This window comes from Streptomyces chisholmiae (assembly GCF_031845445.1).
Taxonomy (GTDB): Bacteria; Actinomycetota; Actinomycetes; order Streptomycetales; family Streptomycetaceae; genus Streptomyces; species Streptomyces chisholmiae.
This window is the reverse complement of the sequence record NZ_JAVREO010000008.1, coordinates 285497-332692: the sequence shown is the minus strand read 5'-3', so window position 1 is coordinate 332692 and position 47196 is coordinate 285497. Positions and strand designations below refer to the sequence as shown.

Annotated in this window: 41 protein-coding genes and 1 pseudogene; 9 read left to right on the top strand and 33 right to left on the bottom strand. The window is 75.0% G+C overall.

Going from position 1 to position 47196, the window contains the following annotated elements; all coding sequences use genetic code 11:
- Positions 1 to 285 precede the first annotated feature (285 nt).
- The 6 genes from RM844_RS16145 to RM844_RS16120 all read right to left on the bottom strand — a co-directional run bounded on the left by RM844_RS16145 (position 286) and on the right by RM844_RS16120 (position 13934).
- Positions 286 to 2172 (bottom strand): GMC family oxidoreductase, encoded by a 1887-nt coding sequence (locus RM844_RS16145; protein ID WP_311667885.1) that lies wholly within the window; start codon positions 2170 to 2172, stop codon positions 286 to 288.
- On the bottom strand, positions 2169 to 3743 hold the full coding sequence (locus RM844_RS16140; protein ID WP_311667884.1) for a succinic semialdehyde dehydrogenase: 1575 nt from the start codon (positions 3741 to 3743) through the stop codon (positions 2169 to 2171). The genes RM844_RS16145 and RM844_RS16140 overlap by 4 nt, the downstream gene beginning before the upstream one ends.
- A 97-nt stretch (positions 3744 to 3840) precedes the next feature.
- A complete protein-coding gene (locus RM844_RS16135; protein WP_394814517.1) occupies positions 3841 to 5622 on the bottom strand; it encodes a serine/threonine-protein kinase in 1782 nt (593 codons plus the stop codon).
- 219 nt (positions 5623 to 5841) lie between these two features.
- Complete coding sequence (locus RM844_RS16130; protein WP_311667883.1) at positions 5842 to 8943, bottom strand: protein kinase family protein; 3102 nt, start codon at positions 8941 to 8943, stop codon at positions 5842 to 5844.
- A gap of 182 nt (positions 8944 to 9125) precedes the next feature.
- Positions 9126 to 12047 (bottom strand): serine/threonine-protein kinase, encoded by a 2922-nt coding sequence (locus tag RM844_RS16125; protein WP_311667882.1) that lies wholly within the window; start codon positions 12045 to 12047, stop codon positions 9126 to 9128.
- Positions 12048 to 12200: 153 nt separating this feature from the next.
- Positions 12201 to 13934 carry a glycerol-3-phosphate dehydrogenase/oxidase gene (locus tag RM844_RS16120; protein ID WP_311667881.1) on the bottom strand — a complete coding sequence of 578 codons (1734 nt, stop codon included), beginning with the start codon at positions 13932 to 13934 and terminating at the stop codon, positions 12201 to 12203.
- Between the two features lie 208 nt (positions 13935 to 14142).
- Here RM844_RS16120 and RM844_RS16115 point away from each other — a divergent pair, with 208 nt between their 5' ends.
- The gene (locus tag RM844_RS16115; RefSeq protein ID WP_311667880.1) at positions 14143 to 15372 is read left to right on the top strand and encodes a nucleotide sugar dehydrogenase; all 1230 of its coding nucleotides are present in this window, start codon (positions 14143 to 14145) and stop codon (positions 15370 to 15372) included.
- A gap of 21 nt (positions 15373 to 15393) precedes the next feature.
- Here the strand turns inward: RM844_RS16115 and RM844_RS16110 are convergent, their stop codons facing one another.
- The 4 genes from RM844_RS16110 to RM844_RS16095 form a co-directional block, all read right to left on the bottom strand.
- The gene (locus tag RM844_RS16110; RefSeq protein WP_311667879.1) at positions 15394 to 16509 is read right to left on the bottom strand and encodes a GuaB3 family IMP dehydrogenase-related protein; all 1116 of its coding nucleotides are present in this window, start codon (positions 16507 to 16509) and stop codon (positions 15394 to 15396) included.
- Between the two features lie 67 nt (positions 16510 to 16576).
- Entirely contained in the window at positions 16577 to 18082 is a 1506-nt protein-coding gene (gene guaB / locus RM844_RS16105; RefSeq protein ID WP_311667878.1) for an IMP dehydrogenase, read from the bottom strand.
- Between the two features lie 107 nt (positions 18083 to 18189).
- Entirely contained in the window at positions 18190 to 18765 is a 576-nt protein-coding gene (shbA, locus tag RM844_RS16100) for an RNA polymerase sigma factor ShbA (protein WP_311667877.1), read from the bottom strand.
- A 247-nt stretch (positions 18766 to 19012) separates the two neighbouring features.
- Complete coding sequence (locus RM844_RS16095) at positions 19013 to 19624, bottom strand: response regulator transcription factor (protein ID WP_019431595.1); 612 nt, start codon at positions 19622 to 19624, stop codon at positions 19013 to 19015.
- Positions 19625 to 19984: 360 nt separating this feature from the next.
- Here RM844_RS16095 and RM844_RS16090 point away from each other — a divergent pair, with 360 nt between their 5' ends.
- Together RM844_RS16090 and RM844_RS16085 are read left to right on the top strand one after the other, a co-directional pair.
- Positions 19985 to 20302, top strand: a complete 318-nt coding sequence (locus RM844_RS16090) for a WhiB family transcriptional regulator (protein ID WP_311667876.1) — start codon at positions 19985 to 19987, stop codon at positions 20300 to 20302.
- Positions 20303 to 20360: 58 nt separating this feature from the next.
- The gene (locus RM844_RS16085) at positions 20361 to 21191 is read left to right on the top strand and encodes an SDR family NAD(P)-dependent oxidoreductase (RefSeq protein ID WP_311667875.1); all 831 of its coding nucleotides are present in this window, start codon (positions 20361 to 20363) and stop codon (positions 21189 to 21191) included.
- A gap of 110 nt (positions 21192 to 21301) precedes the next feature.
- Here RM844_RS16085 and groL read toward each other — a convergent pair whose 3' ends face one another.
- From groL to RM844_RS16070, 3 genes are all read right to left on the bottom strand, one after another.
- A complete protein-coding gene (gene groL, locus RM844_RS16080; protein ID WP_311667874.1) occupies positions 21302 to 22927 on the bottom strand; it encodes a chaperonin GroEL in 1626 nt (541 codons plus the stop codon).
- A 128-nt stretch (positions 22928 to 23055) separates the two neighbouring features.
- Positions 23056 to 23364: a co-chaperone GroES gene (gene groES / locus RM844_RS16075; protein WP_097230433.1), complete on the bottom strand. Its 309-nt coding sequence runs from the start codon at positions 23362 to 23364 to the stop codon at positions 23056 to 23058.
- A 214-nt stretch (positions 23365 to 23578) separates the two neighbouring features.
- Positions 23579 to 24682, bottom strand: a complete 1104-nt coding sequence (locus tag RM844_RS16070) for a polysaccharide deacetylase family protein (RefSeq protein ID WP_311667873.1) — start codon at positions 24680 to 24682, stop codon at positions 23579 to 23581.
- Positions 24683 to 24746: 64 nt separating this feature from the next.
- Between RM844_RS16070 and RM844_RS16065 the strand changes: the two genes are divergently transcribed.
- The gene (locus tag RM844_RS16065; protein ID WP_311667899.1) at positions 24747 to 25955 is read left to right on the top strand and encodes a THUMP-like domain-containing protein; all 1209 of its coding nucleotides are present in this window, start codon (positions 24747 to 24749) and stop codon (positions 25953 to 25955) included.
- 13 nt (positions 25956 to 25968) lie between these two features.
- Here RM844_RS16065 and RM844_RS16060 read toward each other — a convergent pair whose 3' ends face one another.
- Genes RM844_RS16060 through tsaB form a run of 4 tightly spaced genes read right to left on the bottom strand, consistent with a single transcriptional unit; the run spans position 25969 to position 28454 of the window.
- A complete protein-coding gene (locus tag RM844_RS16060; protein WP_311667872.1) occupies positions 25969 to 26217 on the bottom strand; it encodes a hypothetical protein in 249 nt (82 codons plus the stop codon).
- On the bottom strand, positions 26217 to 27272 hold the full coding sequence (gene tsaD, locus RM844_RS16055) for a tRNA (adenosine(37)-N6)-threonylcarbamoyltransferase complex transferase subunit TsaD (RefSeq protein ID WP_311667871.1): 1056 nt from the start codon (positions 27270 to 27272) through the stop codon (positions 26217 to 26219). The genes RM844_RS16060 and tsaD overlap by 1 nt, the downstream gene beginning before the upstream one ends.
- Positions 27265 to 27768 (bottom strand): ribosomal protein S18-alanine N-acetyltransferase, encoded by a 504-nt coding sequence (rimI, locus tag RM844_RS16050; protein ID WP_311667870.1) that lies wholly within the window; start codon positions 27766 to 27768, stop codon positions 27265 to 27267. Before rimI ends, tsaD begins: the two co-directional genes overlap by 8 nt.
- The gene (gene tsaB / locus RM844_RS16045; protein ID WP_311667869.1) at positions 27765 to 28454 is read right to left on the bottom strand and encodes a tRNA (adenosine(37)-N6)-threonylcarbamoyltransferase complex dimerization subunit type 1 TsaB; all 690 of its coding nucleotides are present in this window, start codon (positions 28452 to 28454) and stop codon (positions 27765 to 27767) included. The genes rimI and tsaB overlap by 4 nt, the downstream gene beginning before the upstream one ends.
- Positions 28455 to 28626: 172 nt before the next feature.
- Between tsaB and RM844_RS16040 the strand changes: the two genes are divergently transcribed.
- Positions 28627 to 29166, top strand: coding sequence for a hypothetical protein (locus tag RM844_RS16040; protein WP_394814523.1), 540 nt, complete (start codon positions 28627 to 28629; stop codon positions 29164 to 29166).
- Between the two features lie 560 nt (positions 29167 to 29726).
- Here RM844_RS16040 and tsaE read toward each other — a convergent pair.
- From tsaE to alr, 3 genes are read right to left on the bottom strand one after another with little or no spacing between them, the layout of a single operon-like run.
- Entirely contained in the window at positions 29727 to 30245 is a 519-nt protein-coding gene (tsaE, locus tag RM844_RS16035) for a tRNA (adenosine(37)-N6)-threonylcarbamoyltransferase complex ATPase subunit type 1 TsaE (protein ID WP_311667867.1), read from the bottom strand.
- Positions 30226 to 31329 (bottom strand): alpha/beta fold hydrolase, encoded by a 1104-nt coding sequence (locus RM844_RS16030; protein WP_311667866.1) that lies wholly within the window; start codon positions 31327 to 31329, stop codon positions 30226 to 30228. The genes tsaE and RM844_RS16030 overlap by 20 nt, the downstream gene beginning before the upstream one ends.
- Position 31330: 1 nt before the next feature.
- Positions 31331 to 32521 (bottom strand): alanine racemase, encoded by a 1191-nt coding sequence (gene alr, locus RM844_RS16025; protein WP_311667865.1) that lies wholly within the window; start codon positions 32519 to 32521, stop codon positions 31331 to 31333.
- Between the two features lie 89 nt (positions 32522 to 32610).
- Here alr and RM844_RS16020 point away from each other — a divergent pair.
- Positions 32611 to 34127 (top strand): annotated as a pseudogene (locus RM844_RS16020) (NAD(P)H-hydrate dehydratase).
- 40 nt (positions 34128 to 34167) lie between these two features.
- Positions 34168 to 34803, top strand: a complete 636-nt coding sequence (locus tag RM844_RS16015; protein WP_311667864.1) for a GNAT family N-acetyltransferase — start codon at positions 34168 to 34170, stop codon at positions 34801 to 34803.
- Positions 34804 to 34826: 23 nt separating this feature from the next.
- On the opposite strand, the gene RM844_RS16010 is transcribed toward RM844_RS16015, so the two are convergent.
- The 3 genes from RM844_RS16010 to RM844_RS16000 form a co-directional block, all read right to left on the bottom strand.
- The gene (locus RM844_RS16010; protein WP_311667863.1) at positions 34827 to 35183 is read right to left on the bottom strand and encodes a hypothetical protein; all 357 of its coding nucleotides are present in this window, start codon (positions 35181 to 35183) and stop codon (positions 34827 to 34829) included.
- Between the two features lie 144 nt (positions 35184 to 35327).
- Positions 35328 to 35696: a holo-ACP synthase gene (locus RM844_RS16005; RefSeq protein ID WP_311667862.1), complete on the bottom strand. Its 369-nt coding sequence runs from the start codon at positions 35694 to 35696 to the stop codon at positions 35328 to 35330.
- The gene (locus tag RM844_RS16000) at positions 35693 to 36409 is read right to left on the bottom strand and encodes a glucosamine--fructose-6-phosphate aminotransferase (RefSeq protein WP_311667861.1); all 717 of its coding nucleotides are present in this window, start codon (positions 36407 to 36409) and stop codon (positions 35693 to 35695) included. Before RM844_RS16000 ends, RM844_RS16005 begins: the two co-directional genes overlap by 4 nt.
- A gap of 59 nt (positions 36410 to 36468) precedes the next feature.
- On the opposite strand from RM844_RS16000, the gene coaA reads away from it, so the two are divergent.
- On the top strand, positions 36469 to 37524 hold the full coding sequence (coaA, locus tag RM844_RS15995; RefSeq protein WP_311667860.1) for a type I pantothenate kinase: 1056 nt from the start codon (positions 36469 to 36471) through the stop codon (positions 37522 to 37524).
- Between the two features lie 46 nt (positions 37525 to 37570).
- On the opposite strand, the gene glmM is transcribed toward coaA, so the two are convergent.
- The 4 genes from glmM to RM844_RS15975 form a co-directional block, all read right to left on the bottom strand.
- The gene (gene glmM, locus RM844_RS15990; RefSeq protein ID WP_311667859.1) at positions 37571 to 38935 is read right to left on the bottom strand and encodes a phosphoglucosamine mutase; all 1365 of its coding nucleotides are present in this window, start codon (positions 38933 to 38935) and stop codon (positions 37571 to 37573) included.
- A 122-nt stretch (positions 38936 to 39057) separates the two neighbouring features.
- On the bottom strand, positions 39058 to 39570 hold the full coding sequence (gene rpsI, locus RM844_RS15985) for a 30S ribosomal protein S9 (protein ID WP_311667858.1): 513 nt from the start codon (positions 39568 to 39570) through the stop codon (positions 39058 to 39060).
- 42 nt (positions 39571 to 39612) lie between these two features.
- On the bottom strand, positions 39613 to 40056 hold the full coding sequence (rplM, locus tag RM844_RS15980) for a 50S ribosomal protein L13 (protein ID WP_311667857.1): 444 nt from the start codon (positions 40054 to 40056) through the stop codon (positions 39613 to 39615).
- A gap of 226 nt (positions 40057 to 40282) precedes the next feature.
- Positions 40283 to 41902, bottom strand: coding sequence for an ABC-F family ATP-binding cassette domain-containing protein (locus RM844_RS15975; RefSeq protein WP_311667856.1), 1620 nt, complete (start codon positions 41900 to 41902; stop codon positions 40283 to 40285).
- A gap of 113 nt (positions 41903 to 42015) precedes the next feature.
- Here RM844_RS15975 and RM844_RS15970 point away from each other — a divergent pair, with 113 nt between their 5' ends.
- Positions 42016 to 42894, top strand: a complete 879-nt coding sequence (locus RM844_RS15970) for a hypothetical protein (protein ID WP_311667855.1) — start codon at positions 42016 to 42018, stop codon at positions 42892 to 42894.
- 25 nt (positions 42895 to 42919) lie between these two features.
- Here RM844_RS15970 and truA read toward each other — a convergent pair whose 3' ends face one another.
- The 6 genes from truA to rpsM form a co-directional block, all read right to left on the bottom strand.
- Positions 42920 to 43786 (bottom strand): tRNA pseudouridine(38-40) synthase TruA, encoded by an 867-nt coding sequence (gene truA, locus RM844_RS15965; RefSeq protein WP_311667854.1) that lies wholly within the window; start codon positions 43784 to 43786, stop codon positions 42920 to 42922.
- 89 nt (positions 43787 to 43875) lie between these two features.
- Positions 43876 to 44373 carry a 50S ribosomal protein L17 gene (rplQ, locus tag RM844_RS15960; protein WP_311667853.1) on the bottom strand — a complete coding sequence of 166 codons (498 nt, stop codon included), beginning with the start codon at positions 44371 to 44373 and terminating at the stop codon, positions 43876 to 43878.
- 119 nt (positions 44374 to 44492) lie between these two features.
- A complete protein-coding gene (locus RM844_RS15955; RefSeq protein ID WP_311667852.1) occupies positions 44493 to 45515 on the bottom strand; it encodes a DNA-directed RNA polymerase subunit alpha in 1023 nt (340 codons plus the stop codon).
- A gap of 170 nt (positions 45516 to 45685) precedes the next feature.
- On the bottom strand, positions 45686 to 46312 hold the full coding sequence (rpsD, locus tag RM844_RS15950) for a 30S ribosomal protein S4 (RefSeq protein WP_311667851.1): 627 nt from the start codon (positions 46310 to 46312) through the stop codon (positions 45686 to 45688).
- A gap of 27 nt (positions 46313 to 46339) precedes the next feature.
- A complete protein-coding gene (rpsK, locus tag RM844_RS15945; protein ID WP_016473404.1) occupies positions 46340 to 46744 on the bottom strand; it encodes a 30S ribosomal protein S11 in 405 nt (134 codons plus the stop codon).
- Between the two features lie 70 nt (positions 46745 to 46814).
- Complete coding sequence (rpsM, locus tag RM844_RS15940; RefSeq protein ID WP_311667850.1) at positions 46815 to 47195, bottom strand: 30S ribosomal protein S13; 381 nt, start codon at positions 47193 to 47195, stop codon at positions 46815 to 46817.
- Position 47196: the final 1 nt, after the last annotated feature.

The window sequence follows — 47196 nt, the reverse complement described above, 5'->3', positions numbered from 1 at the left end:
TCCGGGCCACTGTCCGCCGGCCCGGCCGCGCGGGGGGGGGGCGGGGCCCCCCGACTCGTTTCGCGTCCGACCGCGTCTACACCTCTCCGGCCATTTCGTGTCCGTTCTGTGACCGGCTGGCGAACAACCTTCTCCGGGCGTGGTTGGTCATCACACCTGCACGACGGTTCACGAGCCGTGCCCCATGACCGGAGGGGCCCGTTCCCTTTCCCCCGAAGGGTTCGGGCCTCTCCGCCGTTTCCGGGCGGTGCCGACCGTCCGCCGCCGGCCGGCCGAGCCGCGGGCTCAGTGGTCCCGGTCGGTGGCGTCGCCCTCGGGGGCCTCGGCCGGCTCCGCGCGGTCGGCCGCCGGGTCGGCCCGGCGGGGTGGCACCCGGGGCACCGGCAGGGTCACCGGCAGCCGGAGCGCGCCGAAGGCGTCCGCCGGCACGGCGGGCCGGGCCGGCGGCACCGGCGCCAGCGGGCGGTAGCCGGCCGGCTGGGCGGGGCGCGGGTCCTGTTCCCCCTTGTTGGGCCAGAGCGCGAAGGCGCGTTCCGCCTGGGCGGTGATGGTCAGCGCCGGGTTGACGCCGAGGTTGGCGGAGACGGCGGAGCCGTCCACCACCGAGATCCCCGGGTGCCCGTACAGCCGGTGGTAGGGATCGACCACGCCGTGCTCCGGGTCGGCGCCGATCGGGCAGCCGCCGAGGAAGTGCGCGGTGAGCGGGGTCCCGATCAGCTCGCCGACGTTGGTGCCGGCGAACCCACCGATGTCGGCGGCGAGTTGGCGGGCCGCCTCGGCGCCGGCCGGGATGAAGTCCGGGTTGGGCTCGCCGTGCCCCTGGCGGGCGGTGAGCAGCCCGCGGCCCGGGCGGCGGCTTCTGCGGTAGGTGGTCAGCGAGTTGTCGTGGGTCTGCATCACCAGGCCGATGATGGTCCGCTCCGACCAGCGGTGGTTGGACATCGACACCAGGAAGAGCCACGGGTGCCGCACGGTGGTGGCCGCGTAGGCGAGTGCCCTGGGCAGCCGGCCGCCCTGCCGGAACTGCTTGATGGAGAGGAAGCCCATCGCGTTGGAGCCGCGCCCGTAGCGCACCGGCTCGATGTGGGTGTGCGGGTCCGGGTGGATGGAGGAGGTGATGGCGACGCCCCGGGTGAAGTCCAGGGTGGCGTCCCGGCCGTGCCTGGCCCGGTAGCGGCGTGGGTTGGTGCGGGCGCCCACCAGGGCCTCGGAGTTGGTGCGGGTCAGGGTGCCGAGCCGGTCGGAGAGCCGGGGCAGGGTGCCGGTGTCCCGCATCCGGTGCAGCAGCGTCTGGGTGCCGTAGGTGCCGGCGGCCAGCACCACCTGGCGGACCCGCAGGGTGCCGCCACGGCGGCGGCCGCGCGGGCCGGCACCGGTGGGGGCCCAGCGGACCAGGTGGCCGGCGCCGGCGGGGAGTTCGGCCACCGCGGTGACGGTGGTCAGCGGCCGGATCTCGGCGCCGGCGCGTTCGGCGAGGTACAGGTAGTTCTCGTTGAGGGTGTTCTTGGCGCCGTGCCGGCAGCCGGTCATGCACTCGCCGCACTCCAGGCAGGCGCGGCGGCTCGGGCCGGCGCCGCCGAAGTACGGGTCGGGCACCTCGTCGCCGGGGTCGGCGGGGTGCGAGCCGTCCGCGTCGGCGGCGTCGCCGAAGAACACGCCGACCGGGGCCGGGTGGTAGGTGTCGCCCACCCCCATCCGCTCGGCGGCCGCCTTCAGGTGCCGGTCGGCCGCGGTGGTGGTGGGATTGACGCGCGCCCCCAGCATCCGTTGGGCCTGCGCGTAGTAGGGCGCCAACTCGTGCCGCCAGTCGGTGATGTCGCGCCACTGGCGGTCCTGGAAGAAGGCGTCGGGCGGCACGTAGAGGGTGTTGGCGTAGTTGAGCGAGCCGCCACCGACCCCCGCACCTGCCAGGATCATGACATTCCGGAGCAGGTGGATGCGCTGGATCCCGTGCAGGCCGAGCCGGGGCGCCCACAGGTAGTCCTTCAACCGCCAGGAGTTCCTCGGCAGTTCGGACCGCTCGAAGCGGCGGCCGGCCTCCAGCACCACCACCCGGTAGCCCTTCTCGGTCAGCCGCAGCGCGGCCACCGCGCCGCCGAAGCCCGAGCCGACCACCGCCACGTCGTAGTCGAGACCGCCCTCCCCCGCCGGCGCCCGCCGGCCGGCGCTCACCGCAGCCCCAGCGACTTCATGGCCCGCAGCGAGCGGCTGATCAGCGCCGTGTACCGGCGGTCGTCCAGGCCGTGCGAGGGGGCCAGCGGCAGCAGCCGCTGGCGGGCCACGGTCTGCGGCTCGGTGAACTTCAACAGCCCCTCGGCGCCGTGCCGTCGGCCGAGCCCGGAGTCGCCCATGCCACCCATCGGGGCGCGCACACTGCCGTAGGCGGCGGCGTAGCCCTCGTTGATGTTGACCGTGCCGCAGCGCAGCCGGGCGGCGATCCGGCGGGCCCGGCGGGCGTCCCGGGACCAGACGCTGGCGTTGAGCCCGAACCTGGTGTCGTTGGCCAGCGTCACCGCCTCGTCCTCGGTGGCGAAGCGGCGCACCGAGACCACCGGGCCGAAGGTCTCCTCGGCGCAGACCCGCATCGGCGGGGCGACGTCCGTGAGCACGGTCGGCTCGTGGAAGTAGGGCCCCAGGTCGGGGCGCGGCCGGCCGCCGGCGAGCACGGTGGCGCCACGCGCCCTGGCGTCCTCGACGTGCTGGACGACGGTGGCCAGTTGGGCGGCGGAGCTGAGCGACCCGACGTCCACCCCGTAGTCCAGCTCGGGGCCGATCCGCAGGGCCTCGACCCGGGCCAGGAAGCGGGCCAGGAAGGCGTCGGCGACCGAGGCGTCGACCAGCAGCCGCTCGATCGAGACACACAGCTGCCCGGCGGACGAGAAGCAGGCCCGCACGGCACCCTCGGCGGCCCGGTCCAGGTCCGCGTCCCGGAGCACCAGCAGGGCGTTCTTGCCGCCCAACTCCAGGCTGCTGCCGACCAGTCGGGCGGCGGCCCGCTGGGCGACGGTGCGGCCGGTGCGGGTCGAGCCGGTGAACGTCACGTAGTCGGCGTGCTCCACCACCAGCGGCCCGACCACCGGGCCGGCGCCCAGCACCACCGTCCAGACCTCGGCGGGCAGCCCGCACTCGATCAGCAGCCGGCGGGCCCACAGCGCCGTGAGGGCGGTCTCGGTGTCGGGCTTGTGCACCACCGCGTTGCCGGCGAGCAGCGCCGGCAGCACGTCGCCGGCGGACAGCTCCAACGGGTAGTTCCAGGGCGAGATCTGGCCGACCACACCGTGCGGCCGGCGGGCCTCGCGGACCTGGGTCAGCAGCGGGATGGCGCCCAGGTGGCGGCGGGGCCGCAGCAGGCCGGGCGCGGTGCGGCCGTAGTAGCGGGCCGCCATGGCCACCGACTGCACCTCCTCGTGCGCCGAGAGCCGGCTCTTCCCGGTCTCCAGCTGGATCAGGTCGAGCACCTCGGTCTGGCGGCGCAGCAGCAGGTCGTGGAAGCGCAGCGCGATCCCGGCCCGCTCGCGCGCCGGCCTGGCCGCCCAGCCGGGCTGGGCGGCGCGGGCCAGGTCGAAGGCGGCGGCGACCTCGTCCTCGGTCGCCTCGGGCAGCTCGGCGAGGCGCTCGCCGGTGAACGGGCAGTGGCAGGCGGTCTTCCCGCTGCCCACGACCCCCCGGGTGAGGGACGCGACCAGGGAGTCGGTGACGGTCCGGGCGGCCGCGGCGCCCGCCTCTGACTGCGCTGTCGTCATAGCCGGAGGGTACGACGCGGCGCGACGGCTGCCTACCCGTTGGTAATCAGTTTTTGCCAGTGATCGCTGGCAGCGAGGGCGGCCGGGCCGACCCGGGTCAGAGGGCGAAGCGCAGCTGGCTCAGGAACGTCTCGTAGAGCTGGTCACCGGCCGCCCGCCCCGCGCCCTCGGCGCCCAACGTGGTCACCTGCACCTGCCAGTTGGAGCCGGCGCTCGGGCCACCGAAGAACAGCGAACGCCGCAGCACCGGCGCCGCGCCCGGGTCGCTCGCGCTGGTGGTCAGCACGGTCAACTCCACGGCCTCCCCACCGGCCTGGAAGTCCACCGGGCGGATCTCGTCCGAGACGCTCGCGTAGTTGGCGTCGGCCCGGTAGCCGGCGACCTGGTGCTCCGCCTCGGTCCGCGGCGGCGAGGCGAAGCCCGGGTAGTACCAGAGGTCGATGGAGTGCGCGCCGTCCGGCGACCGGTAGCTGACCTGCCGGTCGGTGTTCGGGTTCGGGTCCCGGGTGAAGCCGTCGGGCAGCGACAGGGTCATCGCCAGCGCCGGCTCGTCGCGCGGTCCCCAACCGCCGTCCCCGTCACCCGCGTCCGGGTCGGCCGGGGCGCCGTCGCCGGGCCGCTCGCCCCCCGCGCCGGCCGGGTCCTCCGGGTCGGCGTCCGGATCGTCCGCCGGGTCCTCGGGGTCGGCGTCCTGGGCGTCGGGATCTGCCGGGTCGGCCGACCGGCCGGCGGTCTCCCCGCCGTCCTCGCCGTCGTCGCCTGCCTCGTCCGCCTCCGTGGTGTCCTTGTCGTCGTCCGTCGGATCGACGACGGATGTCTGCCCGTCGGTGGTGGGGTCGGACAGGCCGGGGCGGCCGCCCTCGGCCAGCGCCCCGCCGCCGTCCGGCCACAGCGCCACCAGCAGGGCCGTCACCAGCGCCACCGAGCCGACCGCGGCACCGGCCACCCAGCGGCCGCGGCGCCCGGCGGCGAGCCGCCGCCGCCAGCCACCGCCGCCGCCACCGGCCCCGCCGCCGGCGGCGCCACGGGCGGCCTCCCGTTGCAGCACCCGCCGGATCTCCGCCGGCTCCGGCCGGGCCGCCGGCCGCTTGCTGAGCAGCCGCAGCACCAGGTCACCCAGCGCGTCCTCGCCCCGCGCCAACGGCCGGGGCGGAGCGGAGATCACCGCCTGGATGGTGGCCGCGAGCTGGTCGCGGCGGAACGGCGACGCGCCCTCCGTCGCCATGTACAACAGCACCCCGAGCGACCACAGGTCGGCCCCGGGGCCCGGCCGTTCGCCCAGCGCCAGCTCGGGGGCGACGAACTCCGGCGAGCCGATGAACGCCCCGGTGTCGGTGAGCGCCTGCTCGCCCTCCACCCGGGCGATCCCGAAGTCCGTCAGCACCACCCGGCCGTACGGCCCCAGCAGCACGTTCGCCGGCTTGACGTCGCGGTGCAGCACCCCCGCCCGGTGGGCGGCGTCCAACGCGTCCAGCACGCCGAGACCGATCCTGGCCGCCTCGGCCCGGTCCAACGGCCCGTTCGCCAGCAGTTGTTCGAGCGAGCCGCCGCGGACCAGCTCCATCACCAGCCAGGGCCGCCCGTCCTCCAGCACCAGGTCGTGCAGGGTGATCACGGCCGGGTGGTCGATCCGGGCGGCGGCCGTCGCCTCCCGCCGCATCCGGGCGAACGCCCGGCGCTGGCGGGCCGGATCGACCGCGCTCGGCAGCCGCGGCTCCTTGACCGCGACCTCCCGGCCCATCACCTCGTCCCTGGCCCGCCAGACGGTGCCCATCCCGCCCCGGCCCAGCAGCTCGATCAGCAGGTAGCGGCCCCCCAGCAAGGTGCCCTGCCGTTGGCCCGCCCCGCGCCCTGATGCGGCGTGCGCTCCTTCGTTCACCTACCCGATCCCCGTACTCCCCCGAGTTTTCGGTCGCGCGCGACCGGTGGACCGCCCGTCGCCCCCGGCCGGGCCGTCCCGGCGCCCACGGCACCGGGAGGGCGTCCCCTGGGCACATCCGCCGCGCGCCGGACGGCTGGTCGAGCCGGTGCCGGCGGCCCCGCTTTCTGGTCGAGTCGGCGGGGGGCGGGCGGTGACAGCGGGGCTGGGGGCGGTTCGTCAGTCGGCGCGTTGGTAACTCTCCGCTGTGACGTCGTAGGTCTCGGCGACCCGGTCCCTGAGGTCCGAAGGGCCGCGCACCTGGACGACATGGTAGTCGCCGGCGATGAGCAACACCCGGTTGTACGCGACCAGGTCGCGCCCGCCCTCGCGCCAGGCGAAGACCCCCTCGGCCATCTGCACGTCGCCCACCCGGGTCTCCAACAGCCCGCTCTGCTGGGCGAACTGGTACTCCCGGAAGGCCGCCAACTCGGGCTGGCTGGTCAGCTGGTAGTTCATCGGGGTGTCACCGAAGTCGGCGACGCTGTCCCGACCGGGGACCACCAGGATCTCCAACTCGCCGTCGCCGTAGGAGATCCCGCCCGCCTCGGCGGTCTCCCGCCGCCAGTCCGCCGGCACCGCCAACGCGAAGCCGGCCGCGTCCGACACCACGACGAAGCCGTCCGGCGGCGGCGCCGGCTCGCTGTCGCCCTCCGCCGGCGACGGCTGGGTCGCGCCCTCGGTCGGCTCGGCCGACGCCTCGTCCTCCGGCGCCTCCTCGTCCTCCCCGCCGCCCGGGGCGCCCGGCGGCGCCGGATCGACGCCCTCGTCCGGCGTGCTGTCGCCGTCCGGGCCGCGGCCCTCGCCGGTCGCGCCGCCCGCGCCCCGCTCGCCCGGCGCGAACGCCAACACGTAGGCCACCGCGCCCGCCAGCCCCAGCAGCACCAGGGTCAACAGCACCCGGCCCAACCGACGCGGCCGGTGCTCCCCGCGCTCGCGCGGGCGCCGGCGCGGGCCGACCAGCTCACCACGGCGCCGCAGTATCGGCAGCCGCCTGGGGTCGGCCGGGCGGCCCGGCTCCAACGCCGGCGGCGGGGCGGTGACCAGGTGGCGACCGACGTCCGGCTCCGGCGCGCCGCGCAACAGCGAACGCAGCCAGCCGCGCAGCGCCTCGGCGCTGGGCCGCTCCGTCGGGTCCTGCCGCAGCAGTGACTCAACGATCGGCCGCAGCGCGCCGCAGTCCTCGGCGAACGCCGGCTGCTCGGCGCAGACCGCCTGCACCAACTCGGCGGCGCTGTCCTCCGGGTAGGCCGGATAGCCCTGCACCGCGCGGAAGAGCAGCGCGCCGAGCGCCCAGAAGTCGACCGCCGGGCCGACCGGCGGCGCCAGCCGCCAGTGCTCGTAGACCGGCCCGGCCTGCTCGGGCGCCCAGCGCTCGGTGACCGCGCCCACCACCATGATCCGCGCCTGCCGGGCGCGTTCGGCGGCCAGCGCGCTGTCCGGGCCGCGGTACCTGTCGTCGGCGGCCTCGCCGGCCCCGGTGGCCGCCGGGGCGCCGGCCAGCGCCGACGGCCCGCCCTGCGGCGTCGGGACGACCTGCGGGGTCGGGACGGGGGCCTCGCCCGGGCGCTGGGCCGGTAGGCCGGGGCCGGCAGGCCCGCGCCGGTCGGCGGCCGGCCCGGCCGGCGGCACGGCGGACAGCTGCCCGGCGCGCTCGCTCGGGCGGGCGCGGGGGCGGTCGTCGGCCCGCTCCACCGACCACTCGCCGGTCGGCTCCGGCCCGCCGGGGCGGGGGGCGCCGGGCAACTCCCAACCGGCGCGCACCGGCTCGCTCGGCAGCCGGGGGCCGGGCGGCTCCGGGGCGCCGGCGCCCCGGCCGCCGTCGGCGGCCTCCCCGCCGCCCCCGTCCTGGGGGCGCCCGGGGTGGTGGGCACTGCGGGCCGCGCCGGCCCGCGCGCCGGCGCGGTAGGCGGCGATGGCGCCGCTGCGCGCCGCGCGCTCCGCGGCGGCCCGCTCCGCCGGCGTCTCGGGCGGCCGGTGCTCGCCGGTGGACTCGGGGCCCCCGAAGCCACCGGGCTGCCGGGCGCCGCCCTCGAAGTCCCAACTGGACGGCAGCCCGTCCCGCTCCCCGGGCGTGCCGGCGGCCGGCGGGGCGCCGGGGCCGCTGTCCCACCGCTGGTACCCGTCGGGCAGCTCGCCCTGCGGGGCGCCGGACGCGAAGCCGGGCGGCAGGTCGCCCGGTGTGTCCTCGGCGGACGGCACCGCGCCGGGCGCCTCGCCCGGCCGCGGCGCACCGGCCGGCTCGACGCCGGGCGGCCACTGCCGCTCGGCCGAGCCCCAGTAGCCGGCGCCGGCCGGCGGTGCGGCGCCGTAGCCGGCGGAGACCTGGTACCCGCCGGCGGCCGGCTCGGCCGCCGGGCCGGGGGGCGCGTCCCAGGCTCCGGGGCCGACCGGCTCGGCCGGCGCGCCGGCCGACAACCAACTCCCGGCGGCCGACGCCCCGTCAGCGGCCAGCGGGGTGCCGGCCGAGCCGGTCGGCCGGGCCCCGCCGTTGCCCTGCCCGGCCCCGCCGCCGTTGCCGTTGCCGCCGTTGCCGTTGCCGTTGCCGCTGTCATATCCGCCGGCCGGCGAACTCCCGCCGGCCAGGCCGCCGTTGCCGGCCGCCGGCCCGGGCGGGGCGCCGGCCGGGCCCCGGGACCGGGGCCGGGCGGCGAAGGTGTCGGGGATCTCCGGCGCCGGCAACGGGTCGTACCCACAGAGCACTTCCTCGGCCGCGCCGGCCGCCAGGCCGGTCAGTACGGCCCGCCCGTCGTCGCAGATCAGCACCGTGCGGGCGGTGACGTTGCGGTGCGTCCAGCCGTTCGCGTGCACGATCCGCAGCGCGGCGAGCAGGTCGGCCGCCACCTCGGCGGCCCGGTAGGGGCCGATGCCCTCCTCGGCGAGCAGCGCGGCCAGCGGCCTGGCCGGCACCGCCTCGCTGACGATCCACAGCCCGTCGCCCTGCACGAAGACGTCGAAGACCTGGTCGAGCCTCGGGTGGTCGGGCAGCGCTGCCGCCGCCACCGCGGCCTCCAGGGCCCGCCGGACCAGGGGGTCGTCGGGCGTCCTGGTCGCCCGGTCGGCGAACCCACCGCGCGCCCCGGCCGCCGCCGCCCCGCCGCGCCGGGCGTCGCCGTCCACCAGCTCGGCGTCCACCACCTCGGGCAACGGCACCTGCCGGACCAGGACCTCCTGACCGCTGGCGGTGTCGAACGCCCGGGACTCGACGAACTCGAACTCGTCCGATGGGGCTTGCGGCAGCCGGTAGCGATCGGCCAGCAACCGCCCCGCGTACTTCTCCACGATGCGCCTCCCCACCGCGTGCCCGCCCACCGAAACGGCTCCCACGATACGGCGCGGGGGACCCGTCCGGCTACGGTCCGTCAACTGGCGATTCTTCTCAGTCCTGTTCAGTGGACCCGTCGAGTCGGTCCCGTTCGGTCAGGCGCGTTCACCCTGACCCGATGCCGGACCGCCGTGTTCACTCATTCCAGTGGCTCGAACGTCGCGAAGGCCGTCTCGCGCAGCGTCACGCACGTCGCCCCCTCCCACTCCTCCACCGGGCAGGTGATCATGATCGCGTAGCCCCGGTCGTCGTCGACCTTGAAGCCACGGTTGAGCACCCGGACTCTTTCCCCGTCCTCGGTCCTTTCGAACTGCCAGTCGGCGACGGTGGGGTAGTCGTTCCAGTCGACGGGCTCGATCCCCAACCCCTCGTAGTCCGTGCTGAGTCGGCGGGTGGTCGGCTCCAACTCGCGCCAGGAGGCCTCGGCGTCGTCGCCCGGGCTGTTGGTGAAGTCCACCTGTGCCTTGATGGAATCGCCCTCATCGGCGGCGTAGATGACCCCCGAGTTCTGCCCGGAGGTGCCTATCGCCCGCCAGCCCTGGGGCAGCGAGATGCTGAAGTGGAAGTCCGGGTTGACCACCTCGGCGTAGCCGGTGGGGCTGTCCGGGCGGGCGTCCGGGTCGTTCTCCGGAGTGGTGCCTGGCGGGGCGCCGTCGTCCTCGCCCGGCGTGCCCGCCGTCTCCTCCTCCTGCTGCTCCTGGCCGTCGCCCGCGGACTCGCCGCCGCCCGCGTCGGGGTCGGTCTCCTCGCCCTCCGCGTCCGCGTCGCCCTCCGGCACCGGGTCGTTGCCCTCCTGCTCCGGCTGGCCCGCGCCCTCGGTCTGCTCCTGCCCGGTGTTCGCACCGCCGTCGCCGTCATCCCGGCTGTTGAGCCAGAGCACCACGGCGACGCCGAGCACGACCAGGGCCACCACCACGGCGCCGACGGACAGCAGCAGACGCCGCCGGTCGGCGTCCGCCGCACCGCCACCGGCCGGCGCGACGGGCGACGGCGGGCCGGCCGCACGGCCGGCCCCACCGGACGCGGAACCAACGGAGGCATCGGGCGCACCCGAAGCGTTGGCGGGCGGGACGGCGGGCACCGGGTGCGCCGGCGTGCGCGGGTCACTCGCCCCGGGACGCGGCCGAACCACCGACTTCCGCGGCGCCGGCGTCCGGTCGCGCGGCTGCTCCGACGTCCGCCCCGGCTTCGGCGCCTTGCCCGTCTTCGGCGTGGCGGACTCCGCCCCGACCTGGGGCTTCGCGCTCCGGCCGACCATCAGCGTCTGGTGGTCGGTGACCGAGCCGATGCCGTCGCCGCCGGCCAGCACCTCGTTCAACAGCTGCCGCACCCGCGGCTCCGCCGGCCGGTCCTCCGGCTTCTTCTGCAACAACTCGACGATCAGCCCGGTCAGTTCACCGGCCTGGGTGGGCTCGGGCACCGGGTCGTGCATCACGGCGGCCAGGGTGGCTATGGCGCTGCCCTCGTCGTAGGGCGGCCGGCCCTCGACACAGCAGTAGAGCAGGCCGCCGAGCGACCACATGTCGGCCGGCGGCCCCGGCGACGCGCCCCTGGCCCGCTCGGGCGAGATGTACGAGGGCGCGCCCACCAGCATGCCGGTGGAGGTGATGGACGGGTCCCCCTCGACCTTGGCGATGCCGAAGTCCGTCAGCACCACCCGGCCCTCGTCGTCCGCCACGATCACGTTGGACGGCTTGACGTCGCGGTGCAGGATGCCGGCGTCGTGCGCGTCGCGCAGCACGTCCAGCACGGCCAGGCCGATCTCGGCGGCCCGCCAGGGGGACATCGGCCCCTCCTGCCGGATGATGTCGGCGAGCGAACGCCCCTCGATCAGCTCCATCACGATCCACGGTCTGGCGCCCTCGTCCACCACGTCGTAGATGGTGACGACGCCCCGGCTGCGGATCGTCGCGATCGCCTTGGCCTCCCGCAGGGTGCGGGTGATCATGCGCTTCCGCTCGGCCTCCTCGACCCCGGCCGAGAGGCGCAGCTCCTTGACCGCGACGGTGCGGCCGAGCACCTCGTCGGTGGCCTCCCAGACCGTGCCCATGCCACCGCGCCCCACCACGGAGCCCAGCCGGTACCGGCCCTTGAGCAGCCGGGACGAGCCGCGGCGCATCGGCTGCACCCGGGTCGTGGGGCGGTCCTCCGCGCCTCCGGCGCCGGGGGCGTCGCCGTGGCCGGCCCCGCCCATCGCCAGGGCGCCCGCGTCCGCCGCGGGCGCCGGGCCGGCGGCGGCCCGGGCGGCCGCGCCGCCGGCCGGCTCCTCGGCCTTCGCCGGTGCCGCGGCGTCCGCGCCGCGCTCCGGCTCCGGGGCCTCGGCCGGCCGTGCCCCCTCGGCCGACCCGGCGTCGGCCGGCCGGACGCCCTTCCCCGCCGGGCCGGCCGCCGTCGGCACGGCACCCGCCTCGGCGGGCCTCCCGGCCGCCGCACCCGCCGGGCCGGCCGTGTCAGCTCCGGCCAGGCCGGCGCGCGCGGCGCCGCCCTCGGCCGGCTCCGCCGCCGCCGTCCCCGCCGTCGTCGTCTTCCGCGCCGTGGCCGTCTTCCCGGCCGCCGGCGCCTTCTTGCCCGCCGTCTTCCCCGCAGCTGTCTTCCCCGCAGCCGTCTTCTTCGCAGCCGCCGTCTTCCCCGCAGCCGTCTTCTTGGCCGTGGTCGCCTTCTTGGCCGTGGTCGCCTTCTTGGCCGCCGGCGCCTTCCGCGCGGTCGACGCCTTCTTGGCACCCCCGCCCGCGGCGCGCGCCGCGCCGCCCGCGCCGGCCCGCACGCCGTCCGCGTCCGCCGACCCGCCGCCAGCCGACGCGCCGCCCGCCGGCGCATCAGCGCCCGCGGCGCCCGCTGCTTCGGCTCCGTCGGCGCCGGCGGCGCCGGCGGCGGCTCGCCCGGCAACCTCCCCGCCGTCGGCCCCGGCTGACGCGCCGACGCCCCCCGCACCGGCACCGCCGGCACCGGCGTCGGGCGTGCCCCCGCCGGCCTCGGCGTCGGCGGCGGCCCCGCCGCCGTCCTCGACCTCGTCCGGCTGCCGGCGCAGCCCCGACTCGTTTGCCCCGCTGTCCTGGCCCATGCGTGCGTCCCCTCCGGCTTCCCGGCCCATTGTCACCCATGCGTATGACATCCGGGGCGCCGGGCGACCCGGCCGCGGAAGTGGATCAGTAACGAATCGGCGCGTCCTGAGGTCCCGTCAGGGGCGGCGCCGGCCGCCCCTGACAGCGCCGTCTCACAGCGGAACGGTGTCCGGGGCGCCGAGCCGGGCCGCGTCGGCCGTCTGGTCGTCGGGCTGCAGTTGGGACTCCCGTTCGGCCTCCACCCGCTTCAGATAGTGCTCCACCTCACGCTCCACCTGCTGGTCGGACCAGCCCAGCACGCCGCCCATCAACTGGGCGCACTCCTGGGCGCTTCGGGTGCCCCGGTCGAAGGTCTCGATCGAGATCCGGGTCCTGCGGGTGAGCACGTCCTCCAGGTGCCGGGCCCCCTCGTGCGAGGCCGCGTAGACGATCTCGGCCTTCAGATAGTCGTCCGCCGCGGGCAGTGGCTGGCCCAGCCGGGGGTCGGCGACGATCAGGTCCAGCAGTTCCTGCGTCAACGAGCCGTAGCGGTGCAGCAGATGCTCGACCCTGGCCTCGTGCAGGCCGGCCCGGGCGGCGATCCGGGACCGCGCGTTCCACAGCGCGGCGAAGCCCTCCGCGCCCGCCAGCCTGACCTCCTCCGTGCAGCACTCCGCCACCCGCTGGTCCAGGCCGTGCACCGCCGCGTCCACCGCGTCCTTGGCCATCACCCGGTAGGTGGTGTACTTGCCGCCGGCGACCACCACCAGGCCGGGCACCGGGTGGGCGACGGTGTGCTCCCTGGAGAGCTTGCTGGTGGCGTCCGACTCGCCGGCCAGCAGCGGACGCAGGCCCGCGTAGACGCCCTCCACGTCGTCCCTGGTGAGCGGCGTGGACAGCACCGAGTTGACGTGTTCCAGCAGGTAGTCGATGTCCGCGCTGGACGCGGCCGGGTGCGCCTTGTCCAGGTCCCAGGCGGTGTCCGTGGTGCCGACGATCCAGTGCCGGCCCCAGGGGATCACGAAGAGGACGCTGGTCTCGGTGCGCAGGATCAGGCCGGTCGTCGAGTGGATGCGGTCCTTGGGCACCACCAGGTGGATGCCCTTGGAGGCCCGGACGTGGAACTGGCCGCGCTCGGCGATCATCGCCTGGGTGTCGTCCGTCCAGACGCCGGTGGCGTTGACCACCTGGCGGGCCCGGATCTCGTAGGCGCGGAACTGCTCGTCGCCGTCGCCGGGGCCGCCGCTCTCCAGGTCCAGCACCCGCACGCCGACCACCCGCTCCCCCTCCCGGAGGAACTCGGTGACCCGGGCGCGGTTGGCCACCCGGGCGCCGTAGCTGGCCGCGGTGCGCACCAGGGCGGCGACGAAGCGCGCGTCGTCCACCTGCGCGTCGTAGTACTGCAACGCGCCGACCAGCGCGTCCTTCCGCAGGCAGGGGGCCACCCGCAGGGCGTGGCCGCGGGTCAGGTGACGGTGTCTCGGCAGCCCGCGCCCGTGGCCGGAGGAGATCGACATGGCGTCGTAGAGGGCCACCCCGGAGCCGGCGTAGAACCGCTCCCAGCCGCGGTGTCGCAGCGGGTAGAGGAACGGCACCGGGCGGACCAGGTGCGGGGCGATCCGGCTGAGCAGCAGGCCGCGTTCCCGCAGCGCCTCCCGCACCAGGCCGAAGTCCAGCATCTCCAGGTAGCGCAGCCCGCCGTGGATCAGTTTGCTCGACCGGCTGGAGGTGCCGGCGGCCCAGTCCCGCGCCTCCACCAGTCCGGTGGACAGGCCCCGGGTGGCGGCGTCCAGCACGGTGCCGGCGCCCACCACGCCGCCGCCGACCACCAGGACGTCCAGTTCTCGTTCCGCCATCCGGGCCAGTGCCTCGGCCCGCTGTTCCGGTCCTAGCGTCGCTGTCCTCACCGCTGCCTCCCTGGCTGTCGCACTGCGTCCGCTGCCTGGTCCCGCTGACGATGCTCTCCCAGCTCCGATCCGTTCGCCCCCCGAGCGCGTCCCCTCGGCCCCGTTGACCCGCCCAATCCACCGCATCTGTCATATATGCCCGTAACCTGACAGGTAGTGCATATGCCCTCCCCCGGGGGAGGGGCCGAGGGAAGGGAGCCGCCCGCGTATGCCCGCCGATCTCGCTGTTCTGGGCCTTGGGCCGATGGCGCTGCCCGCCGCCAGGGCGGCCACCGCCGCCGGTGTCCACACCGTCGCCTTCGTACCGGATGCCCGGACCGCCGCCGGCTTGAACGCGGGGAGACCTCCCGTGGACGGCTCGCTGACCGCGCCGGCGCTGCGCCGGATGGTGGCCGGCGGCTTCCGGGCGGCGAGCGACCCGGGCGTGCTGAGCCGGGTGCGGACCGCGCTGATCTGCGCACCCACCCCGCCCGACGACCGGGGCGCGCCCGACCTGGACGCCGTCCGGGCGGCGGCGACCGCGCTGGCCCCCCGGTTGCGCCCGCGCACGCTGGTGGTGCTGGAGTCCACGGTGCCGCCCGGCACCACCGAGGGGGTACTGCGCCCGGTGCTGGAGCGGGGCTCCGGGTTGCGCGCCGGCCGGGACTTCCAGCTGGCGTACGCCCCCGGCCGGGCCGAGCCGGTCGGCCCCGGCGGCCACGCCGGCGTCCCCCGGGTGATCGGCGGCCTCACCCCGGACTGCACGGAGGCCGCCGCCGCCTTCTACGGCCGGCTCACCGACAAGGTGGTGCGGGCCAGGGGGCTGCGGGAGGCGGAGACGGTCAAGGTGCTGGAGACCAACGCGCAGCACGTCAACATGGCCCTGATCAACGAGATGGCGGTGTTCTGCCACGAGTTGGGGATCGACCTGTGGGACGTGGTCCGCTGCGCCGAGGCGCGGGCGCCGGCCCCCGGCGTCCGCCGCCCCGGGCCCGGCGTCGCCGGCCCGGACGCGCCGGTCAACCCGGGGAACCGGCTGCGGCTGGTGGGCCTGGCCCGCGAGCTGAACGAGCGGATGCCCGGCTATGTCACCGAGCGGGCCACCACGCTGCTCAACGAGCACGGCAAGTCGGCACGCGGGGCCCGGATCCTGCTGCTGGGCGTCACCCACCGGCCGGAGCTGCCGGCGCCGGCACGCGGCCCGGCCCGGGAGGTCGCCTGCCGGCTGCTGTCGCTCGGCGCCCAGCTCAGCTTCCACGACCCGTATGTCAGCGACTGGCGGCCGGCGGGCCGGCCGGTGCCGCGCGCCGACGCGCCCTACGAGTCGGCCGCCGCCGCCGACCTGACGCTGCTGCTGCACCACCACGGCACCTACGACCTCCAGGGCCTGGCCGCCAAGGCGCAGCTGCTCTTCGACACCCGGGGCGCGACCCCGGCCGGGGCGGCCCACCGGCTCTGACCGGCCGGCCGCCCGGGGGCGTCAGCGGGAGCGGGCCACCGTGACCTCCACCCGCTGGAACTCCTTCAGCTCGGAGTAGCCGGTGGTGGCCATCGCCCGGCGCAGCGCGCCGAAGAAGTTCATCGAGCCGTCGGGGGTGTGCGACGGGCCGAGGAGCACCTCCTTGGTGGTGCCGACCGTGCCCAGGTGCACCTTCTTGCCGCGCGGCACCTCCTCGTGCACCGCCTCCATGCCCCAGTGGTGGCCGCGGCCCGGGGCGTCGGTGGCGCGGGCCAGCGGGGAGCCGATCATCACCGAGTCGGCGCCGCAGGCGACGGCCTTCGGCAGGTCGCCCGACCAGCCGACGCCGCCGTCGGCGATCACGTGCACATACCGCCCGCCGGACTCGTCCAGGTAGTCCCGCCGGGCCGCCGCCACGTCGGCGACCGCGGTCGCCATCGGCACCTGGATGCCGAGCACGTTGCGGGTGGTGTGCGCGGCACCGCCGCCGAAGCCGACCAGCACGCCGGCCGCGCCGGTGCGCATCAGGTGCAGCGCCGCCGTGTAGGTGGCGCAGCCGCCGACGATCACCGGGACGTCCAGCTCGTAGATGAACTGCTTGAGGTTGAGCGGCTCGGCCGCGCCCGAGACGTGCTCGGCGGAGACCGTGGTGCCGCGGATCACGAAGATGTCCACGCCGGCGTCCAGCACGGCCTTGGAGAACTGCGCGGTCCGCTGCGGGGAGAGCGCGGCGGCGGTGACCACGCCCGCGTCCCGCACCTCACGGATGCGCTGGAAGATCAGCTCCTCGCGGATGGGCGCCGCGTAGACCTCCTGGAGCCGCTGGGTGGCCCGCTCCTCCGACAGCTCGGCGATCTCGGCGAGCAGCGGCTCCGGGTCCTCGTACCTGGTCCACAGACCCTCCAGGTTGAGCACCCCGAGGCCGCCCAGCTCGCCGATGTGGATGGCGGTCTTCGGGGAGACCACCGAGTCCATCGGCGCGGCCAGGAACGGCAGCTCGAAGCGGTAGGCGTCGATCTGCCAGGCGATCGAGACCTCCTTCGGGTCACGGGTGCGGCGCGAGGGCACCACGGCGATGTCGTCGAAGGCGTAGGCGCGCCGCCCACGCTTGCCGCGCCCGATCTCGATCTCAGTCACAGGTAGAGCCCTTCCGTACGGTGTGCGCCCCCCAGTATCCCCGATGCCGCCGCGGCGGCCCCGGGCGCTACCGCCGCGCGTAGTTGGGGGCCTCCGTGGTCATCTGGATGTCGTGCGGGTGGCTCTCCTTGAGCCCCGCCGAGGTGATCCGGACGAAGCGGCCGTGCTCCTTGATCTCGGGAACGGTGCGTCCGCCGAGGTAGTACATCGACTGGTGCAGGCCGCCCACGAGTTGGTGGACCACCGAGGCCAGCGGGCCACGGTAGGGCACCTGGCCCTCGATGCCCTCAGGGATCAGCTTGTCGTCGTCGCCGACGCCCTGCTGGAAGTAGCGGTCCTTGGAGTAGGAGCGGCGCTCCCCCCGGGACTGCATGGCGCCCAGCGAGCCCATCCCGCGGTAGGACTTGAACTGCTTGCCGTTGATGAACTGCAACTCCCCGGGGGACTCCTCGCAGCCGGCCAGCAGGCTGCCGAGCATCACCGTGTCGGCGCCGGCGACCAGCGCCTTGGCGATGTCGCCGCTGTACTGGAGGCCGCCGTCGCCGATCACCGGGACGCCGGCCTCGCGGGCCGCGAGCGCCGCCTCGTAGATCGCCGTGACCTGCGGCACCCCGACGCCGGCCACCACCCGGGTGGTGCAGATCGAGCCGGGGCCCACGCCCACCTTGATGCCGTCGACACCGGCGTCCAGCAGGCTCTGCGCGCCGTCCCGGGTGGCGACGTTCCCCGCCACCACGTCGACCTGGCCGTGGTTGGACTTGATCTTGGCGGCCATCTCCGGCACCAGCCGGGAGTGGCCGTGCGCGGTGTCCACCACCACGAAGTCCACGCCGGCCTCGATCAGGGCCTGGGCCCGCTCGTAGGCGTCGCCCGCGACGCCCACCGCGGCGCCCACGATCAGCCGGCCCTCGGCGTCCTTGGCGGCGTTCGGGTACTGCTCGGCCTTGACGAAGTCCTTGACCGTGATCAGGCCCTTGAGCAGGCCGGCGTCGTCGACCAGCGGCAGCTTCTCGATCTTGTGGCGGCGCAGCAGCTCGACCGCGTCCGCGCCGGAGATCCCGACCTGGCCGGTGACCAGCGGCATCGGGGTCATCACGGCCCGCACCTCGCGGGAGCGGTCCGACTCGAAGGCCATGTCGCGGTTGGTGACGATGCCCAGCAGCTTGCCGGCCGCGTCCGTCACCGGGACGCCGCTGATCCGGTACCGGCCGCACAGCTCGTCGGCCTCCCGGAGGGTGGCGTCCGGCCGGATCGTGATCGGGTCGCTGACCATGCCGGACTCGGAGCGCTTCACCCGGTCGACCTGGGCGGCCTGCTCCTCGATCGAGAGGTTGCGGTGCAGCACGCCGGCCCCGCCCTGCCGGGCCATGGCGATCGCCATCCGGGCCTCGGTGACCTTGTCCATCGCCGCGGAGAGCAGCGGGACGTTCACCCGGACGTTGCGGGAGATCCGCGAGGAGGTGTCGATGTCCTCGGGCGCCAGATCCGCCGCGCCGGGCAGCAACAGCACATCGTCGAAGGTCAGCCCGAGCGCAGCGAACTTCTGCGGCACCTCACCCACGTGATCAGTCATGACACCACTTTTCCGAATGAACCAACGAACTGGACGGTCTCCCCACTGGCTCACCGGCCGGGGTGTCCAGCTTACGACCCTGAAACCACTCGCTCGGCCCAGCGCCGTCAGCGCCCGGCGAGCGCCCGGAGCCGGCTGAGCGCCCGGTGCTGGGCGACCCGCACCGCGCCGGGCGACATCCCGAGGCGGTGCCCCGTCTCCTCGGCGGTCAGCCCGACCGCGACCCGGAGCAGCACCAGCTCGCGCAGGTGGGCGGGGAGGTTGGCGAGCAGCTTGCGGGCCCACTCGGCGTCGCTGCTCAGCAGCGCCCGCTCCTCGGGGCCCAGCGAGTCGTCGGGCCGCTCGGGCATCTCGTCGGACGGCACCGCCATGCTGCCCGGGTGCCGCAGCGCGGCCCGCTGGAGGTCGGCGACCTTGTGTTGCGCGATGGCGACGACGAAGGCGTCGAACGGGCGCCCGGTGTCCCGGTAGCGCGGCAGCGCGCAGAGCACCGCCAGGCAGACCTCCTGCGCGAGGTCGTCCACGAAGTGGCGAGCCTCACCCGGGAGGCGGGAGAGCCGTACCCGGCAGTAGCGCTGGGCCAGCGGATGCACGTGGGCCAGCAGATCGTGAGTGGCCTGGGCGTCGCCCATGGCCGCGCGATGCGCCAGGGCGGCGATCGCCGAGGTGTCGTCATCGCGCATCGGTCCATGGTGCACCCCCGCCGGCCGCTCAGCGGCCGCTGTGGCGGAGTTGTGCACCGAAGCGTTATGCGCGGGAGCGCTGAAGGTCACGTTCCTGGCCCTCCCCTTCACACCCGGCTGGCTCGTCCCCAAGGAGCTTCATGCTTCCAGGATGCGACACCGGTGGACCGTTTGGGCCCCGCTCCCCACCGGACGGGGTGGAGCGCCCGTGGCGAACACCCCGTCCAAACCCGTGTGCCGGGTGCGGTCAGCGGACCAGTCCCCAGCGAAAACCCAAGGCCACGGCGTGTGCGCGGTCCGAGGCACCCAACTTCTTGAAGAGCCGGCGGGCGTGCGTCTTGACCGTGTCCTCCGAGAGAAACAACTCGCGGCCGATCTCCGCGTTGGACCGCCCGTGGCTCATCCCCTCCAGCACCTGGATCTCCCGGGCGGTGAGCGTGGGGGCCGCGCCCATGTCGGAGGAGCGGAGCCGGCGGGGGGCGAGCCGCCAGGTCGGGTCGGCCAGGGCCTGGGTGACCGTGGCCCGCAACTCGGCCCGGGAGGCGTCCTTGTGCAGGTAGCCGCGGGCGCCGGCGGCGACGGCCAGCGCCACCCCGTCGAGGTCCTCGGCGACCGTCAACATGATGATGCGGGCGCCCGGGTCCGCCGAGAGCAGCCGGCGGACCGTCTCCACGCCGCCGAGGCCGGGCATCCGGACGTCCATCAGGATGAGGTCGGAGCGGTCGGCCCCCCAGCGGCGGAGGACCTCCTCGCCGTTGGCCGCCGTCGTGACCCGCTCGACGCCGGGCACCGTGGCGACCGCTCGACGGAGCGCCTCCCGGGCGAGGGGGGAGTCGTCACAGACAAGGACAGAAGTCATGGCCGCCCTCCGCAGCTGATGCGCGTCACCTTGTGCCTCCAGGGAGTTTGAGTCGTCATCCGGGCGATCGGCAGCCGAGCCAACCGCCTCCGCCCTCTCAACGATGGTCACCCGAAAGAGTTACGGCTTCCCACCTCACAGCATCAGCACTGTACGTGACCAGCTCATCACGCAGTAGCCGGGTCCCGACCAACACGCGAGTGATTGAGTTTTGCCCTATTTAGACCTTCTTTTCCGCTTTGTCGTGTCTAAGGCTATATTCGGCTGGTAGTCATATTTACATCTACTTCCGTGGCTCTTTGGTTCTTGCTCGGTCGCGAAGACGACTCGCTGACGACTCGCTGACGATGGGACACTGTCATGGCAGATTTCTCCCGCCTTCCCGGCCCCAACGCCGACCTCTGGGACTGGCAGTTGATGGCCGCCTGCCGGGGCGTGGACAGCTCGCTGTTCTTCCACCCGGAGGGGGAGCGCGGCGCCGCCCGGAGCGCTCGGGAGGAGGCGGCGAAGGAGGTGTGCACCCGCTGCCCGGTGCGCACCGAGTGCGCGGCGCACGCGCTCGCGGTCCGCGAGCCCTACGGCGTCTGGGGCGGGCTGACCGAGGACGAGCGGGAGGAGCTGCTCGGCCGGGCCCGCCGCGGCTTCGTCGAGAGCGGCGCCCAGCACCGGCCCGGCTGACCGCCGCCCGGTCACCCGGCGGTTCCCGGCGCCGCACGGGGCGACTACCGTCACCCGCATGACGACGGCATTGGTGACCGGGGCGAGCGCGGGGATCGGCGCGGCCTTCGCCCGCAGACTGGCCGGCGACGGCCTCGACCTGATCCTGGTGGCCAGGAACGGCGAACGGCTCGCGGCCCAGGCCGCGGAGCTGACCGAGCGGTACGGCGTCGCGGTGACCGCGCTCCCCGCCGACCTGGCCACCGACGCGGGCATCGACGCGGTGGCCGAACGGCTCGCCGATCCGGACCGGCCGGTGGACGTGCTGGTCAACAACGCCGGCTTCGGCCTGGGCGGCGGCTTCCTGCGCGCCTCACTGGCGGAGGAGCTGCGGATGCTGCGGGTGCACTGCGAGGCGGTGCTGCGGCTGACCTCGGCCGCCGCGCCGGGGATGCGCGAGCGGGGCCGCGGCTGGGTGGTGAACGTGTCCTCGGTCGCCGCCTTCGTGCCGCGCGGGACGTACGGCGCGTCCAAGGCGTGGGTGGTCAGGTTCACCGAGGGCGTGGCGCTGGAGCTGGCGGGCAGCGGGGTGCGGCTGATGGCGCTCTGCCCCGGCTTCGTGCGGACCGAGTTCCACCAGCGCGCCGAGATGGACATGACGGCGCTGCCCGACTGGATGTGGCTGGACGCGGACCGGGTGGTGGCGGCCGGGCTGCGGGACCTGGCCCGCGGACGCGTGGTCAGCGTGCCGGACGTGCGGTACAAGGCGCTGCTGGGGGCGGCCAGGCTGCTGCCGGTGGCCGCGCTGGGGCGGGTGTCGGCGCGCGCCGGCCGGGAGTTCGGGCCCCGGCGGCGCGGCGAACGGGCCGGCCGGTTCGCCCGGCGGGGCACCGCGCGGCCGGGCGGGTAACGCGCGGCCGCCCGCCCCGCAGCGGCGACGCGAGACGGCCGGGCCCGGCGGACACCACGAGGGTGTCGCCGGGCCCGGCCGCGTGCCGTGTGGCGGCGCTGACCCGAGGGTCAGTGCGCGTGCCCGTGGCCGCCGTGGCCGGCCGGCTCGGGCTCCTCTTCCTTCTTCTCCACCACGAGGGTCTCGGTGGTGAGCAGCAGGGAGGCGATGGACGCCGCGTTCTGCAGGGCGGAGCGGGTGACCTTGACCGGGTCGATCACGCCGTCCTTGACCAGGTCGCCGTAGGTGCCGGTGGCCGCGTTGTAGCCCTGGCCCTTGTCCAGCTCGCTGACCTTGGAGGTGATGACGTAGCCCTCCAGGCCGGCGTTCTCCGCGATCCAGCGCAGCGGCTCGACGACGGCGCGGCGGACGATCGACACGCCGGTGGCCTCGTCACCGGTCTTGTCGAGGTCGCCTTCGAGGACCTTGGCCGCGTGCACCAGGGAGGCGCCGCCGCCCGGGACGATGCCCTCCTCGACCGCCGCGCGGGTGGCGGAGATCGCGTCCTCCAGGCGGTGCTTCTTCTCCTTCAGCTCCACCTCGGTGGCCGCGCCGACCCGGATCACGCAGACGCCGCCGGCGAGCTTGGCGAGGCGCTCCTGGAGCTTCTCGCGGTCCCAGTCGGAGTCGGTGCCCTCGATCTCGGCCTTGATCTGGCCGACCCGGTCCTGGATGGCGGCGCTGTCACCGGCACCGTCCACGATGGTGGTGTCGTCCTTGGTGATGGTGACCCGGCGGGCGGTGCCGAGCACCTCAAGGCCGACCTGGTCGAGCTTGAGGCCGACCTCCTCGGAGATCACGGTGCCACCGGTGAGGGTGGCCATGTCGCCGAGCATCGCCTTGCGGCGGTCGCCGAAGCCGGGGGCCTTGACCGCGACGGAGTTGAAGGTGCCGCGGATCTTGTTGACGACGAGGGTGGAGAGCGCCTCGCCCTCGACGTCCTCGGCGATGATCAGCAGCGGCTTCGAGCTGCCGGCCTGCATGATCTTCTCCAGCAGCGGCAGCAGGTCCTGGATGGAGCCGATCTTGCCCTGGTGGATCAGGATGTAGGGGTCGTCGAGGACGGCCTCCATGCGCTCCTGGTCGGTGACCATGTAGTGCGAGAGGTAGCCCTTGTCGAAGGCCATGCCCTCGGTGAAGTCCAGGTCGAGACCGAAGGTCTGCGACTCCTCGACGGTGATCACACCGTCCTTGCCGACCTTGTCCATGGCCTCGGCGATCAGCTCGCCGACCCGGCTGTCCTGGGCGGACAGCGCGGCGACGGCGGCGATGTCCTCCTTGGAGTCGATCGGGCGGGCGCTGGCCAGCAGGTCGTCGGAGATGGCGGCGACGGCGGCGTCGATGCCGCGCTTCAACCCCGAGGGGGAAGCGCCGGCGGCCACGTTCCGCAGACCCTCGCGCACCAGGGCCTGGGCGAGCACGGTGGCGGTGGTGGTGCCGTCACCAGCGATGTCGTTGGTCTTGGTGGCCACCTCCTTCACCAGCTGGGCGCCGAGGTTCTCGTACGGGTCCTCGGCCTCGACCTCACGGGCGATGGTGACGCCGTCGTTGGTGATGGTGGGGGCGCCGAACTTCTTGTCGATCACGACGTTGCGGCCCTTGGGGCCGATGGTCACCTTGACCGCGTCCGCCAGCTGGTTGACGCCGCGCTCAAGGGCCCGACGGGCGTCCTCGTCGAATTTCAGGATCTTCGCCATGGGTCTTCGGTGTCCCTTAGTTCCTTCTTGGAGTCAGGCCGCAATCAGGCCGCTGGAATCAGACCGCGCCCCGGCCCCGGCACGTGGCAGAGCGGGTTCCGGGGCGCGGCGCGACAAGCGTCGGTGCGTTACTTCTCGACGATGGCGAGCACGTCGCGCGCCGAGAGGACGAGGTACTCCTCGTTGTTGTACTTGACCTCGGTGCCGCCGTACTTGCTGTACAGCACGATGTCGCCGACCTTGACGTCGAGCGGCAGACGGTTACCGTCCTCGAAGCGGCCCGGGCCCACGGCCAGGACGGTGCCCTCCTGGGGCTTCTCCTTGGCGGTGTCCGGAATGACCAGGCCCGAAGCCGTGGTCTGCTCGGCGTCGAGCGGCTGGACCACGATGCGGTCCTCAAGCGGCTTGATGGCAACCTTGGAGCTGGCGGTCGTCACGATCCGACCTCCCCCTTCGGAGATCTCACGGGGTTATCTATGGCTGGATGGCGACCTGGAGGACCCGTCGTCGCGGGTGCCGAGTCCGCCTGTCGCGCGTTCTGGCACTCTTTGAGTGAGAGTGCCAGCCATGAGACTAGGCCGCCGTTAGCACTCAGTCAACTAGAGTGCCAGCGAGCCGGTCGCCGCGCCCCGTCGGAGCCGGTCCCGGGGCTCAGAGATAGTCCTCCAACCGGGCGACGGCGAAGCCCTGTTCGGTGGCCGTGTCGAGCAGCAGCCGCACCATGTCGGTCATCGCCGCGTCCCACTCGCGCTCGCCGCGGAAGTGCGTGAGCACGATGTCCCCCGGGCGGAACCGCTGGTCCGCGCGCCCGTAGTCGATCCGGTCGGGGAACGCCTCCGCCGCCCACAGCGGCACCACCTCGATGCCGCACTCGGCGGCGGCCCGCAGGGTGTCCTCGTCATAGGCCCCGTAGGGCGGCCGGAAGAGCACCGGGCGGTGCCCCAGCTCCCGCTCCATGATGTCCTGTTGGCCGCAGATCTCGGCCCGCTGCTCGGCCCGGCTCAGGGTGTTCATCTGGCGGTGGGTGATCGAGTGGTTGTGCATCCCGTAGCCGGCCCGCTGGGCCTCCCGGAAGTAGCCGTAGTCCTCCCTGGCCACCTCGTCGGAGAGGAAGCCGGAGATCGGGACGTCGAGGTCGCGGAGCATCTCCAGCAACGCCGGGTCCTTGTCCGCGCCGTCGTCGACGGTGAGGAAGATGACCTTGTGGTCGGTGGGCACCTGCACGATCACCGGCGGCAGCCCCTCCCCCGTCACATGGCCGGGCTCGGTGGTCAGTTCGGCCTTCTCGGTGGGCGGCGTGGGGGCGCGCAGCGGCACGTCGCGCAGCTTCCAGGTCTTGGCGGCCGCCCCCCGGCGCACCTCGGCGCGTTCCAGCCGTTCGGCGTACGCCAGGAGCGTGTGCGCCACGCTGGACGCCTGGACGCGCTGCGGTGCGCCGAGGAACTGGCCACCGAGGGCGGCCGGCCGCTCGATCTCGGCGGTGAGGGTGCGCCACCTGGGCTCGTCGGGCGGCGGTTCCGGGCGCAGCGGCGGCGGGAGGCCGACGCCCGAGCAGACCACGGCGAGCAGGGTGGCGCCGCTGAGCGCGCCATAGCGTCTGAGCAGCCCGCGCACCCCGGCGGCGGGGGCGGCCCGGCCCGCCGGACGGCCGGCGGCGTGCGCCGGGCGGGGCCTGGCGTGCCGGGGGGTGTGGGCGGCGTCGGGGCGCCGCCGGACCCGCGCCTCGAATTGTCGTACTTGTCTGATTAGCTTCATGGCTCGGGATGCTGCCACCGGGAAGCCGCCCTCCCCCGCAGCCCCCACCGCCAAGACGGGCAGAATGACCCGGGTGGCCGCACCAGAAGACTCCCCGCCCGACCCGACCGAAGCCTTCGCCGCCCTGCTCACCGAGCCGGGCCAGCGCCTGCTCGACCTGGTCAGGGACGTCGCCCCGGCCGAGGAGCTGGCCGTCGCCACCCGGCTGCGCCGGGACCACCCGGCCGGCCTGGTCGCCGCCGCGCTCGGGCAGGCCAGGCTGCGGCAGCGGGCCGTCGCCAAGTTCGGCGCCGAGGCGGGCGCGATGTACTTCACCCCGGACGGCCTCGAACAGGCCACCAGGACCTCCGTCGCCGCCTGGCGGGCCGGCCGGCTGGCCGCCGCCGGCGCCCGCCGGGTCGCCGACCTGTGCTGCGGCGTCGGCGGCGACGCGATCGCCCTGGCCAGGGCGGGGCTCGACGTGCTCGCCGTCGACCGCTCCCCGCTGACCTGCGCGGTCGCCCGGGCCAACGCGTCGGCCCTCGGCCTGGCCGACCGGATCAAGGTGCGGCTCGGCTCGGTCGAGGACGTCGGACTGGCCGGCTACGACACGGTCTTCGTCGACCCGGCGCGACGCGGCGGCCGGGGCCGGGTGTTCGACCCGGAGGCGTACTCGCCGCCGCTGTCCTGGGCGCTGGCCACCGCGGCCGACCGGCCGCTGGCCGCGCTCAAGATCGCCCCCGGCGTCCCGCACGAGGCGATCCCGGCGGCGGCCGAGGCCGAGTGGGTCTCCCACCGGGGCGAGGTCAAGGAGGCCGTGCTGTGGTTCGGCGGCGACGCCGCGCCCGGCCGCCGCCGGGCCACCCTGCTGCCCGCCGGCGACTCGCTGGCCGGCACCCCCGAGCCGGCCCCGACGGGCGCCCCCGGGCGCTACCTCTACGAGCCGGACGGCGCCGTGATCCGGGCCGGGCTGGTCGGCGCGGTGGCCACCGAACTGGCCGGCCGGCTGCTCGACCCGAGCATCGCCTACGTCACCACCGACCAGCCCCGCCGCACGCCGTTCGCCGTCGGCTACGAACTCACCGACGTACTGCCGTTCCACCTCAAGCGGCTGCGGGCGCTGCTGCGGGAGCGGGACGTGGGCACCCTGACGGTCAAGAAGCGCGGCTCGGCGATCAGCCCCGAGGAGCTGCTGCGCCGGGTCAAGCCCAGCGGCACCGGCTCAGCCACCGTCTTCCTGACCCGGGTGGCCGGCGCGCCCAGCATGCTCATCGGCCACCCGCTGGCCGGCTGACCCGGGCCGCGGCTCAGCCCGGGACGGGCGTGAACCGCCAGCGGTGCGGCGGCCGTTGGCAGAGCCCGGCCGGCGGCTCCGGCAACTCGGCGAGCGGGCCGTCGGCCGGCCACCAGGTGATCACCAGCACCCGGTCCTGCGGCGCGGTGAAGGTCTCCCGACGCTCGGGGGCCGGGTCGAGCCGCTGGTCACGGGCCCAGGCCAGCAGCTCGGCGCCCCGCCCGGGCACCGCCCTGGCCTCCCACATCAGCGCCACCGCCATCAGGCCGACTCCCCCGCCGGCGCCAGCGGCTCGGTGACCGGCAGCGAGGAGTCCGCGGGCAGGTCGAGCGCGGACGGCGGCCGGTTCCTGGCCACCATCTCCGCGCCCAGCGCCGCCACCATCGCGCCGTTGTCCGTGCACAGGCCGGGCCGCGGCACCCGCAGGATGATCCCGGCGGCGGCGCAGCGCTCCTCCGCCATGGCGCGCAGCCGGGTGTTGGCCGCCACCCCGCCGCCGATCATCAGGTGGTCCACGCCCTGCTCGCGGCAGGCGCGCACCGCCTTCCTGGTCAGCACGTCGGTGACCGCCTCCTGGAAGGACGCCGCCACGTCGGCCACCGGCACCGGCTCGCCGGCCCGCCGCCGGGTCTCCACCCAGCGCGCGACCGCCGTCTTCAGCCCGGAGAACGAGAAGTCGAACGGCGCGTCCCTGGGCCCGGTCAGCCCGCGCGGGAAGGCGATGGCGGCCGGGTCGCCGGCCCGCGCCTCGCGGTCGATCGCCGGGCCGCCGGGGAAGCCGAGCCCCAGCACCCGGGCGACCTTGTCGAAGGCCTCGCCCGCCGCGTCGTCGATGGTGGCGCCCAACGGGCGGACGTCCGTGGTGATGTCCGGCGCCAGCAGCAGCGAGGAGTGGCCGCCGGAGACCAGCAGCGCCATGGTCGGCTCCGGCAGCGGCCCGTGTTCGAGCTGGTCCACGCAGATGTGCGAGGCCAGGTGGTTGACCCCGTAGAGCGGCTTGTCCAGCGCGTAGGCGTACGCCTTGGCCGCCGAGACGCCCACCAGCAGCGCGCCGGCCAGCCCCGGGCCGGCGGTGACGGCGATCCCGTCCAGGTCACGGGCCCGCACGCCGGCCTGGGCCAGCGCCCGTTCGATGGTCGGGACCATCGCCTCCAGGTGCGCCCGGCTGGCGATCTCGGGGACCACGCCGCCGAACCGCGCGTGCTCGGTCACGCTGGAGGCGACCGCGTCGGCCAGCAGCGTGGTGCCGCGCACCACGCCGACGCCCGTCTCGTCGCAGGAGGTCTCGATGCCCAGCACCAGCGGTTCGTCAGCCATCCTCAGGACTCCCGTGTGTCGCCGTCTCGGCGAGTTCCTTGCGCATCACCAGGGCGTCGCGGTTCCCCGGCTGGTAGTAGCCGCGCCGCACGCCGACCTGGCGGAAACCGAAGCGGTGGTAGAGCCGCTTGGCCGGCTCGTTGTCCACCCTGACCTCCAGCATGGCCGCCGCGCAGCCGAGCTCCTCGGCACCCCGCAGCAGCCGGGTCAGCAGCCGGGCGCCCAGGCCGGTGCCCTGGTGCGCGCCGGTGACGCCGATGGTCATCACCTCGGCGGTGTCGCCGGCGACGCCGAGCCCGGCGTAGCCGGCCAGGCCCGGCTCGCCCGGGGCCTGCGCCACCACGTAGTCGCGCAGCGGCGGGTCGAGGGTGGCACCGGCCAACTCCGACCAGAACATGCCGGCCGACCAGGCGTCCTGGGCGAACAGCTCGGCCTCCAGGGCCAGCACCGGCTCGATGTCCCACCAGCGCATGGCCCGTAGCGCCACCTCGCTCATCGCCTGGCCTCCGCCTCGGGCGACGGCGGCGTGACCGCCTTGTAGCCGGCCGGCTCCCTGGCGTCCGGGCGGCGCAGATAGCGCGGCAGCGGCGGGTCGAGCGGCTCGCCGGCGGCCAGCCGGCGCGCGGCGAGCGCGGCGAGCGCGCCCGCCGAGGCGTGCGCCGGCAGGTCGGCGCGGGCGCCGGGGAAGGCGTCCGGGTAGAGCGCGGTGCCGGCGCCGACGGCCGGCCGGCCGGCCACCCGCTCGGCCAGCTCCGCCGGCCGGTCCACGGCCGGGCCACCGACCCGGGTGTCCGCGTCGGCGTACTCGGCCCAGTAGACCTCCTTGCGCCGGGCGTCCGTGGCCACCACGAACGGCCCGGCCAGGCCGGCGGCGTGCGCGATGCCGTCCAGGGTGCAGACCCCGTACACCGGCACGTCCAGGGCGGCGCCCAGCGCGGCGCCCGTCACCAGCCCCACCCGCAGCCCGGTGTAGGGGCCGGGGCCGGTGCCGACCACCAGCGCGCCGACCTCGGCCAGCCGGCGGCCGGCGGCGGTCAGCACCTCGTCGACGAACGGCATCAGCAACTCGCCGTGCCGGCGGGCGTCCACCCGCTCCCGCGCGGCGAGCACCCGGCCCTCCTCCGTGTCGAAGAGCGCGACGGTGACGGCCGGGGTTGCGGTGTCCAGGGCGAGCAGCAGCACCCGGCAAGCCTACGGCGCCGCCGACGGGCCCCGGACCCTGGTAGCTTCGGTGGGATGGACCGGGGTCCCACCGGTCCGCGTTCTCCCGTCCCGTCGCGAAAGGCGGCACCGCACCGTGGCGCGCCACACCTCAGGTTCCGGGTCCAGCGTCTTCGTCGCCGCGTTGACCGTCATGGCGCTCGCCGTCGTCGGGTTCTTCGCCTACCAGGCCTCGGCCGCCGACAACTGGCCGCCACCCACCCGTTCGTCCCCGACGCCCGAGGCGGAGGGTGACGGCGGCGCCAACGGCGGCGCCGAGGACGAGGCGGAGGTCCCGCCGCTGCCGGCCGACTCGGGCACCGGCGAGCGGGTGGTGTACTCCCTGGAGCAGCGGCGGGTCTGGCTGGTCGAGGTGAGTCCGGACGGCACCGGCGACATAGTGCGCCGGACGCACGAGGTCTTCCCCAGCTCCCGCAGCCCCGAGCCGGGCGGCTACCAGGTGACCTCCCGTTCCGAGCGCGGCACCGGCTCGGACGGGGTGCCGATGGAGCACGCGGTGGTCTTCGCGGTCGCGGCGGACGGCACGGTGTTCGGCTTCTCCGCCGCGCAGGACGGCTCGACGCCGGACCCGGCGGCCGCGGACGGCACCGGCGGCATCCGGCAGACCCGGGAGGACGGCGCGGCGATGTGGGAGTTCGCCGCCATCGACGTCCCGGTGGTCGTCGTCCCCTGACCGACCGACCGACGCGGCGGCCGGCACGCGGCCGACGTGCCGGCCGTCCGGCCGGTGTTCCCACCGCTCCGGCCGGTGCCTCCGCCGCCGGTCACAGACCGGTTCCGTCGCCGACCGGTCCGGTCCGAAACCGGCCCGTGTTCCCACTGTCTGTTCCCACCGCCCGGGTCAGCGTTCCGCCGACCCAGCCGGCGTCCCGACTGCCCCGGCCGGCCGTCCGCCCACCCCGACGTGTGTCCCGGCTGCTCCGGCCGGTGCCTCCGCCGGCGGTCGCTGACCGGTTCGGTCGGTGAACAGCCCGATCGGTGACCGGTCCGTTCCGTGTCCGGTGCAATCGCTGGACGGCGCAATCGCTGATCGGTGCAATCGCCGGACGGCTCGCTCGCTGCCCGGTTCGCTCACTGCCCGGTTCGTCGGCGACCGGGCCGGTGGGCGGCCGGTTCCCGCCGGAACGGCCCGTCCGCGGCCGGTCCCGCGGCCCCGCGGGGCCCCCGCGGCCAGCTCCGCGGCCGGCCGCGCCGAGAAGCGACCCGAGACCGGCCGGCCGTTCGGCGGCCCGTTCAGTCGGTGAGCGCCGCCGCCAGGTCGACGCCGCGCCAGCGCGCCCCGACCCCCCGGAAGGTGACCTCGCGCGGGTCGTCCGCCGCCGGGTCGGCCCGCTCGGTCGGCGCCCGGTGCAGCACCACCTGGAGCCGGTCGTCGGAGAGCTGCTCCATCCGGTCCTCGCCCCACTCGACGACCACCACCGACTCCGGCAGCGCCACGTCGAGGTCGAGGTCCTCCATCTCGTCGAGGCCGCCCCCCAGCCGGTAGGCGTCCACGTGCACCAGCGGCGGTCCTTCGCCCAGCGGCGGGTGGACCCGGGCGATCACGAAGGTCGGCGAGGTGACCGCGCCGCGCACCCCGAGGCCCTCGCCGAGGCCGCGCGTCATGGTGGTCTTGCCGGCACCCAACTCCCCGGTGAGCAGCACCAGGTCGCCCGGCCGCAACAGCCCGGCCAGGCGGCGGCCCAGCGCCGTCATCCGCTCGGCGGTCGGTACCCGGCAGGTGAGGTGCGGCTCAGTCAGCTGTGGACCCATGGCACCCGATGCTACGGGTGAGCAGCGCCAGCAGCCGGCCGGTCACCACCGCCGGGTCCTCCAGCAGCACCAGGTGGCCGGCGTCCGGCAGGGTCACGAACTCGGCCGCCGGCAGCGCGGCGGCGATCCGCCGGCTGTGCTCGACCGGGGTGATCTCGTCCCGGCCGCCGCCCAGCACCAGGACCGGCAGGTCCTCGGAGAGGGTGTGCAGGGTGGTGAGCGCGCCCCAGGTGGCGTGTTCGGCGAAGGCCGGGTAGAACTCGGCGACCACGTCGATCGGCACCGACTCGATCAGCCGCTCGGCGAACCTGGCGACCGCCGGGTCGACCGCGTCCGGCGCGCCGAAGGAGTAGCGGCGGATCAGGCCGGCGTAGAGGTCGCCGACCGCCCGCCGGCCGCGTTCCACCAGCTCGGCCTGGGCGCCCAGGACCCGCAGCACCCCGGGCGCGGCGCGCCGGGCGGCGCGCACCACGGACGGCGGGAAGCCGTAGCTGACCTGGGCGAGGTCGCCGGCCGACGTGCTCAGCAGCGCCATCCCGGCCACCCGGCGGGCCACGTAGTCGGCGTGCCGCTCGACCAGCGCCATCACCGTCATGCCGCCCATGGAGTGCCCCACCAGTACCACGGGCCCGTCCGGCACCGCCGCGTCCAGCACCGCCCGCAGGTCGCGCCCCAACTGCTCGATGTGCAGCGGCTCGCCGCGCTCCCGCTGCGCGCGCCCCGGCGCGGACCGGCCGTGCCCGCGCTGGTCCCAGTAGACAGCCCGGACCCGGCCGCGGAGCGCCGCCCGCTGGTAGTGCCAGACGTCCTGGTTGAGGCAGTAGCCGTGGCAGAACACCACCGTCCCGCCGCCCGGCCCGACCCCCTCGGGCAACTCGTCCACCTCGTAGTGGAGTTCGGTGCCGTCGTCGGCGACGGCGGTGCCCGGGGTGCCGCGCAGGGTGCCGAACGGGCCGGCCGCGTCCAGCGCCTCCCTGGCCTGCCGGCGGACCGAGCGGCTGACCGTGAGCCGCTCCACGGCGACCGTGGTGGCCACCGCGCCCAGTGCGAGACCGGCTATGCCGGCCCTGGCCGCCCAGCGCATCTCAGACCACCGGCTCCCCTGGGCTCGGTTCGACCCCGTGGTAGATCCGGGGCACCCGGGGGCCGATCCGGGTGACGATCTCGTAGCCGATGGTGCCCGCCGCGCGGGCCCAGTCCTCGGCCGTCGGCTCGCCCCGGTCGCCGGGGCCGAAGAGCACCGCCTCGTCGCCGACCTCCGCGGTGTCCCCGCCGAGGTCCACCACGAACTGGTCCATCGCGACCCGTCCGGCCACCGTGCGCAGCTTCCCCGCGACCAGCACCGGGCCGTTGCCGGAGGCGTGCCGGGGCACGCCGTCCGCGTAGCCGGCCGGGACCAGCGCGAGGGTGGTCGCGCCCGGCGTCGTGTAGTGGTGCCCGTAGGAGACGCCGTGCCCGCCGGGCACCCGCTTCACCTGCGCCAGCGCGGCGCGCAGCGTCATCACCGGGCGCAGCCCGAAGTCCTCCGGGGTGCCCACCTCGGCCGACGGCGAGAGGCCGTAGACCGATACCCCGGTGCGCACCAGGTCGTAGTGCGCCTCGGGCAGCGTCAGGGTGGCGGGCGAGTTGGCCAGGTGGCGCACCTCGGGGCGCAGCCCGGCCCGCTCGGCGACCGCCACCGCCTCGGCGAACGACGCGAGTTGCCGCCGGATCGAGGGGTGCCCCGGCTCGTCGGCGCAGGCCAGGTGCGACCAGAGGCCGGTCACCCGGACCGCGCCGGTGGCCTCGGCGGCGCGCGCCGCCGCCACCAGCTCGGGCCAGTCCGCCGGCTGGGCGCCGTTCCGGCCCAGGCCGGTGTCGGCCTTCAGCTGCACCCGGGCCGTCCGGCCGGCCGCCCGGGCCGCCCCGACCGCCAGCTCCAACGCCCACCGGCCGCTGACCGACACGTCGAGGTCGGCCTCGACCGCGGCCCGCCACGGCCCGTCCGGCGTCCACAGCCAGCACAGCACCCGGCCGGTGTCGCCGGCCGCGCGCAGCGCCAGCGCCTCCTGCGGCGTCGCCGCGCCCAGCCAGGCCGCGCCGGCCTGCCGGGCCGCCCGCGCGCAGGGCAGCATCCCGTGTCCGTAGCCGTCGGCCTTGACCACGGCCATCAGCGCCGCGCCCCCGGTCAACCGGCGGCGCAGCGCCCGGACGTTGGAGCGCAGCGCGGCGAGGTCGATGTCCGCGCGCAGTGGCGGACCCTCGCCCGTTCGCCCTGCCAGTGAGTGGTCGTTCATCGCCACCAGTGTCGCAGGAAGCCGCCGGCCCGGACGTCCGCCGGGTGTGGCCGGCCGGTCCCGCGGGCCGGCTGCGCCAGACTGGGCGCATGAGGACTGCTTACCCAGTGGCGGCCGTGCGCGCCGCGGAGAAGGCCCTGTTGGCCGGGCTGCCCGAGGGCACGCTGATGGCCAGGGCGGCGGCCGGGCTGGCCGCCGCCTGCGCCGAGCTGCTGCGCGCCCGGGCGCCGCGCGGCCGGCGCGCCGCCGCCCGGGTGGTGCTGCTGGTCGGCGGCGGGGACAACGGCGGCGACGCGCTGTTCGCCGGCGCCCGGCTGGCCCGGCGCGGGACGGCGGTCACCGCGCTGCTGCTCGATGCGGGGCGGGCGCACCCGGCCGGGCTGGCCGCGCTGCGGGCCGGCGGGGGGACGGCCCTGGCGGTGCCGGACACGTCGCCTGCCGCGCTGGACGCGCTGCTGGGGCGCGCCGCGCTGGTGCTGGACGGGATCACCGGCATCGGCGGGCGGGGCGGACTGCGGCCGGTGGCGGCCGAGTTGGCCGACCGGGTCCGGGCCAGCGGGGCGCCGGTGGTCGCCGTGGACCTGCCGAGCGGGGTGGACGCCGACACCGGCGAGGTGCGCGGGCCGGTGCTTCCCGCCGCGCTGACCGTGACCTTCGGCACCCACAAGCCGGCGCTGCTGATCGACCCGGCGCGGGAGTACGCGGGCGAGGTGCGGCTGGTGGACATCGGCCTCGGGCCGCTGCTGCCGGCCGAGCCAGAGGTGGCCGCGCTGACCGACGCCGAGGTGGCGGCGCTGCTGCCCCGGCCGGTGGGCGAGAGCGACAAGTACCGGCGCGGGGTGTTGGGCGTGGCGGCCGGCTCGGCCCGCTACCCGGGGGCCGCCGTGCTCACCGTGGGGGGCGCGCTGCACGGCGGGGTCGGGGCGGTCCGCTACGCGGGGCCGGCCGCCGACGCGGTGCTCGCCCGCTATCCGGAGACGCTGATCAGCACGGGCACGCCGGCGGAGGCCGGCCGGACGCAGGCCTGGGTGGCCGGCCCGGGCCTCGGCGACCACCCGCGGGCTGCGCGGGTGCTGGACGAGGCGCTGGCCGCCGACGTGCCGCTGCTGTTGGACGCGGAGGCGCTGCGCGGCCTGGACCAGGCCCGGGTGCGGGCCCGGCGGGCGCCGACCCTGCTCACCCCGCACGCCGGGAGGCGGCGGCGCTGCTGGGCGTGGACCGCGCGCGGGTCGAGGCCGGCCGGCTGGCCTCGGTCCGCGAGCTGGCCGCCCGCTTCGGCGCGACCGTGCTGCTGAAGGGCTCGACCACACTGGTCGCCGACCCGACGGGGCCGGTGCTGGTGAACGGGACTGGCACCCCGTGGCTGGCGACGGCCGGCAGCGGGGACGTGCTCTCCGGGCTGGCCGGGGCGCTGCTGGCGGCCGGGCTGAGCGCCCGGGACGCCGGCGCCGTCGCGGCCCACCTGCACGGCCTGGCCGGCCGGGCGGCGCCGCTGCCGCCGACGGCCTCCACCCTCACCACGGCGCTCCCCGCCGTCTGGCACCGGCTGCTGACCGAGGACGGCGCCGCGGGCGGCGGCCACGGACAGCACCCCAGCCCGGAATAATCGCTGGCCATGGCCTTACGCGCCGGATAGGAAGGGTGGCATGAGCAGTGCCACGCCCACCTCCGGGAGCCCCGGGGACACCGCCGACCGGCGGCACTTCATCCGCGCCACCCTCGACCTGGGCGCGGTGCGGCTGCACCCCTGGGGCCGAGGCCCCGCCGGGCCCGAAGCCACGGCGGACGCCCTGGTCGCGGCGGCCGCCGACCCGCTGATCGCCCTGTGGAACCCCCTCGCCACCACCAGCCGGGACGACGCACTGGCCTGGCTCGCGGCGCGCGACGAGGGCTGGACACGCGGCGGCGCCGCCGCCTTCGCCGCCCTGGACGCCGCCGACGGGGCCGTGCTGGGCAGCGTCACCGTGCGCTGGGTGGACCGCGCCGACGGCTTGGCCATGATCGGCTACTGGACCCTGCCGGCGGCCCGCGGGCGCGGCCTGGCCACCCGGGCCACCGAGGCGGCGACCCGCTGGGCCTTCGCGACGGCCGACGCCCGGCGGATCGAGATCGCCCACGCGGTCGGCAACCCGGCCTCCTGCCGGGTGGCGCAGCGCTGCGGCTACCCGGCCGAGGGCACCCTGCGCGACTCCCACCGGTTCGGCGACGGCGCCCACCACGACGAACACCTACACGCCCGGCTGGCCACCGACCCCGAGCCGGCCGCCCGCCAACCAGCCTGACCGCCGCCCACCGGGCGGGCGTCTCAGTCCCACAGCACGGACCACACCGTGGCGCCGGCCGGCACCGGCGGCACCTCCCGGTAGTCGTCCACCAGGCCGGCCAGCACCCCGCTGGACTCCAGGCCCTCGACCCACGCCGCGCAGCGTGCCTCGTCGACCGGCGCGCAGATCGCCACCGCCTCGCCGGCCAGCCGCGCCAGGTCGAGCGTCTCCGGATGCGGCTGGACCCGCACCCAGGCCACCTCGGGCCGGCCGGCTATCTCCGCCAGCCGGGCGGCCAACACGGCCAACGGGGGCCGGCCGTAGCCCCACTGGTTGGGCGCGAGGGACTCCTCGTCCCCGTTGTCGTCGAAGAACTCGTCCAGGGTGAGCAGGGGCATGACGCCCTCCGCATCCGTCCGCGCCGTCACATCCGCCACCGAGATCACGGTGCCCACCCTGCCAGCCGGCACTGACAGTCGGGCCCGCCAGCCCGGGCGCGGAAGCAGGAGGCGCCGACCGACCGGGGCCGGACCCGGCCGGCGTCAGCCCTCCGCGATCACCACCGCGGAGGCCACCCCCGCGTCATGGCTCAGCGACACGTGCCAGCCGGTGACCCCCAGCTCCGCCGCCCGGGCCGCGACCGTGCCGCGCACCTCAAGCCGGGGGCGGCCCGACTCGGTCTGCACCACCTCGGCGTCCGTCCAGCGCAGCCCACCCGGCGCGCCCAGCGCCTTGGCCAGCGCCTCCTTGGCCGCGAACCGCGCCGCCAGCGAGGCGACGCCGCGCCGCTGCCCACTCGGCAGCAGCAGCTCGGCGGCCACGAAGAGCCGCTCGGCCAGCTCCGGGGTCCGCTCCAGCGACCGGGCGAACCGGTCGATCTCCGCCACGTCGATGCCCACGCCCACGATCATGCGTGCAGCACGCTCCCCTCGGCGTCCGTGACCTCGCACCGGACCTCGTCCCACTCCCGGCGCAGCAGCACCACCTGCTCCCCCGGCGTGTCGCCGAGCGGCAGCAGCTCGCCCGCCGGCTGGGCGGCCAGCGCCGCCCGCTCCGAGGCCAGCTGCGCCTCCCCCGCCCCGAGCGCCACGGTCAGCGGCACCCCCCGGCGGGCGGCGACCACCGTGTCGGGGGCGTCCGCGAGCAGGGCCAGGAACGCGAAGTCGCCGCGCAGCGCGCGGCACAGCTGGCGCGCCGCCTCGGCCGGCTCGAACGCCGAGGAGAACGCCTCGGCCAGCAGCCGGGCCACCACCTCGCCCGCGGCACCGGTCCGCAGCTCGTGGCCGCGTCCGGTCAACTCGGCGGCCAGCTCGGCGCGGTTGCTCGGCTCACCGACCAGCACCACGGCCACCCGGCCGGCCTCGTCCAGCTGCGGCCCCGACTCCGCCGGCTCGCCGGCCCGCCGGCGCAGGCCGATGCCGCTGCCGGCGGCGGGCAGCGGCCGCTGCCGCAGCCCGGCGCGGAGCGCGGCCAGCGAGTCGGCACCCGGCGGGCAGGCCAGGCCGCCGTCGGCCAGCACCGCCACCCCGCAGACATCGTGCTCCGGCCCACCCACCTCGTCGAGCTGGGCCAGCACCACGTCGAGGGCGGACTGGACCCCCGTGTACCCCACGATCCCGCACATGGCGGCAGGGTATCGGGGCCGCCGCACGGCGCGCCAAGCCGGACGGAACAATGAGGAGCGTGGCAACCTCACCCCCCGAGCACGGCCAGCGCCCCGACCGGCCCCACCCCGCCGGCCAGCCGGACCAGCCGACCAAGTCGGACCAGCCGGACCAGCCGCCGAAGCCGGCACGGCCGGCGCGCACCGGCCGCCCGCAGCGGCCCAGCCCCTACGTCGACCTGTCCCGCGCCGACTGGGTCAAGCCCAGGGACGGAGCGCCCAACCCGCTGACCGCCGAGCAGGTGGAGCGGCTGCGCGGGCTCGGCGACGTGATCGACCTGGCCGAGGTGCGGGACATCTACCTGCCGCTCTGCGAGCTGCTGCGGCTGCACATCGACGCGGCGCGGCAGCTGCGCGGCCGGGTGGGCGGCTTCCTCGGCGGCCCACAGCCGGCCACCCCGTTCGTGATCGGCATCGCCGGCAGCGTCGCGGTGGGCAAGTCCACCGTCGCCAGGCTGCTGCGGGCGCTGCTCGCCCAGGGTCCGGAGGAATACCGGGTGGCGCTGGTGCCCACCGACGGCTTCCTGCTGCCGAACGCCGAGTTGGAGCGGCGCGGCCTGATGCGCCGCAAGGGCTTCCCCGAGTCCTACGACCGGCGGGCGCTGACCCGCTTCGTGGCCGAGGTGAAGTCGGGCCGCGCCGAGGTACGGGCCCCGGTCTACTCGCACCTGGTCTACGACATCGTCCCCGGCGAACAGGAGACCGTGCGCCGGCCCGACATCCTGATCCTGGAGGGGCTGAACGTGCTCCAGCCGGCGCCGCCCGGACGGATCGGCGTCGCCGACTACTTCGACTTCTCCGTCTACGTGGACGCCCGCACCACGGACATCGAAAGCTGGTACCTGACGCGCTTCCAGGCCCTGCGGGCGACCGCGTTCCGCGACCCGCGCTCCTTCTTCCGCAGGTACGCGGAACTCTCCGAGGAGGAGGCCCTGGACTTCGCCAGGACCACCTGGCGCACGGTGAACGGCCCGAACCTGGTGGACAACATCGCCCCGACCCGCGGCCGGGCGTCGCTGGTGCTCCGCAAGGGCGCCGACCACGCGGTGCACGGCCTGCGGCTGCGCAAGCTCTGACCCGGCCCGGCCCCCCGGCGAACACCGCCGGGGGCCCGGCCAGGGCTCAGCCCAGCGCCGACTTCACCACGTCGGCCAGCCCGGCGGCCACCGCCCTGGCCTGCGCCGCGTCCGCCGCCTCCACCATCACCCGGACCAGCGGCTCGGTGCCGGAGGGTCGCAGCAGCACCCGCCCGGTCTCGCCCAGCTGCCGCTCCGCCTCGGCCACCGCCTCGGCCAGCTCCCGGCTGTCCGCGACCCGGGACCGGTCCACGTCCCGCACGTTGATCAGCACCTGCGGCAGCCGCGTCATCACCTCGGCCAGCTCGGCCAGCGGGCGCCTGGTCGCCGCGACCCGGGCCGCCAGCAGCAGCCCGGTGAGGCTGCCGTCGCCGGTGGTCGCGTGGTCCAGCACGATCACGTGGCCGGACTGCTCGCCACCCAGCGAGAAGCCGCCGAGCTTCATCTCCTCCAGCACGTAGCGGTCGCCCACCGCGGTCTGCCGCACCCGCAGCCCCTCGCGCTCCATGGCCAGGGTGAAGCCCAGGTTGGACATCACGGTGGAGACCACGGTGTCCTGCCGCAGCGTGCCGGCCTCCCGCATGGCCACGCCCAGCACCGCCAGGATCTGGTCCCCGTCCACCTCGGCGCCCGCGCCGTCCACGGCCAGGCAGCGGTCCGCGTCGCCGTCCACCGCGATGCCCAGGTCGGCCTCGTGGCTGAGCACCGCGTCCCGCAGCGCCCCCAGGTGCGTCGATCCGCAGCCGTCGTTGATGTTGAGCCCGTCCGGGTCGGCGCCGATGCTGATCACATCGGCGCCGGCCCGGGCGAACGCCTCGGGTGCGACGCGGGAGGCCGCGCCGTGCGCGGTGTCCAGCACGATACGGAGGCCGTCGATCCGGTTCGGCAGCACCCCGACCAGGTGCGCCACATAGGCGTCGAAGCCCTCCTGGTACTCGGTGACCCGGCCGACGTCGGCCCCCACCGGCCGGTCCTGGGGCTGCCCGGCCACCGCCTCCCGGTAGGCCGCCTCGATCCGGTCCTCCAGCTCGTCGGCGAGCTTGTGGCCGCCGCGGGCGAAGAACTTGATCCCGTTGTCCGGCATCGGGTTGTGGCTGGCGGAGAGCATCACGCCGAAGTCGGCGCCCAGCGAGCCGGTCAGGTAGGCCACCGCCGGCGTCGGAAGCACCCCGACCCGCAGCACGTCGACGCCCGCGCTGGCCAGCCCGGCCACCACCGCCGCCTCCAGGAACTCCCCGGAGGCGCGGGGGTCGCGGCCGACCACGGCGGTCGGCCGGCGGCCCGCGCGCTCGGTACTCTCCGGCCCGGGCAACACCCGCGCCGCCGCGGCGGACAGGCCGAGCGCCAGCTCGGCCGTCAGATCCGCGTTGGCGACGCCGCGTACACCGTCCGTACCGAAGAGTCGTCCCACTGTTCTTTCCTCCGAGTTCAGCCCACGCGGCCCGTGACCGTTATCCGTGTTGACCCTACAAAAGCGGACGCCCCGGCAGCACGGAAGTGCTGCCGGGGCGCATGCAAAATTCCTGCCAGCGATTACCGCTTGCTGTACTGCGTGCCCTTACGCGCCTTCTTCAGACCGGCCTTCTTCCGCTCCACCGCACGGGCGTCACGGGTCAGGAAGCCGGCCTTCTTCAGCGGGCCGCGGTTGTTGTCCACGTCCGCCTCGTTCAGCGCACGGGCCACGCCGAGGCGCAGCGCGCCGGCCTGGCCGGAGATGCCGCCACCGGCGATGCGGGCGATCACGTCATAGCGGTCGTCCAGCTCCAGCACCTTGAACGGCTCGTTCACGGACTGCTGGTGCACCTTGTTGGGGAAGTACCCCTCCAGGGTGCGGCCGTTGATCCGCCAGTTGCCGCTGCCCGGAACGATCCGGACCCGGGCGATGGCGTTCTTCCGGCGGCCGGTCCCGGCGCCGGGGAGCGGGTCACCGAAGCGGCCGTCGAGCTGCTCGCCGGCGACGGCGAACTCCTCGCTGGCGCTCTCGGTGGTGTACTCCTCGACCTCGGGGACCTCGGCGTCCAGGTTCTCGGCAGTGGTCTCGGCCACGATTCTCCTCAGATTCTCTTCAGCTTGGGGGTGTGGCCGGACTTACTGCGCGACCTGGGTGATCTCGAACGGCACCGGACGCTGGGCGGCGTGCGGGTGCTCGGGACCGGCGTAGACCTTCAGCTTCGAGAGCATCTGACGGCCCAGGGTGTTCTTCGGGAGCATCCCGCGAACGGCCTTCTCGACGGCCCGCTCGGGGTTCTTCTCCAGCAGGTCGCCATAGCGGACCGAGCGGAGACCGCCCGGGTAGCCGGAGTGGCGGTAGGCAAGCTTCTGGGTCCGCTTGTTACCGGACAGGTGCACCTTGTCGGCGTTGACGATGATGACGAAGTCACCGGTGTCAACGTGCGGCGCGTACACCGGCTTGTGCTTGCCCCGCAGAAGGGTGGCGGCCTGGGAGGCCAGGCGGCCCAGCACGACATCGGCGGCGTCAATGACGTGCCACTGACGCTGGACGTCGCCGGGCTTGGGGCTGTACGTACGCACGGGTCGTAGCCTTCGCTTTTCAGTGAGTGGTTCCTGACAAGGCCACCCGGCGATCTGACCGTGTGGTCGAATCCGGTGACGCAAACCGGGTATCGACCGCTGGAAACCGTCCTGGTGGACCGGCGCTGGGCCCCTCACGTGAGATAGAGCAAGCCAAACGCATTATCGACCAGGCAGAATACCGCGCCCTCGGCGGACCGGTCAAAACGAGCCCCGGCGACCACTCCTACCTGGCCCGCCGCACCCGCCGCTCGTCCCACACCGGCTCGGGCGTCTCCCGCACCTCGCCGTCCGCCCCGAAGACCAGGAACCGGTCGAAGGAGCGGGCGAACCAGCGGTCGTGGGTGACCGCGAGCACCGTGCCCTCGAACGCCTCAAGCCCCTCCTGGAGGGCCTCCGCGCTCTCCAGGTCCAGGTTGTCCGTCGGCTCGTCCAGCAGCAGCGCGGTCGTCCCGGCCAGCTCCAGGAGCAGGATCTGGAACCGCGCCTGCTGCCCGCCGGAGAGCCGGTCGAAGCGCTGCTCGGCCTGCCGGTCCAGCTCGTAGCGGCGCAGCGCCGAGGTGGCCGGCCCGCGGGCCCTGGCGTGCTCGGTCCACAGGATGTCCAGCAGGGTGCGCCCGACCAGCTCCGGATGGCTGTGGGTCTGCGCGAAGTGCCCGGGCACCACCCGGGCGCCCAGCTTCCAGGCCCCGGAGTGCGCCACCGGCTCGCCCGCCAGCAGCCGCAGGAAGTGCGACTTGCCCGAGCCGTTGGAGCCCAGCACCGCCACCCGCTCCCCGTAGAAGACCTCCAGGTCGAAGGGGCGCATCAGGCCGGTCAGCTCCAGCGCCTGGCAGGTCACCGCGCGCAGCCCGGTCCGGCCGCCCCGCAGCCGCATGGTGATCTCCTGCCGACGCGGCGGCTCCTGCGGCGGCCCGGCCTCCTCGAACTTCCGCAGCCTGGTCTGCGCCGCCCGGTACCTGGACGCCATGTCGTCGCTGCGCGACGCGTACTGCCGCAGGTCCACCACCAGCCGCTTCAGCCGGGCGTGCTGCTCGTCCCAGCGGCGCCGCAGCTCCTCGAACCGCGCGAACCGCTGCTCGCGCGCCGCGTGGAAGCCGTCGAAGCCGCCGCCGTGCACCCACACGTCCGAGCCGGCCGGGCTCGGCTCCACGCTGATGATCCGGTTGGCGGCCCGGGCCAGCAGCTCCCGGTCGTGCGAGACGAACAGCACCGTCTTGCCGGTCTCCGCGAGCCGCCGCTCCAGCCAGCGCTTGCCCGGCACGTCCAGGTAGTTGTCCGGCTCGTCCAGCAGCAGCACCTGGTCGGGCCCGCGCAGCAGGGCCTCCAGCACCAGCCGCTTCTGCTCCCCGCCGGAGAGCGTCCGCACCTCACGCCAGCGGGCCCGCTCGAAGGGCGTGCCCAGCGCCTGGGTGGTGCAGACGTCCCAGAGCGTCTCCGCCTCGTAGCCGCGCGCCTCGCCCCAGTCGGCCAGCGCCTGCGCGTAGGCCAGCTGGGTCGGCTCGTCGTCGTGCTCCATCATCGCCAGCTCGGCCGCGTCCACCGCCAGCGCGGCGTCCCGCACCCGCGGGTCGGCCACCGAAACCAGCAGGTCCCGCACCGTGCGCTCGTCCCGCACGCTCCCCACGAACTGCGGCATCACGCCGAGGCCGCCACTGACCGTCACCGTCCCGCCGTGCGGCCGCAGTTCCCCGGCGAGCAGCCGCAGCAGGGTGGTCTTCCCGGCGCCGTTGGCGCCCACCAGGGCCGCCCGTTCGCCCTCGCCGACCCGGAACGAGGCGTCCGCCAACAGCAGCCGCCCGTCGGGCAGCTGGTACTCGACGTGCGCCGCCTCGATGTGTCCCATTCGACGCAGTCTGCCGACCGCCGGCGGCCGTTGCCAATCCGTTTTCGCACGGCGACCAGAACGGCACGGACCGACGCCGTCTCCGGCCGTCTCACCCCACTAAACTGCGATACATGAGTCAAGGGCAGGGGGGACCCCAGTGGGTCCCCGGGGGAGACGCGCGTCCGGACTGGAACGCGCTGGCCACGGACGCGGACAGGAAGCGCGCCAGGAAGCGCTGGACCGTCATCGGCACCAGCGTCGGCGCGGCGGCGCTGATCGGCGTCGTGGTGGCGCTGGCCATCGTCAACCAGGGTGACGACCAGGGCGGGGGCGGCACGGACGCGGCGACGACCCTGCCGGAGACCACCGAGGAGCCGGACAACGCCGGGCCGACCTTCGGCGAGACCTCGCTCCCGCCGCTGCCGTCGGCCCGCGAGTTCATCAGCGACGCCGAGAAGGACATCGCGCCCTTCGATGTCGCCGGCTTCTACGGTGAGGACGCGCTGGAGGCAGGGGACCGCTCCTACGCCCAGGTGGCCAGCGACGCCACCGAGAGCTGCGCGGACTTCGCCTCCGGCCAGCTGGCCACGCTGCTGGAGGAGCAGGGCTGCACCGGCATGCTCCGCGCCACCTACGCCGGCGGCGGCGTCGCGGTCACGGTGGGCGTCGCCCAGCTCCCCTCCGAGGAGGCCGCGGTCACCGTGCACACCACCAACGACCTCACCGGCACCCTCCAGGCGCTGCCCGGCGGGGACGCCGGGGCGCTCTGCGACCGCGGCGGCTGCCGCGCCACCCGCAACCAGGTCGGCCGCTACCTCTACCTCACCATCGCGGGCAACGCGGACGGCACCCCGGACGGCGGCGACGGCACCCCGGCCCAGCAGGCCGCGCGGGACGGCAACGACCACGCCTTCGCGCAGATCATCAGGCGCGGCGAGGCCCAGGCGTCCGCCTCGGCCAGCGCCATCGTCGAGGAGCGGCAGCGCGCCAGGGACGAGGCCGACGAGTAGCGAGCCGACGGGCCGGCCCGTCGGCTCAGCCGGCCACCGGCCCGTCGGCCGGCTCAAGGCCCAGCGTGCGCAGCGTCCTGGCCTCCCGGTTCCGGTCGGCCAGCCGCTCGTCCGCCGGATAGGCCACCTCCTCCAGGGTCAGGCCGTGCGGCCGCACCACGTGCACCGCCGAGTCCCGCACCCCGCCGGCCAGCACCCGCGCCGGCCAGTCGGGCGGCCGGTGGCCGTCCCCGACGAAGAGCAGCGCGCCCACCAGCGCCCGCACCATGTTGTGGCAGAACGCGTCCGCCCGCACCGTGCCCTCGATCACCCCGTCCGGCTCCCGCCGCCAGCCCAGGGTGAGCAGCCGGCGGATGGTGGTGGCGCCCTCCCGGCGGCGGCAGTAGGCCGCGAAGTCGTGCTCCCCCAGCAGCAGCGCGGACGCCTCGTTCATCGCGTCCACGTCCAACGGCCAGTTGTGCCACAGCACGTGCCCGCGGCGCAGCGGGTCGACGCCGCCCGGGTGGTCGCTGACCCGGTAGGCGTAACGGCGCCAGAGCGCGGAGAACCGGGCGTCGAAGTGCTCGGGCGCCTCGGCCACCCGCCACACCCGCACGTCGTGCGGCAGCCGGCCGGCCAGCCGGCGCAGCAGCCGCTCCCGCTGCTCCGCCCACACCGCCACCGGCAGGTCCACGTGCGCCACCTGCCCGCGCGCGTGCACCCCGGCGTCGGTCCGGCCGGCCACCGTCAGCTCGAACGGCTGCTCCGCCCTGGTCACCACCCGCAGCGCGTCCTCCAACTCGGCCTGCACGGTGCGCCGGCCGCGCTGCCGCGCCCAGCCGGAGAACTCCCGCCCGTCATACGACAGATCGAGCCGCACCCGGACCAGACCGGAGCGGGTTTCCTCGCCCACGGCGAGCTCCTCTCGGGGAAGGGGTCATACGAGCGGGCCCGCACCTGACACAGGTGCGGGCCCGTCGGAGTACCGGGAACCGGAAGGACTCAGTCGTCCTTCTTCTCCTCGGCCTGCTCACCGGCGGCCTCGGTGGCCTCGGCCTGCGGCTCGGCGGCGGCGGTCTCCTGCTCCTTGACCGCGCGCTTGGTCGCGCCCTCGGCCTCGCCCACGGCCTTCTGCTGCACCGTCAGCGCCTCGACCAGCTCGATCACGGCCATGGGCGCGTTGTCGCCCCGACGCGGACCGATCTTGGTGATCCGGGTGTAACCGCCGGGGCGGTTCTCGTACCGGGGGCCGATGTCGGTGAAGAGCGTGTGCACCACGCTCTTGTCCCGGATGGTCTGCATCACCTGGCGACGGTTGTGCAGGTCGCCCTTCTTCGCCTTGGTGATCAGCCGCTCGGCCACCGGGCGCAGCCGGCGGGCCTTGGCCACCGTGGTGGTGATCCGGCCGTGCTCGAAGAGCTGGGTGGCGAGGTTCGCCAGCATCAGGCGCTCGTGGGCGGGGCTGCCGCCCAGCCTGCGGCCCTTGGTGGGCGTAGGCATGTCTCTCTCCTGTCATCTCTGCACCGGCCGTGTCAGGTACCGGTGTCAGCCATCCGGGGCCGGTCGCCCCGGAAGTCGTTCAGCGGGCCCGGGGCGTCACCGCCCCGGGCCACCGCTGGTCAGTACTGCTCGGTCTCGGCGAAGCCGGTGTCGCCGTCGTCCTCGGCGCCGAAGGCGTCGGCGGCCGTGGTCGGGTCGAATCCGGGCGGGCTGTCCTTGAGGGCCAGACCCATGCCGGCCAGCTTGGCCTTGACCTCGTCGATCGACTTGGCGCCGAAGTTCCGGATGTCCAGCAGGTCGGCCTCGGAGCGGGCGACCAGCTCACCCACCGAGTGGATGCCCTCGCGCTTGAGGCAGTTGTAGGAGCGGACGGTCAGCTCCAGCTCCTCGATCGGCAGCGCCAGGTCGGCGGCGAGCGCGGCGTCCGTCGGCGACGGGCCCATGTCGATGCCCTCGGCGTCCACGTTCAGCTCGCGGGCCAGGCCGAAGAGCTCGACCAGGGTCTTGCCGGCCGAGGCCATGGCGTCCCTGGGCCGCATGGCCTCCTTGGTCTCGACGTCGACGATCAGCTTGTCGAAGTCGGTGCGCTGCTCGACTCGGGTCGCCTCGACCTTGTAGGTGACCTTCAGCACGGGGCTGTAGATGGAGTCGACCGGGATCCGGCCGATCTCCTGGCCGACCTGCTTGTTCTGCACCGCGGAGACGTAGCCGCGACCGCGCTCGACGGTCAGCTCCATCTCCAGCTTGCCCTTGTTGTTCAGGGAGGCCAGCACCAGGTCGGGGTTGTGCACCTCGACACCGGCCGGCGGCGCGATGTCGGCGGCGGTCACCAGACCGGGGCCCTGCTTGCGCAGGTACATCACGACCGGCTCGTCGTGCTCGGAGGAGACGACCAGCTGCTTGATGTTGAGGATCAGGTCGGTGACGTCCTCCTTGACCCCGGGCACGGTGGTGAACTCGTGCAGCACGCCCTCGACCCGGATGCTCGTCACGGCGGCACCGGGGATGGAGGAGAGCAGCGTGCGCCGCAGGGAGTTGCCGAGGGTGTAGCCGAAGCCCGGCTCCAGCGGCTCGATGACGAACCGGGAACGGAACTCGTCCACGACCTCTTCGGTCAGGGAGGGACGCTGAGCGATCAGCATGAAGAAAACTCCAGTCTTCGGCACCCGCTATTTGATGCCGAGCCAGACGATGTGGGTGGGGGACCTTCCAGGGTACGGGGGCCGCCAGGTGAACCATGTCACCCGACGACCCCCGCGGGCCGGGAAGGCCCGAGCCGGTTGTCGCTTCGCGGGGCGGGCCCCGCGAGGTGTTACTTCGAGTACAGCTCGACGATCAGCTGCTCCTGCACCTGGGTGTCGATCACCTGGCGCTCGGGCAGCGAGTGGACCAGGATCCGCAGCCGCGACGGGACGGACTCCAGCCAGGCCGGAACCGTCTTGTCGCCGGCCTCGGCCTGCGCCACCTGGAACGGCGTCAGGGCGCGGGACGACTCCCGCACCTCGACGATGTCGCTCGGCGAGACCCGGGCGGACGGGATGTCCGTCTTCCTGCCGTTGAGCAGGATGTGCCCGTGCCGGACCAGCTGACGAGCGTGGTCACGGGACTTGGCGAAGCCCGCGCGGTAGACCACGTTGTCCAGCCGGGACTCCAGGATCCGGAGCAGGTTCTCACCCGTCTTGCCGGACTGGCGGTTGGCCTCGTTGTAGTACCCCCGGAACTGCTTCTCCAGGATGCCGTAGATGCGCGCGCACTTCTGCTTCTCGCGCTTCTGCAGCAGGTACTCGCTGTCCTTGGTGCGCCCGCGTCCGTGCTCACCCGGGGGGTAAGGACGGATCTCGATCGGGCACTTCGCGCTCTCGCACTTAGCTCCCTTGAGGAAGAGCTTCTGCTTCTCCCGACGGCAACGCTTGCAGTCGGCCCCGGTGTAACGCGCCATTTTGTTGTGTCTCCTACTTCGGCTGGGTCAGACGCGGCGGCGCTTCGGCGGGCGGCAGCCGTTGTGCGGGGTGGGGGTGACGTCCTGGATCGAGCCCACCTCCAGGCCGGTGGCCTGGAGCGAGCGGATCGCGGTCTCCCGGCCGGAGCCGGGGCCCTTCACGAAGACGTCGACCTTGCGCATCCCGTGCTCCTGCGCGCGCCGGGCGGCGTTCTCCGCGGCCATCTGCGCGGCGAACGGCGTGGACTTACGCGAGCCCTTGAAGCCGACGTGGCCAGCCGAGGCCCAGGAGATCACGTTGCCCGTGGGGTCGGTGATCGAGACGATCGTGTTGTTGAACGTGCTCTTGATGTGGGCGTGCCCGTGAGCGACGTTCTTCTTTTCCTTCCGGCGCACCTTCTTGGCGCCGGCCGTACGGCCCTTTGGAGGCATGTAGCTCTCTCACTCCCGTGGAGGTGGTCGGTCCTGCCAGTGACGGACCGGTGGTCTACGTCCTGGCGGACTACTTCTTGCCCGGCTTCTTCTTGCCGGCGATCGCGCGACGCGGGCCCTTGCGGGTGCGGGCGTTGGTCTTGGTCCGCTGGCCGTGCACCGGCAGCCCACGACGGTGCCGAAGCCCCTCGTAGCACTGGATCTCGACCTTGCGACGGATGTCGGCCTGGATCTCCCGACGGAGGTCACCCTCGGTCCTGAAGTTGCCGTCCACGTAGTCGCGGAGCTTGACGAGGTCTTCCTCGGCGAGGTCGCGCACGCGGGTGTCCGGGTTCACCCCGGTGTTGGCCAGCGTCTGCTTGGCAAGGGTGCGCCCGATGCCGAAGACATAGGTGAGGGCGACCTCGACGCGCTTGTCGCGCGGGAGGTCAACGCCTGCGAGGCGTGCCATG

Bases quoted from the DNA above. Each gene is read 5' to 3' on its own strand.
- RM844_RS16140 (WP_311667884.1), bottom strand. From the start codon at position 3,743: ATGACGACAGCGCAGTCAGAGGCGGGCGCCGCGGCCGCCCGGACCGTC.
- RM844_RS16125 (WP_311667882.1), bottom strand. From the start codon at position 12,047: ATGGGCCAGGACAGCGGGGCAAACGAGTCGGGGCTGCGCCGGCAGCCG.
- RM844_RS16115 (WP_311667880.1), top strand. From the start codon at position 14,143: ATGCCCGCCGATCTCGCTGTTCTGGGCCTTGGGCCGATGGCGCTGCCC.
- guaB (WP_311667878.1), bottom strand. From the start codon at position 18,082: ATGACTGATCACGTGGGTGAGGTGCCGCAGAAGTTCGCTGCGCTCGGG.
- shbA (WP_311667877.1), bottom strand. From the start codon at position 18,765: ATGCGCGATGACGACACCTCGGCGATCGCCGCCCTGGCGCATCGCGCG.
- RM844_RS16095 (WP_019431595.1), bottom strand. From the start codon at position 19,624: ATGACTTCTGTCCTTGTCTGTGACGACTCCCCCCTCGCCCGGGAGGCG.
- RM844_RS16090 (WP_311667876.1), top strand. From the start codon at position 19,985: ATGGCAGATTTCTCCCGCCTTCCCGGCCCCAACGCCGACCTCTGGGAC.
- RM844_RS16085 (WP_311667875.1), top strand. From the start codon at position 20,361: ATGACGACGGCATTGGTGACCGGGGCGAGCGCGGGGATCGGCGCGGCC.
- groL (WP_311667874.1), bottom strand. From the start codon at position 22,927: ATGGCGAAGATCCTGAAATTCGACGAGGACGCCCGTCGGGCCCTTGAG.
- RM844_RS16070 (WP_311667873.1), bottom strand. From the start codon at position 24,682: ATGAAGCTAATCAGACAAGTACGACAATTCGAGGCGCGGGTCCGGCGG.
- RM844_RS16065 (WP_311667899.1), top strand. From the start codon at position 24,747: ATGACCCGGGTGGCCGCACCAGAAGACTCCCCGCCCGACCCGACCGAA.
- RM844_RS16060 (WP_311667872.1), bottom strand. From the start codon at position 26,217: ATGGCGGTGGCGCTGATGTGGGAGGCCAGGGCGGTGCCCGGGCGGGGC.
- tsaD (WP_311667871.1), bottom strand. From the start codon at position 27,272: ATGGCTGACGAACCGCTGGTGCTGGGCATCGAGACCTCCTGCGACGAG.
- rimI (WP_311667870.1), bottom strand. From the start codon at position 27,768: ATGAGCGAGGTGGCGCTACGGGCCATGCGCTGGTGGGACATCGAGCCG.
- RM844_RS16040 (WP_394814523.1), top strand. From the start codon at position 28,627: ATGGCGCTCGCCGTCGTCGGGTTCTTCGCCTACCAGGCCTCGGCCGCC.
- tsaE (WP_311667867.1), bottom strand. From the start codon at position 30,245: ATGGGTCCACAGCTGACTGAGCCGCACCTCACCTGCCGGGTACCGACC.
- RM844_RS16030 (WP_311667866.1), bottom strand. From the start codon at position 31,329: ATGCGCTGGGCGGCCAGGGCCGGCATAGCCGGTCTCGCACTGGGCGCG.
- alr (WP_311667865.1), bottom strand. From the start codon at position 32,521: ATGAACGACCACTCACTGGCAGGGCGAACGGGCGAGGGTCCGCCACTG.
- RM844_RS16015 (WP_311667864.1), top strand. From the start codon at position 34,168: ATGAGCAGTGCCACGCCCACCTCCGGGAGCCCCGGGGACACCGCCGAC.
- RM844_RS16010 (WP_311667863.1), bottom strand. From the start codon at position 35,183: ATGCCCCTGCTCACCCTGGACGAGTTCTTCGACGACAACGGGGACGAG.
- RM844_RS16005 (WP_311667862.1), bottom strand. From the start codon at position 35,696: ATGATCGTGGGCGTGGGCATCGACGTGGCGGAGATCGACCGGTTCGCC.
- RM844_RS16000 (WP_311667861.1), bottom strand. From the start codon at position 36,409: ATGTGCGGGATCGTGGGGTACACGGGGGTCCAGTCCGCCCTCGACGTG.
- RM844_RS15975 (WP_311667856.1), bottom strand. From the start codon at position 41,902: ATGGGACACATCGAGGCGGCGCACGTCGAGTACCAGCTGCCCGACGGG.
- RM844_RS15970 (WP_311667855.1), top strand. From the start codon at position 42,016: ATGAGTCAAGGGCAGGGGGGACCCCAGTGGGTCCCCGGGGGAGACGCG.
- rplQ (WP_311667853.1), bottom strand. From the start codon at position 44,373: ATGCCTACGCCCACCAAGGGCCGCAGGCTGGGCGGCAGCCCCGCCCAC.
- RM844_RS15955 (WP_311667852.1), bottom strand. From the start codon at position 45,515: ATGCTGATCGCTCAGCGTCCCTCCCTGACCGAAGAGGTCGTGGACGAG.
- rpsD (WP_311667851.1), bottom strand. From the start codon at position 46,312: ATGGCGCGTTACACCGGGGCCGACTGCAAGCGTTGCCGTCGGGAGAAG.
- rpsK (WP_016473404.1), bottom strand. From the start codon at position 46,744: ATGCCTCCAAAGGGCCGTACGGCCGGCGCCAAGAAGGTGCGCCGGAAG.
- rpsM (WP_311667850.1), bottom strand. From the start codon at position 47,195: ATGGCACGCCTCGCAGGCGTTGACCTCCCGCGCGACAAGCGCGTCGAG.